Origin of the sequence: Thiobacillus thioparus DSM 505, from assembly GCF_000373385.1 — a bacterium.
Lineage (GTDB): Bacteria > Pseudomonadota > Gammaproteobacteria > Burkholderiales > Thiobacillaceae > Thiobacillus > Thiobacillus thioparus.
Map to the genome: position 1 here is coordinate 113,356 of NZ_KB891330.1, position 55,567 is coordinate 168,922.

The window sequence follows — 55,567 nt, forward strand, 5'->3', positions numbered from 1 at the left end:
GCGCTCGGCCTGGGCGCGGCGCTCGGCTTCGGATTGCGTGCGCTTGATGATGTTGCCCTGCTTGCTCATCTCGGCCGCGCCGCTTTGCTGGTAGGTTGGCGGCAGCGTGTCGCCGTAATGCACCCGGCCATTGCCGTCCACCCAGCGGTACATGCCCGCCATGGCCGGGCTCGCTGCCAGCAGCGAAACGGCCGCAACCGCCGCCAGCAGGCTATACGCCATACGTTGAACGGTAAGCGGCCACGGCCTGCAATTCAGCTTGTCGGTTTGCATCACGCTCCAGAAACTCCACCAAATTGTCCAGCGTGACCACCGCCACCACTGGAATGCCATATTGTTCCCGCACTTCCTGCACGGCCGACGTCTCGCCCGTTCCGCGTTCCATGCGATCCAGCGCGATCACCACGCCAGCCGGTTCGGCGCCCGCGCTACGGATCAGATCCACCGACTCGCGCACCGAGGTGCCCGCCGAGATCACATCGTCGACGATCAGCACACGGCCCTGCATCTTCGCGCCAACCACCGATCCACCTTCGCCGTGATCCTTCGCCTCCTTGCGATTGAAGGCGAACGGCATGTTCCTGCCCATGCCCGCCAGCGCGATCACGATGCTCGCCGCCAGCGGAATGCCCTTGTAGGCCGGACCGAACAGCACGTCGAACGCGATCCCCGAGTCGACGATGGCTTTCGCGTAAAATTCGCCCAGCCGCTTCAGCTTGTCGCCGTCATTGAACAGGCCCGCATTAAAAAAGTAGGGGCTCATGCGCCCCGCCTTGGTTTTGAACTCGCCGAAACACAACACGTTCGAAGCGATGGCGAATTCCACAAACTCGGCTTTGTAATCGGACATTTTCCTTAACTTCTTGAATCAATCTTGATGCGAATTATATCGGCCAACCTCAACGGCATCCGCTCCGCCGCCACCAAGGGCTTTTTCGACTGGCTACCTACGCAACACGCCGACGTCGTCTGCGTGCAGGAACTCAAGGCACAGGCTGCCGACCTCAGACCGGAATTCGTGGCCTGCGACGGCCTCAGCGGCGCCTTCCACTATGCGGAAAAGAAAGGCTACAGCGGCGTCGGCGTCTATACCCGACAGCCGCCGCAGCGCATCATCGAAGGCCTCAATGTGCCCGAATTCGACGCCGAGGGCCGCTACATCGAGGCCGACTATGGCCACCTCGCCGTCATCTCGCTCTACCAGCCCTCCGGCTCCAGCAGCGACGAACGCCAGCAGGCCAAGTTCCGTTTTCTCGACGTCTTCTTCCCGCACCTCCAGGCACTGATCAAGTCCGGCCGCGAAATCGTCATCTGCGGCGACTGGAACATCGCGCACAAGGAAATCGACCTCAAGAACTGGAAATCCAACCAGAAGAATTCCGGCTTCCTGCCCGAAGAGCGCGCCTGGATGACGCGACTGTTCGACGAGCTCGGCTGGGTCGACGTCTACCGCAGCCTTTATCCCGAGCACACCGGCGAAGCCTATACCTGGTGGAGCAACCGCGGCCAGGCCTGGGCCAAGAACGTCGGCTGGCGTATCGATTACCAGATCGCCACGCCCGGCATCGCCGCCAAAGCCAAATCCGCCAGCGTCTACAAGGACCAGCGCTTTTCCGACCATGCACCGCTGATCGTCGATTACGACTACGCTCCATGACCTTACGCGACCATCCCTGGCTTGCCGCCCTCAAGGTCTACACCCACCCGCGTGTCGTCGGCATGTTGTTCCTCGGCTTTTCCGCCGGGCTGCCGCTGCTGCTGGTGCTGGGCACGCTGTCGTTCTGGCTGTCCGAGGCGGGCATCGCACGCGCGACCATCGGGCATTTGAGCTGGGTAGGGCTGGCGTATGGCTTCAAGTTTTTGTGGTCGCCGCTGGTGGACCGGCTGCCGCTGCCGTTCCTGACCGCACGGCTGGGCAAGCGGCGGGCCTGGTTGCTGCTGTCGCAGGTCTGCATCGCCGCTGCACTGCTCGGCATGGCGAACACCGACCCGGTGCTGAACCTCACGCATACGGTGTTCTTCGCGCTGGCGGTGGCCTTCGCCTCGGCGACGCAGGACATCGCGCTCGACGCCTACCGCATCGAAGCGGTGGAAACCGAGAAGCAGGGCGCGATGGCGGCGACCTACCAGGCAGGCTACCGCATTGCGATGATCACGGCCGGCGCAGGTGCGCTGTGGATCGCGGCGGGCGTCGACACGACCACGGCCGCCTATGACTTCCACCCCTGGCAGGTGGCGTACACGGTCATGGCGGCGCTGATGGCGGTCGGCATCCTCACCACGCTGACCATCCGCGAACCCGAGAAGAAAATTCCCCACACCACGAGCGAGCGCGAGTTGCATGTACGCGCGAAGTTCGCCTCGTTCGGGCTGTCGGACGGACTGCTGAACGCTGCGGCGTGGTTCTACGACGCGGTGCTGTCGCCCTTCATCGATTTCATCCAGCGCTACAAATGGCAGGCGCTGTTGATGCTGGCGCTGATCGCGCTGTACCGCATCTCCGACGTGGTGATGGGCGTGATGAGCAATCCCTTCTACCAGGAAATGGGCTTCACCAAGGACGAAGTCGCCACCGTGTCCAAGGTGTTTGGCGTGATCATGACCATCGCCGGCGCCGGACTCGGCGGCCTGCTGACGATGCGTCTCGGCGTGATGCGCACCTTGTTCCTGGGCGCGCTGCTGTCGGCGGCGACCAATCTGCTGTTCGTCTGGCTGGCCGGGCGCGGACATGACATGGGCGCGCTGGTGTTCACCGTGTCGGCCGACAATCTCTCCGCCGGCATCGCCTCGTCCGCTTTCGTGGCCTATCTCTCGAGTCTGGTGAACCAGGCCTATTCGGCCACGCAGTACGCGCTGTTCACCTCGGTGATGCTGCTGCTGCCCAAGTTCATCGCCGGCTTTTCCGGCGAGTTCGTCGATGCCTATGGTTGGGCGACCTTCTTCACCGGCACGGCGCTGATCGGGGTGCCGGTGCTGCTGCTGGTGTGGCTGGTGGCCCGGCAGGCGCGCAAGCCATGATCGAGTTCTCGCTGCTGACCGCCCTGCTCGCCGGCCTGCTCGGCGGGGTGCACTGTGTCGGCATGTGCGGCGGCATCGTCGCGGCGTTCTCCTTTCGCGCCGACGGCAGCACGCCGCCGTTCCGCCTGCATCTGGCCTACAACCTCGGGCGGGTGTCGTCGTATACGATGTTCGGCGCGCTGGCTGGCGCGCTCGGCGCCTCGCTCAAACTGGCGGAATTCCTGCCGGTGCAGACGCTGCTGTATGGGCTGGCACAGGTCGTGATGATCCTGCTCGGCCTGTATCTGGCCGGGTTCAATCAGTGGGTGCTGGTGTTCGAGCGTGCCGGCGGGTCGGTATGGCGCCGGGTCAGGCCGCTGTTCCAGAAGCTGCTGCCGGTGAAATCGCTGCCGCAGGCGGTGCTGGCCGGCATGGCCTGGGGCTGGCTGCCGTGCGGACTGGTGTATTCGGTGCTGGTGTCGGCCCTGGCGGCCGGCAGCGCCACTTCGGGCGCGGCGCTGATGCTGGCGTTCGGCCTGGGGACGCTACCCAACCTGCTGGGCATGGGTCTGTTCGCCCGGCAGATCCAGCCGTTCATGCAGCAACTGTGGGTGCGGCGTGCAGCCGGCCTGACAGTGGCGGGATTCGGTGCGTGGGGGCTGTGGGCGCTGGGGTATGCTGCGCTGTCCAAGGTCTGAACCCGCTTCTACGCGGGCTCACTTGAAGAACTTCTGGTCGAAGGTCATCTCCTGCTTGAGCTCCCCGGGCACCTCCACGGTCGCCGTGAAGGTCAGCGTATCCGGTGGTCCGACGCGGAATTCGCCGAGGTAATAGATTGCGGTGCCCTCCTTGATTTCGCGCATGGTCACGTCGGCCAGCTGCCGGGTGAGATTGGTGGCGTAGACGGTCAGCTTGGCGGGTACCGGGCTGAGCACGCCGACCTTGTTCTTCTTCAGCACCGACATCGTCAGCAGACCGCGCGTCTTGCTGCGCTCGATCTTGTAGGCGCGTGCAACCTCGGGCTGCAGCTCGTCGGTGGTCAGGGCGTTGTAATGGATTTCGAATTGGCCGAATTTCTGCATGATTTCGGCGTGGGCAACGGCAGCGACGGAACACAGGCACAGGGCGGCAAGCAGGCGCTTCATGATGTCTCTCCTTTTGTTGTGGGGTCTGCCTTAAGTATTCTAGGCGCTTATTTGAAGGTGGCGAGCCAGGCGCTCACGTCGTCGAGCACGCGGCTGACCGCCAAGTTGGACGCCTGGGCGGCGCCTGCGGCATCGTAGGTCGTCAACGGCACCTTCTGTTCAAACGTATGACGGCCCAGCAACCTGCGCTGCTTCAGGTCCACCAGTTCGGCACGCAGTTCCAGCCGCACCTGCCCCGGCTCGCTGGTGGCGTCGTGATAGAACTCGATCAGCCGGGTATCCAGCATCAGGTCGCCGCGCACGACCCCGCCGGCGGGAGCGACCCGGTAGCGGCCAAGCTGGTCGAGCCGGGCGCGCAGCAGCTCGGCGAACCGCCTGCCGGGCCGCTCGGTCCAGCGGGCAAATTGGTACTGGCCGCGGGTGCCGGCACTGCGGCTGAAGACGAGCTGGTCGCTGTCGTAAAAACCGCCGGCGGTGGTATCGAGTACCAGCAGCGTCGGAGCATACGATTCCACACGTTCTTTAGCACGTAACGGATCAGGATCCTTCAGGGCATCGGCAGGCACCGGAGTCGGCGCGGTGGCAGGTTCGGCGTCGTTCAGCACGTAATACACCACACTGGGCGCATTGGCACTCTGGCCGAAATTGACGCAGCCGCTCAGTGCGAAAACGAGAGCCATCAGGGAAAGACCGGTTTTCATGGAAGTTTCTCTCCGGGGCCGAGCTGTTTCTTGTCGGGGCCGAACAGGATGGTGCGGGGATTCGACAGGCGCTGCCCGGCCGTGGTGAGCATATCGGCACTGGTACGCACGTCGCGGCTGACGCTGTTCAATTCCAGCGTGCCGGATTCACTGAGTTGCTGAACCTGCTGGGAGATCAGGCTGGCGTCGCGTTGCAATTTCACCATTGCGACCGTGGCTTCCTTCAGCGCAGCGTCGGCGTTCTGGCCCACGCTGGCGATGCTGACTTCAGCGCGGGTGGCGGCCTGGCCGATGCTGGCGCCGGCCAGGCGGAATTCATCGGAAGCGTCACGGATGCTCCGCACGGCCGCGGTAAGATCTTGCTTGTTGGTCGCCAGGTGGCGGGACAGTTCATTGAGGTTAGCCAATGTCTGGCTGATGGCATGCTGGTTCTCGTCCGACAACAGCGTGTTCATTTTTTCCAGCACCTGCGCGCCGTTCACCGCCAGGCGCGAGAGGGCGGTCGCGACCTTGTCGATATCGGAACTGCCTTCGGCGATGACCGGATAGCGCTCGCCATCGGGTGTCTTGCTGAGCAGCGGTCCTTCGATCGGACCGTTGGTGATTTCAACGGCTGCAATGCCGGTCACCAGGTTGCGCTTGATGAAGGCCGTGGCGCCGCTGTGAACCGGTACCCCTTCGTCGATGCGCGCGGTGACCGCGACCGCTTCTTCCTGTTTGTTGGAAAAACGATAGCCGTCGACCACGCCCACCTTGATGCCGCGCATTTTCACCGGGCTGCCGACCGCCAGGCCGTCAAGCGACTGTTCCTTGAAATAAATCGTGTACGTCTGATAGGCGATGGTGTCTGCCGCGCCCGTCAACCACACGATGGCCAGGGTCAGCAGCGCAACCACGGCCAGCACCACCGCACCGACCAGTGTGTAGCGACCTTCAGTTTCCATGCTGGGTTTCTCCCTCCGAGGCCCGCGCAGCAAAGTAGTCGTTGAGCCACGGATCGTCGATGTGCTTGAGTTCGGCCACCGTGCCGCTGCCGAGTACGCGGCCGTTCGACAGCACGATGACGCGGTCGATAATCGAGAACAGTGTATCCAAGTCGTGGGTGACGAGGAATATGGTAAGGCCAAGACTGTCGGCCAGCAGGCGGATCAGCGCGTCGAAAGCGCGTGCGGAAATCGGGTCGAGGCCGGAAGTCGGCTCGTCGAGGAACAGCAATTCCGGATCGAGCGCCAGCGCGCGTGCCAGCGCCACCCTTTTGCGCATGCCCCCGGAGAGCTCGCTCGGCCGCTTGTCCGCAGCATCCGGCGGCAGGCCGGCCAGCGCGAGCTTCAGCCGGGCCAGCCGGCGGCATGTGGCGTGCGGCAGGTCGGTATGCTCGAACAGCGGTGTGGCGACGTTGTCCTCCACCGTGAGCGAGGAAAACAAGGCGCCATCCTGGAACAAGACACCAAAACGCCGCCGCAACGCATTCATTTGTTGGGTCGTGCTGTCCAGGACCGATTGCCCGAACACTTCGATATGCCCGGCCTGCGGTCTCAACAGGCCGATGATTTCGCGCAACAGCACCGATTTTCCGGTTCCGCTGCCGCCGATCAGTGCAATGACCTCGCCACGCGCAACAGACAGGCTGAGGCCGCGATGAATGCTGTGCCCGCCCAGCGTGGTCGAAACGTCACGGACCTCGATCACGGACTCGACCATCAGATATCCAGCCGCACGAACGTCACGGCAAAAATGGCATTGAGAATGATGATGGCGATCAGGCTCTGCACCACGGTGGAGGTCGTATTGGCACCGACACTGCGCGCGTCTCGGGTGACCGACAGGCCCATGCGGCAGGCGATCAGCGCGATGAACATGGCGAACACCGGCGCCTTGCCGAGTCCCACCACCAGGGTTTTCAGCAGGATCACGTCGACCATCCGGTCCATGAACATGGAATACGAGATATCCAACTGTTGCTGCGCCACCAGCATGCCGCCGGCGATCCCGGCGATATCGCCGATGAACACCAGCAGCGGCATGGCGATCAGCAGCGCCAGCATGCGCGGGATCACCAGCACCGCCAGCGGCGACAGGCCGAGCGTGGTGATCGCATCGATCTCCTCGGTGACTTTCATGGTGCCGAGCTGCGCGGTGATGGCGGCGCCCGTGCGCCCGGCCACGAGAACGGCGACGATGACCGGCGAAATCTCGCGCATGATTGCCAGCAACAGGCCATCGACTACAAAGATGTTGGCGCCGTACTGCTGCGCCTGATCGCCTAGCAAATAGGCGAATACCACGCCCAGCAGGAACAGCATGGCGGACACGATGGGAATCGCCCCGACGAACACCGAGCGCACTTGGGCCGCGAATTCGCGCCACCGCCAGCTGCCGGGCTTGCCCAGCAATGCCAGCAGTTCGATGGATAGCCGGCCGATGAAATCCAGCAGGCCGAGCGCGTGCTTCGCCATCACTTGCGCGCCACGCCCGGTCATCGCCAGCACGCTTTCGCGCCGGCGCTCGGGCTGCGCGGCCGAGGCCGCGCGGTGGCGGCTGACCAATTCCAGTATCGCCAGGTGCTGCGGCTGGAAGGCCTGCAACTCGGGCATCGAGTCGCTCGCCTGCGGACGGGCGGCGGCCAGCAGCAGCCACGCGCCGTTGGTATCGAGCTGGGTGACCCCCGCGCCGTTTATGGCACGCACGGTCTTGTCGCCGAGTGCCGGCAAGACCGATGCAGCGTCGGCGTGCCAGGCGCCGCTGACGACCAGCGTACCCCGGGCCTCGTCGAAGTCCGCACGTGTTTCCGTCACGCCAGCCCTAAAGGATTGTTAGGATCGATGCCCGGCATGAAAGGCAGGCCGCGCTCGCGGTGGGTGACCTGGTAGACGCAGCCTATCCAGTTGCCGACCACGCCCTCGGCCGTGTCGTGCCAGGTATTGTCGAGCAGCGGCAGCACCTGCGCCTCGGGGAAGGTCAGCGTCTCGCCCGCCTGGGTGCGATTGCCGAACTCGGCCAGCAGGGCCTGCGCCTGGCGGCTGAAGTAGCGCTCGGGAAACGGGGGAAACGCGGGCAACTTGCCCGCCGCAGCAAGCATCAGATCACGTTTGTATTCCTTCAGCAGCGAGACGGTGTCGTATTCGGGGTGTCCCTGGAAGAACACGGTACGCAGGCCATCCCCGCTCACTGCCATGTGGACGCCGGCCTCCGCGCTTTCGACCAGCACCTTGACCCCGGCCGCCTCGAACTGCGTACGCGAGATGTCGTTCCAGCGCGAATGCGGCACGTCGAAACGCGTATTCACGTCGGCCACCAGCGGGTGGCGGGCGTCGGTCACGCGATGCTCGAACACGCCCCAGATCTTCCGTGGCTGCATGATGCGTGCCTGGCCATGGCGGAACTGCATCACCGCGTGCGTGGCGAGACATGAACACAGCGTCGAGGTGACGTTGTCCCAGGCCCAGTCGATCACCTCGATCAGCGGCTGCCAGAACGGCTCGTCGGCAAGGTCGGAATGGGTGACGTTGGCACCGGTGATGATGAGCGCATCCAGCCCTTTCTCACGAATCGCGTCGAAGCTTTCGTAATACTGCGCGATGTGCGATTGCGCTGCCTCGCCACGCGGCAGATTCGGCAGGGTGAAGGGATGCATGTAGAACTGCGCGATCGGGTTGGATTCGCCGACCAGCCGATAGAACTGCCGCTCGGTCGCCTCCAGCGCCGCGTCCGGCATCATGTTCAGCAGGCCGACGTGCAGTTCGCGAATTTCCTGGTTGGCCGCGCGCTCGGTCGACAGCACCGTGATGCCGTCGCGGCGCAGGCGGTCGAAGGTGGGCAGGGCGTTGTGCGCGACCAGCGGCATCGTCAGTCCTTCTTGCGCGCAACGGCGGACTCGACCAGTGCGAGGAAATCGCGTTCGTCGCGCACCTGGGCCACCTCCTGCGAGGTCACCGTATAGCCGTGCGGCCTGGCGATCGCCTCGTAGCGGGGAATGCGCGAATGGAACAGGCGCGGGAACACCCAGCGGGCAAAGTCGTCGGGCTCGATCTGCGCCACGAACTCGATGTCCTTTTCCTTCAGATAGAGCGGCAACTGTTCGGCGAGGAAGGTTGGGCGGAAATACAGCGGCTTGGGATCGGACTGCGCGCGCTTGATCAACGTGTCCTCCTCTTCGCGGGTCGTGGTCTGGATATAGAGGATCAGCGTATGCTCGGCAAGCAGTTCGACCACGCCGGGCTCGTCCAGCTCACACAGGCTACCGCCGACGTCGTTGACGAAGTGATGATAACCGTAGATTTCCTGGCCCTTGCGGATAAACGCCGGCACGTCGCGCATGGCGGCGATTTCGCCATCGCGGTAGGCCGCCTGGCGTCGCGAGAACTCGTCGAGCGAGAGCCCGCCCCATTCCGGCCCCCCGAGCTTGCCGACGAACGTCAGCACCGGGCCGAGATCGTGGATCTTGATGTTGTTCTTGATGTCGATCCAGTCGTTGCGCAGCAGTTCGCGCAAAAATGGCACGCTCATCGCCTGCTGCTTGATCAGGTCGAGGATGGGTTCGTCGAGGTAGCGCGTGCCGATGCGGTAGTCGCCGGAAAAATGGAACCAGTCGTGGCCGCGCAGCATGCTCGAGATATGCGTCTTGCCGACGCCGGACATGCCGAGCAGGGTAATGCGCTTGGTCGGCCAGGCGCGGAAGGCTTCAGGTGTAAAGTGCATGGGGTCGGTTTTCTTGAGGCTAGCGCGAAGCCTACCGAAAAGCCACCCAATAAAAAAGGGCGCCGGAATGCCGGACGGCATTCCGGCGCCCTTTCCCTGCCGCGACGACCGTCAGGCCGCGACGCGGAACGCCGCCATCGAACTGCTGAGTTGCCCCGATTGCGCCTTCAACGACTGGGCCGCCGCGCTGAGCTGAACGACCAGCGAGGCGTTTTGCTGCGTCATCGTATCGAGTTGCGAAATAGCCTGGTTCATCTGGCCGATGTCATTGTTCTGCGATTGCCCGGCATCGGCGATGTTGACGATCAGTTCCGACATGCGCTCCACACTCTCGAAAATCTCCTGCATCGTGCGCTTGGCGTCGTGTACCAGCTTCGACCCGGTCTCGACCCGCTCAGTCGAGGCGTCGATCAGCGCCTTGATCTCGCGCGCCGCGCTTGAACTGCTTTGGGCCAGCGCGCGCACCTCGGACGCGACCACGGCAAAACCGCGCCCGCTGTCGCCCGCACGGGCCGCCTCGACCGCCGCATTCAACGCAAGAATATTGGTCTGGAAGGCGATGCTGTCGATCACCCCGACGATCTCGCCAATGCGGGCGGCCCCATCGTGAATTTCAGTCATTTGCACCACCACGTCCTGCATCGTCTGCGAGCCGAGCAAGGCCACCTTGCTCGACTGCGCGACCACATCGCGGGCTTCCTGCGTGCTTTGCGAATTGCTGCGCACCGTCCCGGCAAGCAGCTGCATCGAGCTCGACGTCTGCTGCAACGCGCTGGCCTGGCTCTCGGTTCGGGAAGACAGATCGGTATTCCCGCTGGCGATCTCCTCGGATGCACTGTTGACGCCTTCCACGGTCTGGCGCACCTCGAGCACCATGGCGCGCAGCTTCTTCCGCATCGAATTGAGCTCGCTCCGCAGCCAGGAGATCTCATCCTTGCCGGGGGAACTGATCGCGGTCTCGAGGTCGCCACCTGCAACCCGCGCCACGCATTGCACCGTGGATTCCACCGAATCCTTGATACTCCTGCGAATCGCCCAGCCTGCCAGCAGCGCAAACCCGACGCCCGCACAAGTGATCAAACCGATCACCCATTCCGCTTCCGATCCCGAAGCGGTTCCGGACACGCCGACCATGGATGAATGCTGCAGTGCAGCAGCCCTGTTTTGCAGCGACCAGATCGCGCTTGCTCCCAACACGCCGACCACCGCAGCCATGACCCAGAATCCGATCATGACCCGGCGCACCAAACTGACCTCACGAATCCATTCCACAGCAGTACCCCTGTTTTTCTATCAAGTTGAGCGGCGGGCAGGCGTGGATACTTGCCTGCACTTGACAGCGTTATCGGTGGCACACGAACCGGCTGAAGCGTACTAAGCAAACACCCTAACCGCCCCCGTAAAACTCCGTATCCGCTGGATGGTGCGTCGCATCCGCGTATATCGCTCCTTCCCGGGACAGCCACCCTCCGGCAGTCCACCGTGGTGCATGCACGCCATCGGCCGCACCAATTCAGACCACAAGCCAGCCGTCGTCCTCTTTCACCGCGATGCATGCCACGCCAATACAAGGTCGCGGCATCCATTCCGCATGCCTGATGTCGATGGCACAGCTATTGCTTTCTTATGTTCAACAGGTATAGCGGCGCCTTGCCGTCTGCATTGACCGCAGGAGGCCAGGGTGCTCCGATTCCGCCAACAAGCGGAGGCCCCGGGCAAAAGCCCAGGAGTACGCGTCCCTGCGCTCCCGGGACCTGCACATCTGACATCTCCACGGAGTACACCATGCGCCCGAACCGCCTGCTGAAGCGATTGTTCGCCACCGGCACCCTGCCGGCGGATGGTCACGCCTTCTGGTTCACGCCACGACGCTTCCCCGCATTCCATGAATAGGTTCGAACGCCTGCAGCCTGTCGAGCCGGACGTGACGGACCCCGCGGCGCCGCTCGACGTCACGCGCCTGCTCACCACCATCACCGACAATCTGGTCGGGATGATCTACCGCTGCCGCATCGATGCCATCTGGACGATGGAATACGTCAGCGAAGGCTGCCACAAGCTCACCGGCTATCGCCCCGACGAGCTGGTGTTCAACAACCGCGTGTCCTATGACCAGATGACCCTGCCCGAGGATCGCGAACATGTCGGCCGCACGATCCGCGCCGCCCTCGCGGTCAACGAGGCCTTCGACGTGGAATATCGCATTCGCCGTGCCGACGGCCAGATTCGCTGGGTTCTGGAGCGCGGTGTCGGGCTGCACGATCAACGCGGCCACTTGTCCTGGATCGAAGGTTTCATCCAGGACATCTCCGAACGCATGGCCGCCAACGAAGCACTGCACGAAGCGGTGCGGCGCTATCGCAGCATTTTCGAGCACGCCACCGAGGGGATCTTCCAGACCACGCCGGAAGGCCGCTACCTCAATGCCAATCCGGCGCTCGCACGCATCTACGGTCACGCCTCGCCGGGCGAACTGGTCGCGCACCTGCACGACATCCAGCGTCAACTCTATGTGCTGCCGGAACGGCGCGCCGAATTCGTGCGGCTGATGCAGACGCATGGCGTGGTACGCAATTTCGAATCGCAGGTCTACCGGCGCGACGGCCACATCATCTGGATTTCCGAGAATGCGCGCGCGGTGCGCGATGCCGACGGCAGCGTGCAATTCTTCGAAGGCACCGTGGTCGACATCACCGAGCGCAAGCAGCACGAAGCCGTGCTCGAGCACCAGGCCAGCCATGACAGCCTGACCGGTCTGCCCAACCGGTCGCTGCTGCGCGACCGCATCGAACAGGCCATCGTCAAGGCGCAGCGCGACAATCATCTGGTGGCGGTGGTGTTCGTCGATCTCGATCATTTCAAGCTGATCAACGACAGCCTCGGCCACCATGTCGGCGACCGGCTGCTGCTGGAAGTCGCCGACCGCCTCATCGCCTGCGTCCGCAGCCACGACAGCGTGGCGCGCCAGGGCGGCGACGAGTTCGTCCTGGTCCTCACCGAGCTGCACGAGGAAAATGAAATCCTCGCCATCGTCAGCCGCCTGCTGGAAATCATTTCGCGGCCCTGGATGGACGAGGGGCAGGAATACGGGCTCAGCTGCAGCGTCGGCATCAGCTGCTACCCGCAGGATGGCGGCGATCCGGACGCCCTCCTGCGTTGCGCCGACGCCGCCATGTACAAGGCCAAGGAATCCGGCCGCAGCACCTATCACTTCTACACGCCCGAGCTGAACCTGGCGATCAGCGAACGCCTCGAACTGGAAAACAGCCTGCGCCACGCGCTGGAACGCGAGGAATTCCGCGTCTACTACCAGCCCCGCATCGACGTCGCCAGCGGCCGCATCATCGGCGCAGAAGCCCTGATTCGCTGGGACTGTCCGGCAAGGGCATCATCCCGCCCGACAGCTTCATCTCGATCGCCGAGGAAACCGGGCTGATCATTCCGATTGGGCGATGGATCCTGGAGGAGGCCTGCCGCCAGAACAGCGCCTGGCAGCGCGCCGGACTGCCGCCCATCAACGTGTCGGTGAACCTGTCGCCCATCCAGTTCCGCCATACCGGGCTGGTGCAGTCAGTGGACTCCGCCCTGGCGCAGGCGGGGCTCGACCCGGCCTTCCTGGAACTGGAGCTGACCGAGTCCTTCGTCATGCACGATGCCGAACGCATCAATGTCGCCATGAAGGCGTTGAAGACGCTGGGCGTCGACATTGCGGTGGACGATTTCGGCACCGGCTATTCCAGCCTCAGCTATCTCAAGCGTTTTCCCGTCGACCGCCTCAAGGTCGACAAGAGCTTCGTGCGCGACATCGACAGCGACCCCGACGATGCCGCCATCGTGCGGGCCATCATCACGCTCGGCCATGCGCTCGGGCTCAAGGTGGTGGCCGAAGGCGTGGAAACCCTTGCACACCTCGAATTCCTGCGCCAGCACGGTTGCGACGAGCTGCAGGGCTACTACTTCAGCCGACCGATCCCCGCGCTCGAAATGGAAGCCCTGCTGTGCGCCCGCGACACCAGCCAAACTGACATGAACCCACCGAATGACCATGAACCGTAACGACCTGTGCCTTACCGGCGCCTTGCGCGATCTGTCACGACGCTACTTCGCTCCCCAGGCCGACATGGCGGCCGCCCCCGCGCCGGTTCCCAACGCCTATCTCGGCGTGTGGCGCCGCAGCCTGCTGGAAACCGCCGATCTGCGCGACACGCACAGCCACGTCTTCTGGCTGCAGACGCCGCGCTGGCACGCCGACCTGCGCCTCCCCACCGGGCGGCCGGACTTTTCCGGCGTCCGCAGCCTTGCCGAATGCAGCGAGATCCAGCTGGCCTGGCTGGCGCGCCAGCAGGGGTTTTGCGGCGTCACCCAGATCGATGGCACACACTGCACCTGGCATCGCCAAATGGACTTTCAGCCTGCCAACGGCAGCCGCGACATCGGCCGCATGGTCTTCGACGGCGAATGCCTGACCGAAACCGGCATCGAGACCGACTACTTGGAGACGTGGGAACGCCTGCCGCCCAGCCGGGGCGGCACCGCCGCGCTCGAACTCGTGATGGAAGCGGGCGAGCCCCCCATCCGCCCGACCTGGCTGCTCGTCGCCGGGGCCTGTTTCATGTATGTACAGGGCCGCCCCTATCCACTGTCCGATGCACCCGACCTGCCGCACCTCATCGCACGGATGCAGCCATCGCATGCGCAATTGCTCGACTGGCTGAATGTCGAGATCAGCTTCGGCTATCGCATGGGACCGAACCCCTGGCGTATCGAACATTCCACCCTGCCGTTTCGTGAAGAAGCCTTCCTTACCCGCCCCGGCGCCATCCGCCGCCTGGGCTACCAGATCGCCGTCGAAGGCAGCCGCGAACGGCGCTGGCGGATACTGAACTGGAGCCTGGGCGCTGCGCTCTGAGGGCGAAACGACACGCGGACCCGCCGTGTACGAGGCGAGACTCCGTGCATTTCCGATTCGATTCCAGAATGTTCACCGACATACAGCAGTATGTTGCCGGCCCGAAGCAGACTCGCACAATATTCCTGAACGCCTTTTCCACGCCGGCTCTAGCAAGGTTAGAGAGTTCGCTCTCGCAAGCGGCAATTCCTCTATTCCGGCGTGCTTCGTGTATTTTCCTTTTTGGCAATTCGAGCGGCATCTGCGCGTAAGCCTCGTCGAGACCTCGATTAGCCGCCCATCATCTGACGATAGGCCGCGTCGGCCAGTTTCTGCATGTCCGGATGCGCAATCTGGCCGGACAGGGCATAGCCGAAATCGCGGTCGATCCAGTAGAACACCTCGACGCCGTTTTCGGTGACGTGGCGGAACGCCGTCTCGCGATTGCCCGTCACGGCGCGCCTCACATAGAGTGTGACGCGGCGCCCGCCCGCATCCTGGTACATGAACTGTGCCACCGGACCGGATTCACCCGCCAGCAGGCGCCCGCCCAGCAGCTCGAAACCGAGCGCGCCGAATTCCGGCGCCTTGAGCTGCGTGCCGACGCGCTTGGAAAGCCAGCTCACCAGATGCGCGGCGTGAGCCGCATCCACCTCGACCGGGTGTCGCGCCTCGGGACTGAACACTGCATGCGCAATCGCCGCATCGCGGGCGAAATGCAGCGGCGCCGGGACGGGCTGATCCTCGCTGAGACCGATACCGTAGCCGATCAGGCCGCTGGCCGCCAATGCAAGCGCCGCTGCCATTGCCCGCCACGGCGCGCGAACCGGCCGGCGACGCGCCGCACGCACCAGATCGATCGGCAGGGGGTCGTTGAGCACGCCATCGAACGCGGCATGCAGCGCCTGATTCTGTCCGGCCCATGTCTGCACCCGTGCGGCGTCCTCCGGATGCGCAGCCAGCCAGGCCTCGACGTCCAGGCGCCGTGCCTCGGGCAGCGCGCCATCCACATAGGCATGCAAATCGTCCTCGCGCACAGGATCCGTCATTTCACCACCTTCAACTGTACGGCGGGCGCCCCCGCCAGCATGTGTCGCATCCGTTCGCGCGCACGGGCGAGACGCGACATGATCGTGCCGATCGGCACGCCCAGCACCTGGGCAGCCTCGGCATAGGAAAATTGTTCCAGCCCGACCAGCAGGATCACTTCCCGCTGCTCATCAGGCAACCGTACCAGCGCCGCGTGCATGTCGCGCGCCGCCAGTGCTTCCATCTGTCCGCCGCTCACCGGGATGTCCAGGGCCTCGTCGAGCGCCGTGTCCTGCGGGCGGTGGGTCCGCAACTGGTTCACGAACAGATTGTGCATCAGCGTGAACAGCCAGGCGCGCAGGTCGCTGCCCGGCTGCCACAGGTCGAGCCGGGCCAGCGCGCGTTCGAGCGTGTCCTGCACCAGATCGTCGGCACACACGACATCGCCCGTCAGCGCCCGGGCGTAGCGGCGCAGACGGGGCAAATGCTCGATCAGATCCGGCTTAGGGTTTAGCCGCATGCCACACGTTCTTCACGCCGTCGCCCGTGGTATCGCCCGGCTTCTGGTCCTTGATCCAGCGATACAGCGGCTTGCCCTTGTAGGCCCACTGGCGGCTGCCGTCGTCGCGGGTGACGATGCTGTAGTCGCCGCTCGCCTTGTCGCCGGCCGTGGCCATCAGCGGCGGCCAGTTCGTCGCGCAATCGCCGTTGCACGCGCTCTTGCCGGAACCGGCGGCATCCTTGTCAAACACATACAGCGTCATACCCTCGGCATTGGTCAGTACGCCCGATTGCATGGCCACGGGCGCGGCGTTCGGTGTCGCACAGGCAACGAGCAGGACGAGGCCCGCCAGGGAGGAAGTGAATGCGGTTTTCATGGGAAATCCTTTTCTCGAAAATTAAGGGATGCAGTCAGCCTGCATGGACGTAAACACCGGCACGCCCCGGTTTATTCCATCCAGTCGAAAATTTTCTCCCGCCCTGTCGGCTGTCTCATTATGCGACGACGCAACAGGATTCGCCCCATCCTGAAATTCTTGGCTATACCAAGGAAGCGCACAGGGAGAGCACCATGACAAACAGGATCCACGATGCTGTCGTAGAAGCCATAAAAGACCCGCAGGTCAGGGGCGTCCTTGCGGAAATGGTGCAGACAGCCATCCTGGACGCAAACCAGAAGAGCTACGACCCCTACCGCACCACCATCCATTTCCTTATCGCCTTAATCGCCTTCTGCCTTTCAGTGATCGTCGGCATCTTCAATGCGCTCCCCGATCCCCCTGTCTGCACCTATACCCTGACTTACCACATGCTGGGCGGCGTACTGGCATGGATATCGATTACCGCATTCGTTGCGAGCGTGTGTGCTGCCGTAGCCCAGTACTTCAAGCATCTTTACCGTATTGCGCAGCTTGAAAACGTCCCGGGCCTAACCGTCCCCAAGGAACGGCTCATCGTTCTCATGGGCCTGCCCATCGTGCCAGGGGCATTCGCCGTCATCTACTGTGTCGGGGCCGGCCTGGCCATCCTGAACGACAACCGGGGACCGCTCAAAAGCCTGTGCGCAATCTGCAAGCTTTGGCCCTTCTGACCGGCACGACAAAACCGATGCCGGAACGGTTTGGTGGGCAATTGTCTCCGGAAGCAGGCGATCGAACGCCTCTGACCACCGCATTCGCAAGCTCGTGTCTCCAGGCCCGACCGGCCGGTCACGCTCAGCGAGGCGATCGAGGTGATGGGGAAATAGACATGGCGCATCTGCACGTCGGATTCGTAAAGCACATAACCGAGCGGCATCAGAACCAGTTTCAGATCGGGAGGCAGACGCGAGTATTTGCCTGCCGACAGGGCGGCGAGCAAATGGTTGTGCCAACCGAATTCAAGCTAGCCAGCGCTGACCCGGACAGCTCGGTTCCGCCACAAGCCAACCGGATCGAATCGGAAGCCGTCAACGCTCGCCCACAAGACATTCCGGCTCCGATCGTCAGGGAGGCGGGACTGGTGCTGTTCCTGTTTAAAGGACACGCACTTGGGGACCGATACACGCCCGGGTGGGTTGGGCCGGTTCGGGGTGCGCAGTATCGATTCACTCTACTACCTGATGTACGCCATCCATAACGGGCTTCCCGAAGGCCCGGTCTTGGATCTGATCCGGATGACGCTCATTGCGGTTTCGGTTTCGTTTGTCAACGGCATCATCGTCAAGCCGACGATGAGTCAACTTTTCCGATACTGCAGGCGTTTCCCCTTACCACGAGCTTCCTTTCGATTCCAATCGCAGGCCCGCCAAGCGCGTATGCAGGACGACGCGCAGACGACATGCTGGTCCCGGGCCTGTCGGCACTACTGGGCGCTCACGCGCCAGATCACATTGCCCACATCGTCGGCCACCAGCAGCGCGCCCTGCCTGTCGAGCGCCACACCGACCGGCCGGCCGTAGGCATTGCCTTCCTCGCTGAGAAAGCCGGTCAGCACGTCGATAGGGGCGCCGGAGGGTTTGCCGTTTTCGAAGGGCACGAAGATCACCTTGTAGCCGCTGTGCGGGCGACGGTTCCACGAACCATGCTGGCCGATGAACATGCCGTTGGCGAAAACGGCCGGCAGCGTGGTGCCGGCAGAGGACGCCAGGCCCAGCGAGGCGGTGTGCGGTCCCAGGGCATAGTCGGGGGTGATCGCCTGCGCCACCAGATCGGGCCGCTGCGGCATGACACGCGCATCGACATGCTGGCCATAGTAGCTGTAGGGCCAGCCATAGAAGCCGCCGTCGCGCACCGAGGTCAGATAATCGGGAACCAGATCGCTGCCAAGCTCGTCGCGTTCGTTCACCACGGTCCATAACTCGCCACTGTGGGGTTCCCAGGCCAGACCATTGGGGTTGCGCAGGCCGGACGCAAAGATGCGGTGCGAACCGCTCCGGATATCCACCTCCCAAATGGCGGCACGCTCGACCTCCGCCGCCATCCCCCGTTCGGCCACGTTGCTGTTCGAGCCCACCGTCACGTAGAGCTTGCTGCCGTCCTTGCTCGCAATGAGGTTCTTGGTCCAGTGGTGATTGATCGGGCCCGCAGGCAGATCGACCAGCCTGACGCCGGGCGCGGTAATGCGGGTATCACCAGAGACATAGGGAAAACGCAGCACCGCGTCGGAGTCGGCCACATAGAGCGTGTCGCCCACCAGCGCCATCCCGAACGGAGAGTTCAACCCTTGCAGCAGCACCGAACTCAGGTCTGCCACGCCGTCGCCGTCGGTGTCGCGCAGCAGCGTGATGCGGTTGGCGCTCGGCACAGTGGCACCCGCCCGCTCCATCACCAACCCCATCACCCAACCCTTGATGCCCTTGGCGTCCTCGGGTTTGGAGGGCGCATTGGTCTCCGCCACCAGCACATCGCCGTTGGGCAGCACGAGCAGCCAACGCGGGTGGCCCAGGCTGCGAGCAAATGCGGTCACGCGCATGCCCGCTGCTGCCTGCGGCGCCGCACCGGACGGCCAGCCATTGGCCGGCGCGATGTGAACGGTCGGGATCAGCGTCTGCTGTGGAGGTGGCAGCGTGGGGTGTGGTCCAGTGCCGGCCGAGACCGGCAGCGTAGCCATCTCATTGCAGGCTGCGAGCGCCAGAACCGCCGCACCGATCAGGCTCGCGTTCGAGCATGGCCGCAACAGCCTGACTGCGGAGCGCGACCGATACTTCATAGTCGTCCCAGCAACAGCAGCACGATGACAATGATCACCACCAGGCCCAACCCGCCACTGGGCCCGTAGCCCCAGCTCCTGCTATGCGGCCAGGTCGGAATGGCGCCGATCAGCATCAGAATCAGTACGATCAACAGTATGGTTCCCAACATGGGATTCTCCTTTTAGGAATGGGTTTCAGTGAGTTGTGCGCGTCGGCGTTCCGATCGCTTCCGTGTGCTGCCATTGCGCCCGGATTTCACCATTCGGATCCCGGGCGCCGTGCACATTGAGGAGGCCCATCAACATTGCCTGGCTGTTCTGTTCAGCCGGACTGATCCTGGCGGGCACAACAGGCAATGTCTAAAACGTCGCAGTCCAGCATGCACAATGCACCGGGCGCGGCTTCCATTCCGTTCGGTAGCGCACACAGGTTCCCGGCTACTCCGTGCGCCAGCGCATAGTGCCGGACCGCCTGTGCCGACCTCCTTTCCGAATCAGGGCCAGGAGCTTTGAATTGGGCGAGATAATTATCTGGCATCTCTGGCGGAGAAAACGTTGGATAGCGGACGACATCAGAGAACACCAGAATTCTGCTTGCCGCGGCGAGATCAAACACACGCCACGAGGCGATTGTCAGAATCACCGCAAGCAACCGATGGGCATGGCTGCGCACTGCGTGTGAAATGCCCTTTCACGAAGTGATGTGGTAGCAGTTGATGATCTCGTTTGTGGCCGCGAAAGTCTCGACGGCGCCCGCCAGATAGAACAGCGAGGCCCTGCGGAAATGCTCATTGAAGCGAACGGGATCAATTGCCTGATGCGCTCCCGGATCGATGGGAACTTCCATCACACGCCTCCCATATTTCATGCCACGCACGCTCAGTAATCCAGGCTGATCTTCAACTCCAGGTTTTTCCCTTCGTATGGGAAGCTGGCGGCGGAGAATGTCGGTGCGCCGAGCGAGGCTTTTGCGTCATTGGAAAAACCATAGCCTTCCTTCGGGATGCCCAGCAGGTTGGTGTCAAGTTTGCCGTTCATGTTTTCATCGTGAACGACGGCAAGCGCAACGTCCACCATGGGATGTCTTCAAAGTCACAGCGCGCCTGCTTGCCCCGAATTTTTATCACCATGATATTGGTTGCCGAGCGCGGATACTCGGTAGGGAACCCTTCTGACGCTTCGAACAGTGCGCACGCAACGCCGCGTGTATTGTTTCTGATGTCCAGAATTTTCACGTGAATTCCAGGACAAGGGGACTGGGCAGGGACGAGGGCTGGAAGACTCCCGGACATCAGCGCGGAAGCCATGTTGCGCATCAAGCCCCAAGATGCCTCGTATCTGCGGGCCTCTGGCGGTCAGGTCCTCCGCCGACTTCCGAATCATTGGCGTATTCATCGTCTTCCTTTCGTTGCCTATCAGAATGATCGAGTCGCTATAGCAGGAAAAATCAACATCACCCAATGCAGCACTCCGTATGCCACCGTACAGACCACGCGTGAGGATGCGATTAGCCTTGTTTTTTGATCGGAAAATTCTATAAGAATTAACCGGGTTATCGTTACAACGTTTCCTCTGCAACCCGAGGCTGCGCGAAGCGAATACGAGGTGAAAGGCCGATGGACAACGCCGTCAGTCGGCGTCCGAACCGAAGGAGATTGAGATGGACCGGAATATCGTTGAAGGCAACTGGAAGCAGTTCAAGGGCAAGGTGAAAGCACAGTGGGGCAAGCTTACCGACGATCACCTTGACGTGATTGCCGGCAAGCGCGATCAGCTGGCAGGAAAGATCCAGGAATCCTATGGCGTCACGAAAGACGAAGCCGAAAAACAGATCAAGGACTTTGAAGCACGCAACAAAGATGATCGCCCCTAGTGTTCTACCCGGGCAGGGCGCTGTGCATGTGTGGCGTCAGGCTCAAGGCCGGCGCATTTCTCTTGAATGCCCCTTCATGTCTAATTACAGACACTCTAATTGCGCCACACCGAAGGTTCCGGGCGTGGCAGAAATCGACGGGCTCTTCAGGATCGGCCAGCACGATGGTCCGCACGCAGGGCAGTCGATACGCCAACACCATCTTGAGGTTAGTCAAAAAACCATGAATACACTCCCTGCAGCCGGTGGGGATCGTCCCGACGAAGCCGGCTATTCCTCCGCTCCCACATGTACATGTCCCCGTTGCAATGGCTCTGCTTACCGTGTACATCGCCGATTTGTCGATTTGCTCATGAGCATGTTCATAACAGTCAGCCGCTACCGCTGCGGGTCGGTGGGCTGCGGCTGGGAAGGCAATCTGCGCGTGAAGCGGCATCCCCTGTTGGTGCGGGGGCCATGGTGAGATGCAGGGCAGAGGAAACGGCGCATCCGGACGTTTCCTCTGCCCTGCAACGATTCGAAGCCGATTGTGGCAGCAGTCATCGTGGCAATTTCCCAACGCATCAAGCAAGGCCGCTTACAACTGGAAAACCAGAAGGACCATACCGATGAGTACGCATTCCGGGACATTCAGTTGACTTGGCTGACGCAACTGTTGCTTGGGATGGCGTTTTTCAGCGTAGGGCTGGCTTTTGCCTCTGTGCCGGACACGCAACCCAGTGCTGCATCCCTCCTGGCCAAGTACGCGTCACTGGGCGAGCGATTGCATCAGAACCCGTTTCAGCGAGCGCTCGTCCTCGACTCGTCCGAGTCGGCCGACGACGTGGCAGGCGATATCTACGCGCTGGTCAATTACCCGTTTGAGGCGGTCAGTACGGCACTCAACGACCCGGGGCACTGGTGTGACGTGATGATCCTCCATGTCAACACCAAATACTGTCGTGCCTCAAGCAATCAGGCGCCCACGATCCTGACGGTCTACATTGGCAAGAAAGCTCCCCAGCCCGTCAAAGAGGCCTATCCCATCCAATTTGCTTATCGCCTCGGCGCGGCGACGGCGCAATACCTGGAGATCCGGCTCAATGCCGAGAAGGGGCCGCTGAGTACCCGCAACTATCGCATCCAGCTGCAGGCGGTACCGGTTGGAAACGGTCAGACCTTTCTGCATCTCACCTATTCGTACGATTTCGGATTGGCTGGGCGACTCGCCATGAAGACGTATCTCGCCACAATCGGACGCGGCAAAGTGGGATTCACCCTGACCGACAAGCCATCCAAAGGGCCGCCCGAATATATTGGCGGCATGCGTGGCGTGGTCGAGCGCAACACCATGCGTTATTACCTCGCCATCGAGGCTTATCTCGGCGCATTGGCCACGCCGCCCCCTTTGCAGCTCCAGAAACGCCTGCAAAGCTGGTTCGCCGCCACTGAGCAATATCCCCGCCAATTGCACGAAGTCAGCCGAACCGCCTATATCGGAATGAAACGGAATGAATATCTGCGTCAGCAAACGTCGCCGTAACCCTCTCGCGATCCGGGGATGAGTCGAAGGTGCCGATCAGGACGGAATCCGTCTGGCACCTCGCTCGAAACGCGCCCCGAACGGAGGACGGATTCAGTTTGTTGGCGCAGTGTTCTCGGCGGGCGCCACGATCACCGTGGTGCCATTGCCAGACTTGCCGGTCTCGCCCTGGGCTCCCTCGGTACCCTGATATCCAGTCTCGCCCTGGCTACCCGTTGCGCCCTGGCTACCGGTCTCGCCCTGGGTGCCGGTGGCGCCTTGGGGACCTGCCGGGCCTGGAACCGGGGCAGCCGGAGCAGGAGCCGGGGCAGGAACGTTGACCACGGTCGGCTTATCACAGGCAGCGAGACTCAGCGTTGCAAGCAGTGCAGAAATCAGTAATGAACGATTCATGATCAATCCTCTAAAAGTAGGCAATATGGCGCGTAGGGCTTCAAGCCGTCTGCAACCAACCGGCCCGGCTGGATGCCGAAGCTGGAAGATCGACAGCCTAGGCGAATGTCACGCACACTTCAGTGCGCTAGCGAACATTGGAACCCAACCTGGCCGGGGATGAATCGCCCCGTTATGTACGTTCCCGAACAGACCCGAACCCTGATAATGCGACATATTGATCGCCCGGCTTTGTCGAGCGACTGCATCTAACACCCCGGTTCGGCATTGCCTCCCCTTGCACAGCTTCTTACAGGACATCTCCATGCATGCGCTATTCAGGCTCGCGTCAGCGGTTGCCGTCTTTACCATTGCCCCGCATGTGGCCGCACAGGCCACCTTTTACGAACGCTCGGGATTTGAAGGCCAATCCTTCACCATACAGAAACAGATCGGCAACTTCGCGCGCCACGATTTCAATGACCGCGCATCGTCAGCCATTGTCAGCGAAGACCGCTGGGAGGTGTGTGAGGATGCTCACTTCAACGGTCAGTGTGTCGTCCTGCGTCCGGGCCGATATCCGTCGCTGGCGGCGATGGGTTTGAACAACCGCGTTTCATCGGTGCGACCCGTCCGCGCAGACGCGCGTATCGATGACGACCGTTATGCCCCTGCACCTGTCACCGACCATGGCTTCCAGCGTCGCCACGACGAGCAGCTGTACGAGGCGGACGTTACGTCGGTGCATGCGGTACTCGGAACACCGGAGCAGCGATGCTGGGTCGAGCAGGAAGCCATTCCTCAGGAACGGCGCGGACTCAATGTTCCCGGGGCAGTTGTCGGTGCCGTCATTGGCGGCATCCTGGGCCACCAGGTCGGCAACGGAACGGGGCAGGATATCGCCACTGCCGGTGGGGCTGTCGCGGGGGCCGCGGTAGGTGCCAACGTCGGCCGCAATGGCGGCGGACAGCCGGTGCAAACCCGGGACGTCCAGCGTTGCGAAAGCGTGCCCGACCAGGCTCATCCCGACTACTGGAATGTTTCCTACAACTTTCGCGGTCAGGCGCATCTGATGCAGATGACCTCGCCTCCGGGTGCCACAGTGACCGTCAACGAGTGGGGGGAGCCCCGGGAATAATCCACCGCCGCAGTAGTCGGAACGCAGCGAGGCGTCGCGTATGCAGACAGACCGATCGCGACTCCGTTCCGACCCTGCAAGGGGGATAATCGGCACAGATGGCAAATCCCGGTGCGAGTACTGGCGTCACGCAAACGAAAGCGGCGCGATGATTTCTCCGAATCTGATTGTCGCCACGATCGGTCGTGGCTCCCCTGCACGCATCAAGCAAAAACCGCTCACAACAGGAAAACCAGCATGAAACATTTACTCTTCGCAGCCGTACTGGCCGCCGCCGCCATTCCCGCATTCGCGTCCGACGTCGGGGTGTCGATCAGCGTCGGGCAGCCAGGCTTCTATGGTCAGATCGACATCGGTGGCTATCCGCCGCCCCGGGTGATCTACCGGGAGCCGAGAATCATCGAGCGCATCGCGGTGAACCGCCCGCCAGTCTATCTGCATGTGCCTCCGGGTCATGCCAGGAACTGGCGCAAACACTGCCACGAGTACAACGCCTGCGGCGAGCGGGTCTACTTTGTGCGGGACAGCTGGTATGACCGCGAGTATGTTCCGCGTTACCAGAAACACCATGGCGATCGTCGCGACGAGAAGCATGACCGCCACGACGAGGGTCATGACAACGGTCGTGGCAACGGTCGCGGCCATGGTCATTAAATTATTGGCATAACGATGTGCTCGGCCCCACCCTCCGCCATGACGCGAAGGTATTCCCGTCCCCCCTGCCATGAAGGTGGTGAGGGCCCGGTCGCATCCTCCGGTAAGGCCATGCCATGAACGATGCCGCGACCAACATCCTGCTCATCGAAGACGACCCTGACGATGCCAGACTGATCCAGGATGCGCTCGCGGGGACGGGGAGCAAACCGTTTCGTGTCGAATGGGTGCCTCGTCTCTCCGATGCGCTCAAACGGCTGGGCAGCCAGGAATTCGAGGTGGTTCTGCTTGATCTGTCGTTGCCGGATAGCGCAGGCCTCGAAGCCTTCGACCAGGTGTTCCAGGTGGCGCCCGATTCGCTGATTCTGGTCCTCAGCGGATTGACCGATGAAGACACTGCGCGCCAGGCCATGGAACGGGGTGCCCACGACTATTTCTCCAAAGGCCACGTCGACGCCAACTGGCTGCCGCGTGCCCTGCGCTACGTCATTGATCGCAAGACTGCCCGGAGTGCGCTGCAGAGCAGCGAGGAACGTTTTCGCGCGATGAGCGACGCCTCCCCGCTGGGGATTTTCGTCTCCGATGCCGAGGGGAGTTGCATCTATACCAACACGGCGTATCAGAAAATATCGGGGCTGACACAGGAACAGACACTGGGTACCAACTGGAGCATGGCAATCCACCCGGAGGATCGCGAGCGCGTCCTAGCCGAGTGGCGCGACGCTGCGCAAGGCCATGCGCCCTTCCAGACCGAGTTCCGTTTCCTGCAGCAGGACAGCCACATCGTCTGGACACGCGTCAATAGTGCCGCCATGCTCAACGGAAAGAAATGGTTCGGCCTGGTGCAAACGGTCGAGGACATCACCGAACGCAAGTCGGCGGAGTTCGTCTTGCAGGCGGCGGAAGAAGCCCTGTTCGAAGAGAAGGAGCGCGCCCAGGTGACGCTCAACTCCATCGGCGACGCCGTGCTGACCACCGATCTTCTGGGCAACGTGACCTATCTGAACCTGGTGGCGGAGACGATGACCGGCTGGCCTCGAAAGGAGGCGCTGGGCCGGCCGATTTCCGAGGTATTCATCATCCTCGAAAGCACGACGCGACTGTCGGCAGCGAACCCGATGCTGCGCGCCATCGCAGAAAACCGGACAGTGGAAATGGATACGAATTGCGTGCTGATCCGCCGTGACGGGTCCGAGTCCGCGATCGAGGATTCCGCCGCCCCCATACACAGCCGGGATGGCCAGGTCATCGGTGCGGTAATCGTCTTCCACGACGTCAGCGAATCGCGGGCCATGGCGCTGGAGATGGCCCATCTGGCCCAGCACGACTTTCTCACCAGCCTGCCCAACCGGCTCCTGCTCTCAGAACGCATGGCCCATGCGATCGGGCTGGCCCAGCGGCACAATAAACAGGTCGGGCTGCTGTTCCTCGACCTGGACCATTTCAAACACATCAACGATTCGCTGGGGCATGCGGTCGGCGACCAGTTGCTGCAGTCGATTGCGAACCGACTGGTTGAGTGCGTGCGCGCCACCGACACGGTATGCCGCCAGGGCGGCGACGAGTTCGTGATCCTGCTCGCCGAAATCGGGCAGCCGCAGGATGCGGCACACGTCGCGGAGACCTTGCGTACCGCGCTTTCCATTCCCCACATGATCGGCGGACACGAACTCCACATCAGCCTGAGTATCGGCATCAGCGTCTTTCCGGATGACGGCGCCGACGTGGCGACCTTGATGCAGAACGCTGACACCGCGATGTATCACGCCAAGGCAAGCGGCCGCAACAACTACCAGTTCTTCAGGGCCGACATGAATACCCGCGCAGTGCGCCGGCTGCTTGTCGAAAACAGTCTGCGCCGCGCCCTGAAACTGGGAGAGTTCCTGCTGCATTACCAACCAAAGATCGATCTCGCTTCCGGCGGGATTACCGGCGCCGAGGCGCTCATCCGCTGGCAGGACCCCGACCTCGGACTCATCCACCCGGCACAATTCGTGCCGATCGCGGAAGACAATGGGTTCATCGTGCCGGTCGGCCGCTGGGTACTGCGCGAGGCCTGCAGACAAGTTCAGGCTTGGCTGGATGCAGGCCTGCCTGCCGTGCCTGTCTCGGTCAATATTTCCGCGGTGGAGTTCAGGCACGAGGGTTTTGTGGAGGGCGTTGCGCTTATCCTGAAGGAAACCGGTCTGGCAGCGCACTACTTGGAGCTGGAATTGACCGAAAGCATCCTCATGCATGAGGCCGAATCGTCGGCGTCGGTTCTTGAGGCACTCAAGGCCATGGGGGTACAGCTAGCCATCGATGACTTCGGCACCGGCTATTCGAGTCTGAGTTACCTGAAGCGCTTCCCGATCGATACCCTGAAGATCGACCAGTCGTTCGTGCGCGACATCGTCACCGATGCAGGCGATGCAACCATCGTGGACGCTGTGATCGGGATGGGAAGAAACCTCCACCAACGGGTCATAGCCGAGGGCGTGGAAACGCACGAACAGCTTGTGTTCCTGCAGGATCGGCATTGCGACGAGGGGCAAGGATTTCATTTCAGCCGCCCCGTGCCCGCCGAGGAGTTCGCCTCCTTGCTCGTTCGCGGAAAGAACGCGAAGTAAAGGCGAAACCTGATCGCCCGAACAGCGTCCAGGCGTCTATGCGCCCCGCACCACCCCAGGGTAAACGGGGCCTGTTACACCCGCGTCGAATTTCAAACATCACCGCGCGCGCCGGACCGGTCGACCTTGTCGTCCATCTCGCCCATCAGGGCGGCCAGGCCGTTGACGGCTTCCTCGCGGGAGCGCTTCATCGACTGTTCCATCTTATCCATGCGAATTATTTCCCGAGGCGGGACCGGGCGGATTCGATCGCCTCGCCGATGGCGTCCCATGCCAGCTCGACGCCGGCCTTCATATCCTGCCAGACACCCTCGCTCGCATTGCGCAACGACTCCAGCTTGACGCGCGCGTCGTCCTGCCGGACGCGCAGCGTGGCGATCTGCTTCTGATACGCGTCGCGCGCGCCCGCCTCGGCATGCTCCATCCTGGCAGCCAGCGCGTCGATCTCGGCATTGCCCTTGTCCAGCAGGGAATGCATCTTGCGCACATATTCGTCGCGTGTACTCATGTCAGTGTCCTTTCGTTTCGGTTGTATTCCGCGCAAGCGCGCGATCGATCTTGTCGTCCATCTCGCCGACCAGCGCGGCAAGGCCATTGACGGCTTCGTTCATGGATTGCCACATCGACTGCTCCATCTTGTCCATATGGACATCGGCCTGCCCGATCGCATCGCGCAATTGCGCGAATTCCTGCGTGACCTGAGCGCGCAATTCGTTCAGGCGCGAAGCTTCGGCGCTTTCCGCAAGTTTGCGCTGCGCCTGCAATTCCTGATTGTGGCGACGTGACTCCATCAACATGTTCGTGCGCAACATCAGGGCATAAAGGACAAACAGCGCCACCAGCACCAAGGTCACACCAAGCAGGATCACCCCGAGCGGCCCCTCGACATGGAAGGCCACGAACGACAGCAGGGTGGGGGCAGTCAGCACCGACCAGTTGGCCAGGGTGAAGCCCGCCAACAGAAACAAGGCCACCAGGATGACTGCGCCGAGTACGCTCATTGCCACTCCTTTCCGGTTCTGACTGGGTATCTTCCGTCAAGTATAGACACGCGGCAAAACGGACGGCTTGCGCACGGTTCCCGCCGATCATCCGCCACCGTTCTTATCCGGCTGGCTGTCCGCCGCCTCGGGGCATAATGACTGCTCTCGATATTTCCGGCTCCGTCATGACCCTTCCGCGCCTGCCCATCCTGTCCCTGCTCGAAACCCGCGTCCTCGGCGTGCTCTGCGAAAAGCAGCACACCGTGCCCGACACCTATCCGCTGTCGCTCAACGCCCTGGTGGCCGGCTGCAATCAAAAGACCAGCCGTCATCCCCTCATCGAAGCCGGCGAGGCCGAGGTACAGGCCGCCATCGACACGCTCAAGGGGCCGGCCCTGGTCATCGAATCCAGCGGCGGCCGCGTGACGCGCTACGCCCACAACACGGAAAAAGTCCTGCGCCTCCCCGCCCAGTCCGTCGCCCTGCTCACCGTACTGATGCTGCGCGGCCCGCAAACCGCGGGCGAGTTGCGCATCAACAGCGAACGCCTGCATCGCTTCGCCGACATCTCGGCGGTGGAAGCCTTTCTGCAGGAACTGGCCGAACGGCCCGATGGTGCCCTGGTGACCGAACTGCCGCGCCAGCCCGGCTCGCGCGAAAACCGCTGGGCGCATCTGCTCAGCGGCACCCCGGATATCGAGGCAATTCCGGCAGTGCCTGCCTCTGCATTCGAACCCGGCGATACCGTCAGCATGGGCGAAATCGCCGCGCTCAAGGCGCATGTGGGGCGACTGGAAACCGAGATCGACGCCCTGAAGGGATTGGTGGGTAGACTATGCGAGGAACTCGGCGTGCAGCCCTGAAAGGGGTGGCGCGTTGCGCGACCCCACGCACACGGCCGGCCTGACTGTCTATATTTCATTCAAACTGAACGAATGGATGACGCATGCCGAATTTGGCACATAACTCGATTGGGGCGGTCATCGCCCTCGCTCTGGCAGGCGGGATCGCATATGCCACGGAAAGGCACACGACTATGGAACTGACTTCAAGCGCATTCGCCCCGAACACCGATATTCCCAGCCTGCATACCTGCGAGGGCAGCGACCTGTCGCCCCCGCTGGCGTGGACCGGCGTACCGGCCGAGACCCGAAGCCTGGCGCTGATCGTCGACGACCCCGATGCCCCCGACCCGGCTGCGCCGAAAATGACCTGGGTGCACTGGGTGCTCTACAACCTCCCCCCCAGCACCCCCGGACTCGCCGCCGGCATGACCACGACGCGGCTGCCGGCCGGCACGCGCGAAGGCCTCAACGACTGGCAGCGCACAGGCTACGGCGGCCCCTGCCCGCCCATCGGCCGCCACCGCTATGTCTTCAAGCTATACGCACTCGACACCCGACTGCCGGTTTTCTGGTCGGCGACCAAGGCCACGCTGGAAAAGGCGATGCAGGGGCACATCCTGGCGCAGAGCGAATTGGTGGGGTATTACAAAAAGGGTGGCAGGGGTTCGTAGATCGGTGGGAAGTCGGTTGTTTGTTCCGGCCGATTGGCCAAGTGGCGGCAACTTGTTGAATGAATTGCCGACGCCGATTGTCACCGCAGAATCTTCTCCATTGCTTTTCCTTTCGTGAGTTCATCCACCAGCTTGTCCAGGTATCGTATTTTTCGCATCAGTGGATCGTCTACTTCTTCTACGCGAACGCCACACACAACGCCTTTGATAAGCGAGACGTTCGGATGGATGGCGGGCGCTTGAGCAAAAAATGTCTCAAAATCGTTTTGTCGCTCGATCTGCTTCTCTAATCCCGACGGGGTATAGCCCGTCAACCAGCAGATAATTTCGTCAACTTCTTCCTTCGTGCGGTTTTTACGTTCAGCCTTCTGAACATATAGCGGATACACCTTAGAGAATTCGGTAGTGAAAATGCGATGTTTAGGCATCATCATTCCTCCGATGCACGTTTCTGAGCGCCAGCAGTCATTCGCCAGGCTGGTTGGTCCGTGTTATTCAAGTTCACAGACCATGCCGACATATCGTAACCGATTGATTAAAAACCCGTTAATCGAGAACGTCGACGCGTATTTGTGATGAGAGTCCGGACCGAATGTCTGCTGAGGGTGAAATGCTCTATGGACCGTTTCCGGCTGTTTACAGACGAAATACTCCACGCAAATCCCGTGTCATATCCCGGCTCCTGCCGCAGGATCTAAATATAGATTAAGGCATATTCATTTCGACAACCGATTCCGGCATCCCCAAAATGCCTACCGACTGGCTACCCGGTTCGACCGCCATCCTCCATAATCCGGCATCCTGAAAGTCCGGTTTCATCCATGCGTCGCCTCGTCCTGCTCCTGTTCACTGCCCTGCTGACCGCCTGTGCCGCTCCGCCACCGGTGCCGACAGTACCCGCCCCGACGCCGAAACCACCGCTCAAGATTGCGCTGGTTCTGGGCGGCGGCGCGGCGCGCGGCTTTGCCCACATCGGCGTGATCAAGGCGCTGGAAGCCCAGGGCATCGTACCCAGCATGGTGGTGGGCACCAGCGCAGGATCGGTGGTGGGCGCACTCTATGCCTCGGGCATGAGCGGATTCGAACTGCAGAAGCAGGCCCTGGATATCCAGGAGAACATGGTGACGGACTGGGTCATGCCCAACCGGGGCGTATTGAAGGGCGAGGCGCTGCAGGACTTCATCAACCAGCAGGTGAAGAACCTGCCCATTCAGAGACTGCCGAAGCCCCTGGGGGTAGTGGCCACCGATCTGCAAAGCGGCGAGATGGTTCTCTTCCGCCAGGGGAACACGGGCATGGCGGTTCGTGCTTCCAGCGCCGTACCGGGCGTGTTCCAGCCCGTCGAGATCAACGGCCGGGATTACGTGGACGGCGGCCTCACCTCGCCTGTGCCGGCCCAGGCCGCGCGCGCCATGGGAGCGGACTTCGTCATCGCCGTGGACATTTCCAACGTCAACCGCCGCGACAAGCTCGCCGGCACACTGGACGTGCTGCTGCAGACCTTCGCCATCATGGGCCATACGATCAGCCGCCACGAACTGGAAGACGCGGACGTCGTCATCCGGCCGAAGACGGCTACGGTGAGCAGCACCGATTTCGCGGATCGCAATCTCGCCATCCTGGAAGGCGAGAAGGCCGCCGCCGCCGTCATGCCTGAACTCAAGGCCAAGCTCGCCCGGGCCCAGCAGCGCTGAAGACGGGTTTCCCGCACGCCGGGGAACGAGTTGGACAATAATTGCGGATGGCCCAGGCTCCCCCCACCCCCACGGCAAGCCCCCGTCCCCTGTCGGCGCTGGCTGGCCTGTGGCCCTTCCTGCGGCCCTACCGGGCCCGGCTTGCGCTGGCCTTCGTGCTGTTGTGCCTCGGGTCCGGAACCATCCTGCTGGTGCCGCTGGCGTTTCGCGATCTCGTCGACTTCGGCTTCTTCGGCAAGCCGGCGCAGCCAAACGGCGGCCTGCTCGGCGCCTTGAGCCTGAACGGGTATTTCATCGTCCTGTTCGGCCTGGCGTGCATCTGGGCGCTCGCCGTGGCGGCGCGCTACTACACCGTGGCCTGGATTGGCGAACGAGCGACTGCGGACCTGCGCAGCGCCGTATACGCGCGCGTGCTGACACAGTCGCCGCAATTCTTCGAGACCCTGCAGACCGGCGAAGTGCTGTCGCGGCTGACCGGCGACACGACGCTGGTGCAGACCGTGGTCGGCAGTTCGATTTCAATGGGCCTGCGCAGCCTGTTCCAGTTCATCGGCGGCATGATCATGCTGGCCGTCACCAGCCTCTATCTGTTTTCCCTCAACCTCGGCCTGATGGCGCTGCTGACGCTGCCCATCCTCGCCATCGGTCGCAAGGTCAGGAAACTCTCGCGGGAATCACAGGACAAGATCGCCGACGCCTCGGCGCTGGCGGGCGAAATCCTCAACGCCATGCCAACGGTACAGGCCTACACCCAGGAGCAGCAGGAAGCCCGGCGCTTCACCGCACGCACCGAAACCAGCTTCGTCACCGCGATCCGGCGCACGCGCGTACGTGCCGCGCTCACGGCACTCATCATCACCGCCGTGATGGGAACGATCATCTTCGTGCTGTGGATCGGCGCCCGCCAGGTGCACGACGGCATCATGACCGGCGGCGAACTGGCCTCCTTCGTCCTTTATGCGGCGCTGGTGGCCGGCGGCGTCGGCACCCTGTCGGAGGTGTGGGGCGACGTAATGCGTGCCGCCGGGGCGACGGAACGGTTGCTCGACCTGCTGCACGCCGAATCGGCCATCCACGAGGTGCCCAGCCCGCAAGCGCCGGCGCAGCCGGCCCGGGCGGCTATCCGCTTCGATCACGTCACGTTCCGCTACCCCGCCCATCCGGACACCGACGCGCTCCACGACATCCGCCTGGACATCCCGCCGGGCGAAAGCGTCGCGCTGGTCGGTCCCTCCGGGGCCGGCAAGACTACGCTGTTCCAGTTGCTACTGCGCTACTACGAGGTGTCCGAAGGGGCGATCCGGCTCAACGGACAGGACATCCGCCAGCTGAGCCTGCACGACCTGCGCCAGGGCATCGCCATCGTGCCGCAGGACCCGGTCATTTTTTCGGCCAATGCGCTGGAGAACATCCGTTATGGCCGCGCCACCGCGAGCGACGAAGACGTCCTGCAGGCGGCCCGGGCCGCCCTGGTGGACGAATTCATCGAGCGCCTGCCCGAGGGCTACCAGACCTTCCTCGGTGAACGCGGCACCCGCTTGTCCGGCGGCCAGCGCCAGCGCATCGCGATCGCCCGCGCCATCCTGAAAGGCGCACCGCTGCTGCTGCTCGACGAAGCCACCAGCGCCCTCGACGCGGAATCGGAAGCCCTGGTGCAACAAGGCCTCGGCGCCGCCATGCAAGGGCGCACCACGCTGGTCATCGCACACCGGTTGGCCACGGTACAGAAAGTCGACCGCATCGTGGTGATGGACGGCGGTCGGATCGTGGAAACCGGCACCCCGCAGGATCTGCGCAAACAGGGCGGGCTCTACGCGCGGCTGGCCGCGCTGCAACTCAACCAGTGATCGGCCGCATCCTGGCCGATGCATTCAGTTATTCCAGAACGGGCCGATACCCCTATTAAGAGAATGACACCGATGCGAGACCTGCTTGAACGCTTCCCCCGCCCCTGCCGCGAGCCCACGCTCCCGCGAGCCGACTGACGCGCCGGCGGCGGAAGAAACCCTGGCCGCGCACGCCAGGCGCGCGTTGCGCACCAGGGTGCGTACGCGGGTCACGGCCGTACTCGACGCCGGCATCGGCTTCTTGCAACGCCTGCGCACGAAAGCCGGCGGGGAGCCGGAGAAGACCGAGGACACCGATGACAGGCGCGGCGCCAGGCCGGACCGGTCGGAGGCGCGGCGCGGCGCTTCGGCTGCCCCGGTCGAGACGCCCACCGAAGCCCCCAAGCCGAAGCGCCGTCTGCGCGCACTCCTGATTTATGTCAGCGTGCTCCTGGTCGGCGGTGCCGGCGGCGGCGCCCTCGCCTATACACTGTTCCAGCAACAACTCGACCAGGTGCTCAACGACAGCCTGCGCCAGGAGGCCGCGCGCTCGAAGAAAACCCGGCCCAGTGCCGAAATCCAGAAGGCGTTCGACAACGAACAGACCCAGCGCGCCGACGCCGAGAAGAAATTGGCGGCGTCCATTGCCGCGTACTCGGCCGCTACGTCCGACGCCCATCGCCAGCTCGAAAACCTGATCGGCGAGCAGGTCGCGGAAAACCGGCGCCTGCAGGCGGCCCTGGCCGACTCGACCCAGTCCAGCGCTGAAACGCACAAAGCGCTGACGGAAGAACAGGCCAAGCGCACCGCAGCAGAGGAAAAGCTCGCCGAGTCCTCGAAGGCCATGGTCAAACAACAAAAGCAGCTTGACGCAGCAGAAAAGCAACTGGCCGCGCTCAACGTCGCCGAAGCCTCGCCCGGCGCCCGACGCGACCTGCTGGCCAGCCGCACCCATGACGAGCCGAGAAGCCGTCCGCTCAAGACGGGCAACTGCACGCTCGGCACGAATAACGTCGACGCGCTGAAGAACTGTATCGCAGACTTCAACCGGTAAGCCTCCAGCTCAACCGAAAGGCCACCTCGGTTGACGGCCTCCAATCGGCCAAAAACAGACCTTCAGACAAGAATAAGGCCGCGCAGGTTGTCGGAATACTTTACAGCTTCGCCTTCACGCAACATCACTTTCCAGAAGCACTCCACGTAAACATTGGCCTGTAGCTAAACCTTGCGGGTAGCATGCTTCATGCTTTGATTAATGGGCTGGTTGCCATGTGGCGTGGCTGTCTGTCAACGCGCCCCAACCAGACACCCGAGCACTGCCCTGCTCGGCTCAAACAAAATGGAAAAGAAAGTCATGAAAACCCCTCGTTTGGTATCAACGATTTGCGCCTTGGCAATCGGCTTGACTTTCCAGTCCGCTGCATGGGGATACTCCGTAGATGCTTCCTCGTTTTATATCTACAGGACTGGCCCCAACGGATTTACCAGTCAATCGGACGGCACCGCCACGGCCGCGAGCAACATCGTTCCGGGAGCAAGCGGCGTCGGGTCCAGCGTCCTCGCGCTTTACGGCCCCACAAATGGCCTCAGCCTTTCCGTTTCGGCTCAAGCCGTGCAGGACTACGGAACCTTTCACGGCCAGGCCTCTTCCGCGCTCGTGCGCGACTACACCGGAGGCAGCTTCGAAGTTTTGCAGGTTTTTGCCACTGGCAAGTTCGTCGAAACGCTGACGATCGCCGCGCCAGCCGGGGCGGCTGGGACGGACGGGAAATTGATGCTGGGATGGGACGTTACCGGCAGTAGTTCGAGCGGTACCAGCGGCGACGCTCACTTGAGCATAAGCGCACGAACGTCCGCGTCGCTTCCAAATACCAACAGCCAAACCACTAGCATCACCAGCAACGGACGATACTTCCTGTTCAGCCCGATCTCGTTCACCTTTGGAACGGCGTTCGATCTCACCGTCGACTCCGCCGTCTTCGCGGCCGTCGGGTACGACAACACGTCAAACACGGGGCCGGTCACTTTCAGCGACTCGGCATCCGCGGATTTCCTGCACACCGCTATCCTTTCCAGCGTCGGAGTGAGCGATGGCGCGGGGAATGCCCTTGCCAATTTCACAATCACTACGGGGTCGGGGCGGGCCTTTCCCGTAGCGGCGTCGATACCCGAACCCGAGTCCTACGCGATGATGCTTGCCGGCCTCGGCCTGCTCGGGTTTTTTGCGCGACGCAAGAAACAGCAAACCACCTAAATCGACTCTGTTGCACTCACACGGTCCCGTTTCTGCGGGGCCGTTGTTTTTTGCGGCTCGCGAAGTGCCGGATTGGGTCCTTAGAAGTCATTTCACTGCGCTGACAGCCACCCCCGCCATCCTCCATATTCCGTAATGTCCCGCGCATCGGCCACGCCGATGCCTTCGCAAATGAACCCGCTCACAACCGCCCCATCGGCCAGTTCCAGCTTGCCGATGCCGAGCGGCGCGGGGATGCCGGCGACGAAGGCACCGAACTGGCTGATGGGCATTTCCCATATTTCGCAGGCGATGGCGCCGCCGCCCTCCTGGACTTTGATAAGGCCTGGACGCTTGCCGTCGGACAGGGCGTAGAAACGGTATGTCGGCGCGGTCTGCGTCGTGGCGACCAGACGCGCGTTGCGCTCCGTGAGTTGATGGTTGAGCGGCAGGCCGCTGAGATGGGCGCCGACGACAGCGACCCGAACCTGGCCGCCAGGAAGCAGGTTCAAGGTTTCGGCGTCGGGCAGAACATGACCGGTGGCGCCCAGCTTGCCGCCGAGCGCCTGCTGCATTCTGGAAGCCAGGTGCAGCAGCGGACCGTCCTGATACGGCGGCGCGATGAGGGTGACGCCGAACGGCAGGCCATCATTCTGGAACCCGGCCGGCACGGCGGTGGCGGCGAGGTCGAGCAGGTTCATGAAGTTCGTGTAAGTGCCGAGATGGGAATTGAGGCGGATGGGATCGGCCAGCATCTCTTCAATCCGGTAGATCGTGCCGGCGGTGGGGGTGAGCAGTACGTCGATGTCGTTCCACACCGCATCGCACACCCGCTTGGCCGCACGTAATTTGTAGAAATGGGCGAAGGTATCGGCGGCGCTGATATCGCGGCCGCCGGCGATGATGGCGCGCACCGGCGGAAACACCTTGTCCGGCTGCGCATCGAAGAAGTCGCGGATGGCGAGGTAGCGCTCGGCCACCCAAGGGCCGTCGTAGAGCAGGCGCGCGGTGTCGAGGAAGGGGGCAAGATCGATTTCGACCGGCGTGCCGCCCAGCGCCTGCATGCGCTGCACCGCTTCGCCGAACAGGCGTTCCGCCTCGGCGTTGCCGAAGAACTGGAGGTCCTTCTGCATCGGCACGCCGAAACGAAAGCCGGCTGCGCGGCCGAAGTCGAAGCCGTGCGGCGCCAGCGGGCGCGCGTATTCATCGTCGGCGTCGAAACCGGCCGCCGCCGCCAGCACGCGCTCGGCATCCTCCGCGGTCAGCGTGAAGATCGACACCGCATCGAGCGAGCGGCAGGCGGGCACCACGCCGCGGGTGGAGAGCGCGCCGCAGCTCGGCTTGTGGCCGATCAGATGGTTGAACGCGGCGGGCACGCGGCCGGAACCGGCCGTGTCGGTACCGAGCGAAAAGCTCGCCAGGCCGAGCGCTACCGCCACCGCCGAACCGGAGCTGGAGCCGCCGGAGATGAAGTCGGGATCGAAGGCATTGCGGCAGGCGCCATAGGGTGAACGCGTGCCGTTCAAGCCGGTGGCGAACTGGTCGAGGTTGGTTTTGCCGAGCGGAATCGCGCCGGCATCGATCAGGCGCTGCACGGCTGTCGCGCTGCGTTCCGGTGTATAGGAAAACTCGGGACAGGCCGCGGTGGTAGGCAGGCCGGCAAGGTCGATATTGTCCTTGATGGCGAACGGGATGCCGTAGAGCGGCAGGCTCGCGATGTCCTTGCCTTCGAGTTTGCTTGCGTAGGTGCGCAGGGCGTCGTCGCCGAGACGGTTGATCCAGATGTGGTGGCTGTCTTCGCCGGCCATGCGTTCGATCAGCTCTTCCACCAATTGAAGCGGCGTGAGTGCGCCGGACTGGTAGCGCTGGCGCAGGCCCGCGATATCGAGCGAGATGTTCATGCGCACCTCACTCGCTCACCAGCACCAGCAGGTCCTGCCCGGCACTCACCTGCCCGCCTTCGCGGCAGAACACCTTGTGGATCCGGCCGTCGGACGGTGCCATCACGGCGAACTCCATCTTCATCGATTCGACGATGACGAGCGGATCGCCCTGCTTCACCTCGTCACCCGCCTCCACTTCCACCTTCCACACGTTGCCGGCGACGTGGCTGGCGATGGCGCGGCCGTTCTCGGGCAGGTCGAGTTCGCTGTCGGGCGCGGCTTCGGCCACCGTGATATCGCTGGCATAGTCGGCCTGGCCGCTGGCGCGCCAGCGTTCGCGCTCTGCGTCGAACGAGGCCTGCTGCTGCGACTTGAACGTGGCGATGGATTCGCTGTTGTCGGCGAGGAAGGCGTTGTATTCGCGCAGACTGAAGGTGGTTTCCTCGATCTTCAACTGATAGCGACCGAGAGGAAAATCCTCGCGGATCTTGAGCAGCTCGTCCTCGCTCACCGGGAAGAAGCGTACCTGGTCGAAGAAGCGCAGCAGCCACGGCTTGCCGTCGGTGAAGTCGGCGGTCTGGCGCCAGCGGTTCCACATCTGCAGGGTGCGGCCGACGAACTGGTAGCCGCCGGGACCTTCCATGCCGTAGACGCACATGTAGGCGCCGCCGATGCCGACGGCGTTTTCCGGAGTCCAGGTGCGGGCGGGGTTGTACTTGGTGGTGACCAGGCGATGGCGCGGGTCGACCGGGGTGGCCACCGGCGCGCCGAGGTAGACGTCGCCCAGTCCCATGACCAGGTAGCTGGCGTCGAAAACGATGCGCTTCACCTCTTCGATGGATTCGAGGCCGTTGATGCGGCGGATGAACTCGATGTTGCTCGGGCACCAGGGCGCGTCCTTGCGCACCGACTGCATGTATTTTTCGATCGCGAGTTGGGTGGCGGCGTCGTCCCACGACAGCGGGATGTGCACGATGCGGGTCGGCACCCGCATGTCCTCGATCGCGGGCAGCACCTTTTCCGCGACCAGCAGCAGCTCCATCAGTTTCGACAGCGGCAGCACGCGCGAATCGTAATGCACCTGTAGCGAGCGGATGCCGGGCGTGAGGTCGAGAATGCCCGGCACGGCGTCGGCCTGCAGTTTGGTCATCAGCGCATGCACGCGGAAGCGCAGGTTGAGATCGAGCACCAGCGGGCCATATTCGACCAGCAGGTATTTGTCGCCGGCGCGGCGGTAGACCACGGCAACGGGGTTGTCGGTTTCCGACGTATGGTGGAGAACGGGTTCGGCTAGCGGACCGTTGTCATTGATCAATTCAGGCGCAGCGAGGCCGGCGATGGCGGCGTCCTGCGCCGCTTCCATGCGCTCGGCCTGCGCCTGGCTCAAGCGCTTGAAGCGCACGGTGTCGCCCGGGCGCAGCTGGCCCATCTTCCACAGCTCGGCCTGCACGATGGTCGCCGGGCAGACGAAGCCGCCGAGGCTGGGGCCGTCCGGCCCGAGGATCACCGGCATGTCGCCGGTGAAGTCGACCGCGCCGATGGCGTAGGCGTTGTCGTGGATGTTGGACGGATGCAGCCCAGCCTCGCCGCCGTCCTTGCGTGCCCATTGCGGGCGCGGGCCGATCAGGCGCACGCCGGTGCGGCTCGAGTTGTAGTGCACCTCCCAGTCGGTGGCGAAGAACATCTCGATGTCGGCGTCGGTGAAGAAGTCCGGTGCGCCGTGCGGGCCGTAGAGCACGCCAATTTCCCAGGCGTGGCCGTAGGCGGGAATCAGCGAAGCGGGCAGCGCCTCGCCCATGGCCAAGGCGTCGGCTGCCTCGATATGCAGCACGTCGCCGACCCGCAGCGTTCGTCCGGCGTGACCGCCGAACTGGCCGAGCGTGAAGGTGGATTTGCTGCCGAGGTAATCCGGCACGTCGAAGCCACCGCGCACCGCGAGATAGGCGCGGCAGCCGGTGTCCTTGATCGCGCCAAGCTTCAGGATCGAACCGGCCTTCACCGCGTGCGCCGCCCAGTTGGCGAGCGGTACGCCGTCGAGCTCGGCGCCCATGTCAGCGCCGGCCAGCGCGATCCGCGCGTCACAGTTGAAGCGCAGCGTGGGGCCGGCCACCGTCAGTTCCAGCGCAGCTGAGCCCTCTTCGTTGCCAGCCAGCCTGTTGGCGAGCCGCAGCGCCAGCGCATCCATCGGCCCCGACGGCGGCACGCCGACGTCCCAGTAGCCCGTGCGGCCCGGCCAGTCCTGGATGCTGCTCTGCACGCCAGGCTCGATGACGTCGAGGGTCGCCGGGCGGTAGTGGAAGGCGTTGAGATAGCGCGTGGTCTGGCGCCCTTCGCCGAACACGCTGTCGCGCACGATCTGGCCGAGATAGCCGAGGTTGGTCTCGATGCCGCCGACCCGGGTGTGGGCCAGTACCTGCTGCATCTTGTTCAGCGCCTCGGCGCGGTCGATGCCCTTGACGATAATCTTCGCCACCATCGGATCGTAGAACGGCGGCACATCGGAACCGCGCTCGACCCAGGTTTCGATCCGTGCGTCCGACGGGAACACCACCTCGGTCAGCACGCCAGCGGCGGGCTGAAAATCCTTGGCCGGATCTTCGGCATAGAGGCGCACCTGCATCGAGGCGCCCTTGGGTTCGGCCTGGAAGCCGGACAAGTCCAGCTCGCCGGCAGCCTCCTTCACCATCCATTCGACCAGATCGACGCCAGTGACCTCTTCGGTGACGCCGTGTTCGACCTGCAGACGGGTGTTCACTTCGAGGAAATAGAATTCGCCGCTCTGCGTGTCGTAGACGAATTCGACCGTGCCGGCGGAACGGTAGCCGACCGCCTCGCCTAGGCGCACCGCGGTGGCGAGAAGATTGTCTCTTTGAATCTCCGTGAGGCCAGGCGCCGGGGTTTCCTCGATGACCTTCTGGTTGCGCCGCTGCACCGAACAATCCCGCTCGCCCAGCGCGACGACATGACCCTTGCCATCGCCGAAGATCTGCACCTCGATGTGGCGCGCATGCTCAACGTACTTCTCGAGGAAGATCCCGGCCTCCTTGAAGTTGGCGCGGGCCAGCCGCTCCACCGACTGGAAGGCTTCCACCAGTTCGTCGGCGCTCCAGATCAGGCGCATGCCGATGCCGCCACCGCCGGCGGTGCTCTTCAGCATCACCGGGTAGCCGATGCGCGCGGCTTCGGCCTGGGCGTGACCGGCGTCACCCAGCAATCCGGAACCCGGTAGCAACGGCACCTTGTTGTGTTCGGCGAGATCGCGCGCGGTGTGCTTGAGGCCAAAGGCGCGCATCTGCGCAGGGCTCGGCCCGATGAAGGCAATGCCGGCCACCGCGCAGTCCTCGGCGAAGCCGGGGTTCTCGGAGAGAAAGCCGTAGCCGGGGTGGATGGCCTGGGCACCGGTGGCCTGGGCCGCTTCGAGGATTTTCTCGGCACGCAGGTAGCTCTGCGCCGCCGGCGCCGGGCCGATCTCGACCGCTTCGTCGGCGAGACGCACGTGCAACGAATGGCGGTCCGCCTCGGAATACACGGCGACCGACTTCACCCCCATGGTACGCAGGGTGCGGATGATGCGGCAGGCGATGGCGCCGCGGTTGGCGATCAGGACCTTGTCGAACATGTGTGGCTTCCTTGCGGGTCGTCCCGCGTACAGTCTCCGCGACGGGGCGTCCCGCCGCTGATTGTTATTGGCTGGGCGCGTCCCAGATCAGCACCCGGATGGGCGTCGGGTTGTAGGCGTTGCAGGGGTTATTGAGCTGCGGACAGTTGGAGATCAGGCACAGCACGTCCATCTCGGCACGCATCTCCACGTACTTGCCGGGCGCCGACACGCCGTCGGCGAAGGTCAGGCCGCCTTCGGGCGTCACCGGCACGTTCATGAAGAAGTTGATGTTGCTGGTGATGTCGCGCTTGGTCAGGCCGCCGTCATAGTGCGCCAGCGCATGCAGGAAGCTGTCGCGGCAGGAATGCATCGGCCGCTTGTTCAGCGCATAGCGCACGGTGTTGCTCTCGCACGAGCAGGCGCCGCCAAGGGTATCGTGGCGGCCGCAGGTGTCGGCGGTGATCGTCAGCATCACCCTGCCTTCGGTCGACATCAGCTGCGTGCCGGCAGTGAGGTAGAGCGCGCCCTGCGCGCGCACGGTGTCGGCGGCGCTGTAGCGCTCATCGGGATCGCGCGCGTTGTAGAACAGGGTGTCGACCGCCTGGTTGCCTTCGAGGTCGAGGATGCGGAAGACCTGTCCCTTCTTGATTTCGTGGAGCCACGGATCGCCTGCATCGACGACGGCGTTATAGACGGCGGTCTTGGGATCGAATGGACTTTCGACGAGGTTGAAGCTGCTCATATCTGCCCTCAGCGATAAAGGATTTCGGTTTGGTAAAAGCCGCGCTGGTTTTCCGCGCAGGCGTTGCGGCAGACGTCGTCCGCACCCGGCGTGCCGCTCTTCCACGCAGTCAGCATGACGTCGCCCGGCGCGTAGTCGGGGCGCGGATCGAGCGGATGCGGTGCAGCGGACAGCACGACCAGCACATTCATCTCGAAGCGCAGGTCAAGGGTGGCGCCGGGACGCGAGTTCGTCTCGTCGAAGTGCAGCCGTCCGGCCTCGTCGGCAACGGCCTTGCTGAAGAAGTTCACGTTCGGGACCACATCGCGCTTGCCCAGCCCCCACTTGCCGAGTTCGATCAGCAGGCTGTCGCGGCCGTTGCGGTACATGGCATTGCGGCGGGTCTGATAGGTCGTTTCGCCGTATTTCGCCTTGACCATCTCGGCGTTGCTGACGCCGCACACGGTGTCATGCCAGCCGCAGGTGTCCGTGATCATCGAGCACAGCACGTGACCCATGTCGGAATAGAGTGCATGCCCTGTCGTCAGGTGCGCCGTGTGCTGCGCCTTCAGGGTGTCAGGCATGTTGTAGCGTTCGAGCTTTTCCTCGGCGTTGTAGAACAGCGCCGCGACGTTGGCGCGTCCGCTCAGATCGGTGAGCCGCAGCGCGTTGCCGCGGCGGAGCACGCCCGACCAGTGGCAGCCGCCGGGGAGCGCTTCTTCCCACAGGAACAGCTCCGGAGGGATGGGATTAAGATTTTGTGCCATGTGAAGTCAAGTCGATGGATTAGGGGGCGGCGGCCGGCGCGTGCAGGGGCGGGATGACCGCCGCCAGCAGTTGCAGGCGGCCCGTGATGACGCCGCGCTGGGCCAGCATTTCATTGGTGATGGCCTGGAGCTTGGCAGCCGGGCCCTGGACCAGGATCACCTCCAGCATCTGGTCCTCGGTCAGGTGCACATGCAGCGAGCTGATGACCTCGGCGACGTGGTGGTACTGGATGTCCGCCAACCGTCCCTGCAGGCTGCGGGTGGCGCGGTTGTACAGCAGGGTGAGGGTGCCCGCCATGACCTCGTTGCCGAGGCCGCGCTTGTGCTCGGCCAGCTGGTAATTGACCATTTCGCCGATCGCCTGCGAGCGGCTGCCGTAGCCGCGGCTCTCGACCATGCCGTCCAGTTCGGCCAGCAGGTCGGGCGGCAGCGAGACGCTGATGCGGCTGACCAGCGTGGACACCTTGTCCTCTTTCGTCGTCATGGTGATCCTGTCCGGGCTTTCAGAACATGTAGCTGTAGCGTTCCACTTCCCACTTGCTCACGGACAGGTGGTAGGCCTCCCACTCCTCGGTCTTGTAGCGGATGAACTCGTCGCGTAGTTCCTTGCCCAGGGTGGCCTCGACCAGCGGGTCGGCGGCGAAGGCGGCGACCGCCTCCTGCAGGGTCTGCGGCAGGAACTCGATGCCGCGCGCGCGGCGCTCGTCGTCACCGATGGCATACAGGTTGTCCTCGTTCGGGTTGCCGGGATTCAGCCCCTCGCGGACGCCTTCCAAGCCGGCGGCCAGGACGAGCGTTGCGGCGAGGTAGGGGTTGACCGCGCCGTCGGCGTTGCGCGATTCGCAGCGGCCGCCGCCGGCCGGGATACGGACCGAGTTGGTGCGGTTGTTGGAGCCCCAGGAATTGAACACCGGCGCCCAGGAAAAGTAGCTCATGGCGCCGCGCCGGACCAGGCGCTTGTAGCTGTTCACCGTCGGCGCGAACACCGCGCACAGGGCGCGGCCATGCTTGAGGATGCCGGCCACGAAGCTGTAGCCGAGCAGGGTCAGGCCGATGCCGTGGGGATCATCCTCGGGCGCGCAGGCGAACAGGTTCCTGCCGGTCGCGAGTTCGTAGATCGACATGTTGAAGTGGGCGCCGTTTCCGGTCTTGTCGGCGAACGGCTTGGGCATCATGGTGGCGAGCAGGCCTTCCTCCTTGGCGTAGTGCTTGGCCATGAAGCGGAAGAAGGTCAGCCGGTCGCAGGTGGTCAGCGCGTCGGCGTAGTTGAAGTCGAACTCGAACTGGCCGTTGGCATCCTCGTGGTCGAAGGAGTACAGGTCCCAGCCGAGGTCGTTGATGGACGTCGCCACCTTGTCCAGCCAGGAGAAGTTGTCGACGAAGCCGCGCACGTCGTAGCAGGGCTTGGTCAGCTTGTCGTCGGCGACCGGCACCGACAGGCTGCCATTCTCGTTCTGTTTCAACAGGAAGATCTCGCACTCGATGCCCAGGTTCATGCCGTAGCCGAGCTTGGCCGCCTCGGCCAGCTGGTTCTTCAGCGCGACGCGGGTGTTCAAGGCGTAGGGCTTGCCCTGGAAATGGTTGTCGGCAGGAATCCAGGCGATCTTCGGTTCCCACGGCAGCTGGATGGCGCGGTCGAGATCCGGCACCGAGGTTAGCTCGTCGTCGTTGGGCGCCTGGCCGAGGCCGTCCAGCGCGTAGCCGGTGTAGCGCTCGGACCCCCTGGCCATCTGGCCGAGGTGGCTGATCGGCACGACCTTGGCCTTGGGCACGCCGTGGATGTCGACGTAGGCGCCGATGCAGTATTTCACGCCCTTGTCGATCAGCTCGCGCTGCAGCTGGGCCGTCGCTTCGGCCGGAGGGTGGGCGCTGGGGCTCGGTTTTTCCAGCACGGCGGTGTCGTCGATTGTGTTCATGATGCGTCCTTGTCTATCGGGTTGGAGCGGCGGGGACGGCGTCCCCGAAATAGGAATGCTCGAGTGGCGGCGTCTCGACGCTGCCCGTGCGAACCAGTGCGGTGAGGTCGGCCACCAGCCAGTCGAACCAGCGCCGGCCTTTCTCCACACTGGCGAGGCTGGGCGTGCCGGTGACGCCGTTGGCGCTGGTGCGGTTGACCGGGTGGGCGAAGATGCAGCCGCAGGTGCGGTCGGGGTCGTCGGCATCAAGCAGCTTGTCGGGACGCACGCCCTCAGGGGCGATGGCCAGCATGATCGAGGTCTCGGCGTCGTTGGCGTGCCAGTCGGCGGCGTCGGCCGAATGGAACGCGCGCACGCGCTCGCTGAGGGTCGCGGTGTTGATCACCGCCACCATCAGGTCGTCGTGCTCGGCGCGCAGCATCTCCAGGGCGCAGCGCAGCGGCGCGGCATTGGTGACATGGGCGTTGACGATGAACAGCCGACGCACCCCGCCGTGATACGCCCAGTCGCCGATCTGCTTGACCAGTTCGATGAGGGTGATCGGTTGCAGCGCAATCGTACCGGGCCAGCGCCGGCTGTGGCCGAGCGAGCAGCCGTAGGGCAGCGTGGGCAGCATGGGCACGCCGGTCTGCGCGGCGACCGCAGCGCAGAGTTCCTCGGCGATCACGAAATCGACGCCGCAGCCCAGATGCGGACCGTGCTGCTCGGTGGCGCCCACCGGCAGGAGGGCGGCGCGGCCGCAGCGGGCCAGCACGTCGGGGAGTTCGGACCAGGTGAGATCGGACCAGCGCATGTTCAGTCCTTACTCGACATTGTCGTGCACGTCGGTGAAGCGGATCATGTGCGGCTTCACGGCCTGCTCGTCTTCCGGCAGCGGCTCCGGCGCCGGGTGGATGAGTTCCTCCAGGCGCGCCTTGGTGGCGCGGAATTCCGGCGAGTTGAACTGGCCGGGCGTGCGCGGCCGCGGCACCGGCACCTCGATCACCTCCTGCACCTCGCCGGGATGCGCCTTCAGCACCAGGATGCTGTCGGCGAGGTAGATCGCCTCGTCGAGGTCGTGGGTGATGAACAGCACCGTGATGTCGATGTTGCGCCAGATGTCGATCAGGTGCGACTGCATCTTGGCGCGGGTCTGGGCGTCCAGCGCGCCGAACGGCTCGTCCATGAGCAGGATGCGCGGCTGGTTGACCAGGGCGCGGGCGATGGCGACGCGCTGGCGCATGCCGCCGGAGAGCTGGTGCGGATAGGCGTCGGCGAATTTCTCGAGGCCGACCAGTTCCAGCCAGAGCTGGGCATCGCGCTCGGCCTGGTCGCGGCCATGCCCTTTCATATGGGGGCCGAACATGACGTTCTTCTTGACCGTCAGCCAGGGGAACAGCGAGTAGCCCTGGAACACCATGCCGCGGTCCTGGCCCGGCCCGGTGATCGGCTTGCCGTCGAGCAGGGCTTCGCCCGACGTGTGCTTGTCGAGACCGGCCAGGATGCGGATCAGGGTCGACTTGCCGCAGCCGGAGGGGCCGATGACGCAGACGAACTCGCGTTGGCGGACGCTGAAGTCGATGCCGCGCAGGGCCTCGACCTCGCCCTGCTGGGAGCGGAAGCGCTTGCCGAGCTTGCGCACCTCCAGAATGGTGTCGCGCTGGCGGATGCGCTCGAAGCGCGCCCGGACGGCGTCGGACTGGTCGAGATAGCTGGGCAGGATGGGTTCCATCAGGTTCATGCGCATGTCCTCATTGCCGGTCCTGGGTGCGGTCCCAGGGGAACAGCCGCCGGCCGAGCCGGGCCAGGATCAGGTCGCTGCCGAACCCGATGATGCCGATGGTCATGATGGCGGCGTAGACGTTGTCGAAATGCTGGTAGCGGGCCTGCTGGGTGATGAACCAGGTGATGCCCGAGCTGGTGCCGATCAGTTCGGCCACGATCAGGTAGGTCCAGGCCCAGCCGAGCAGGATGCGCTGGTCGCGGTAGAGATCGGGCAGGATGCCCGGCACCACCACCTTGCTCAGCAGCTTGAGATTCTTGCTGCCCAGGGTGCGAGCGGCTTCGATCAGCGTGGTCTCCAGCTTGCGGGTGGTGTTGGCGATAATCAGCACCTGCTGGAACAGGGTGCCGATGACGATGATCGCGATCTTGGGACCGTTGTAGATGCCCAGGATGGCCACCGCCAGGGCACCGAATGCCGGCGCCGGCAGGTAGCGGAAGAATTCGATGAAGGGCTCGTTCAGGCGGCCCAGGGTCGCGTAGGTGCCGGACAGGATGCCGAGTGGCACGCCGATGAGCGACGAGAGCAGGAAGCCCCAGAAGATGATCTGGATGCTGTGCCACAGGCTGGCGGGCATCGAAGGCACATCCGTGTTGCTCGGCGGATTCACGAAACCGTTGTAGAAGGCCTTCGCCACGTCGTCGGGCGCCGGCAGGTAAATCGGGTTGGACGGCCGACCCTGAGGCGGGGCGAGGTGCGCCTGCTGCATGTTGGCAACCTCTTCCTGGAACATGGCCTTGTCCACCAGCATGTCGACCTGGAAGTAATCCACGCCGCCCGGATCGGTGACGAGCACCTTGGGATGCCAGATGAACGGGGTATAACTGATGAGGCACCAGGCCAGCAACGGCAGCAGAAACGAGCCGGTTCCGAGCAGCGCACGCCTGCGGGCATCCACATCCGCGCTGCCTCCGAACCATTTGGCAATCATGTTCATCTCCGCTCCGTCGTCAGGCTGGGTGGGTGGGTCAAAGGATCACTTGGCGTGGGTGAAGGACGGATCGATGTAGCTGTCGATGTCCTGGTGCGTCTTGTAGACCCCGTTGGCGACGTTGAAGTCGTCGGCCACCTTGGACGACCCATAGAGCGAGCCGAAGCCGGCCGCCTTGACGTAGACCTTCCTGCCGTCGGCCAGGCTCAGTAGATGGGTACCCTTGAGCAGGGGCAGGTAGACTTGCGGCGTGACGCCGACCCGGGCGGCCATGATCTTGACGGCATCGGGCTGGGTCTTGGGATCGTTGATGTATTTCACGACGTGGTCCCACACCTTGACCACCTTGAGCCACTCGGCCTTGTGCTGCTTGGCGCTGGCCGGATTGACCGCGAGCACGTCGTAGATCAGGCCGGGTTCGTTGGCCGAGGTGTAGACCGGACGCGAGCCGGGCACGGCCTTCATGGCCTGGCCGGCGATCGGCTGCCAGGCGCCGATCGCGGCGACGTCGCCGGAGGCAAGGACCTGTGGCATCTCGTTGGTCTTGGCGTTGACCAGGGTGACGTCCGATTCCTTCATGCCGGCCTTCTTCAGACCATTGAGCAGCAGCAGGTGCTCGACCAGCCCCTCTTCGACGGCGACCTTCTTGCCCTTGAGTTCCTTCAGCGACTTGATGCCGGGCTTGGCGACGATCATGTCGTTGCCGTTGGAATAGTCGGTCAGCATGATCATGACGCTCTTGCCGCCGGCCGCGCCGGTGACCAGGGCATCGCCGTTGGTCATGGTCACCGCGTCGATCTTGCCGGCCGAAAAGGCGTCCATGGAGGCGGAATAATCGAACCATTCGAAGTCGACCGCGACCCCGGCTTCCTTGAACCAGCCCTTGTCGATCGCGACCTGCCAGGCGACCCAGCCCGGCCAGTCGCTGTAACCGATCTTGAGGGGCTGGGCGGCATGGGCCGAAATCGACATGGCCACCGCGGCAGGAATTACCAGACGGGTGAACAACGTCTTCAGGGTACTTCTGATGTGCTTCACATTCATGGTGGACTCCTTGATATGAGGTATTACTGAAATGAATATTCGTAATATTCACTTACCTAATAGCAACCCCCATGCCACGGCTTGCAATTCAATCTATCCATATGAATACAAAGCATTAATCAACAGACCACGCCTATTTTTACAGCATGAAACGGGCATTCTTTTAGTGCGACATGCATGGGCACATGCACCGTTTTGGCGTTAATGAAAGGAAAGGGGACGGGTATGGGAGCCCATCAAGAGCGGTCGTCCCAATCTGAACGAGAGCAGGCACTGCAACCAAGCGGAAGGCATGGATTGAGCGGTGCCGTGAATGTGGGGATTGATCGCCAATAAAAAGGGCGCCCCGCAAGGCGCCCCAAACTTCCATCGAGAAAGGAAGGCTTACATGCTGTAGGCACGCTCGCCATGCTGGGTGGTATCCAGACCTTCGCGCTCCTGTTCTTCCGGCACGCGCAGACCAATGGTGATATCCACCAGCTTGTAGCAGATGAACGCCACCACACCCGACCAGACCAGCGCGGTCAGCACCGCTTGTGCCTGAATCCAGAGCTGGGTAGCGATATCGGTGTTGACCACCGTGTTGTTCACATAGTCAACGATGCCAGTGCCGCCCAGGCTCCAGTTGTTGAACACGCCCGTCAGCAGTGCGCCGAGGATGCCCCCGATGCCGTGCACGCCGAACACGTCCAGCGCATCGTCCGCGCCCAGCAGCTTCTTCAGCCCGGTGACACCCCACAGGCACACCACACCTGCCAGCGCACCGATGGCCAGCGCGCCGCCCACGCCCACCCAGCCGCAGGCCGGGGTGATGGCGACCAGACCCGCCACGGCGCCTGATGCGGCACCCAGCATGGAGGGCTTGCCCTTGAGCAGCCATTCGGCAAAGCTCCAGGTCAAGGCAGCCGCGGCGGTCGCATTCAGCGTATTGATGAACGCCAGCGCAGCCGTGCCGCCCGCTTCCAGCGCAGAACCTGCGTTGAAACCGAACCAGCCCACCCACAGCAGCGAGGCGCCGATCATGGTCATGGTCAGGCTGTGCGGCGTCATCGATTCCTTGCCGTAACCGATGCGCTTGCCCACCACGAACGCACCGACCAGACCCGCGATCGCAGCATTGATGTGCACGACCGTGCCGCCGGCGAAGTCGAGCGCACCTTTTTGGAACAACCACCCCGCCTTCGCCGTTTCCGTGGCCAGGCTGGCGGCATCCTTGATCGCATCCGGGCCGGTCCAGAACCACACCATGTGCGCCATGGGGATGTAGGAGAACGTGAACCACAGCGCGGAGAACAGCAGCACCGCCGAGAACTTCATGCGCTCGGCAAACGAGCCGACGACCAGGGCAACCGTGATGGCCGCGAACGTGGCCTGGAAGGCAACAAAGGCAAACTCCGGAATCACCACGCCCTTGCTGAAGGTTGCCGCATTCGCCACGCTGCCGTCGGTCGGATTGAAGATGCCTTTCAGCAACAGGCGATCGAATCCGCCGAAGAAGGCATTGCCCTCGGTGAATGCCAGTGAATAGCCATAGATCGCCCACAACACCACAATGAGCGAGAAGATGGAAAACACCTGCATCAACACCGACAGCATGTTCTTGCTGCGCACCAAGCCGCCGTAGAACAGTGCGAGTCCGGGGATCGACATCATGATGACCAGGACCGTCGACAGCAGCATCCAGGACGTATCGCCCTTGTTGGGGGTCGGTGCGGCCGCAGGCGCGGCAGGTGCAGCTACAGGGGCCGCGGCGGCGGGCGCCTGAGTGGCCTCTGCCGGCGCCGCGGCAGCGGGAGCCGGCGCGGCCTGGCTTTCGGTCGCCTGCGCTGCGGGGGCAGCAGGGGCGTCCTCAGCCAGGACCAGGTTGGGAGACAGCAGGGCAAACATCAGGCCCAACGAAGCAAATAGCTTTTTCATGTTTATGCTCCTCACAGGGCGTCGGGGCCGGATTCGCCCGTGCGGATGCGCACGACCTGCTCCAGGCTGGTGACAAAAATCTTGCCGTCGCCGATCTTGCCGGTGTTGGCCGACTTCTCGATCGCCTCGATCACGCGCTCCAGCAACTCGGCCTTGATGGCCACCTCGATCTTCACTTTGGGCAGGAAGTCGACCACGTACTCCGCACCGCGATACAGTTCGGTGTGGCCCTTCTGGCGCCCAAATCCCTTTACTTCCGTGACCGTCAAGCCGGTGACGCCGATGGCAGACAACGCCTCCCGCACCTCGTCCAGCTTGAACGGCTTGATGATTGCCGTTACGAATTTCATGATGTCTCCCAAGTTAGGGCAAGAAAGTAATGGAGCAGTTGCGTGAACCGCCCCGGTTGGTCAGCGCATTAGAAAGCCTTGGAAATCCACACGGTGGTCGCAGCCTTGCCCAGATACTTGCCATTTGCGTCAGTCCAGAACCTCTTCTCCGCATCGGTGTCGGTGTACGCCACGCCCAAGGTCATGCCGGACGTCTGCTTGGCCAGCTTGCCCAGGTCATACGTTGCACTAACCTTCCAGTCCTTGTAGTCCGGGGTAACGGCAGCATATTGAGAATCGTTTTTGAAGTTGAAGGTCCCCCAATGCGCACCCAGGATCAGGCCGGTATCTGCGACGGGCAGGCTGGCGGAAAGATCCAGGTAGCCGGAACCATTGGCATTCGGACCAACGCCAAACACCGAGTCACTCAGATAGTAGGAATACTTGGCGGTAAACCATTTCCAGCCCACGGACGCATAGGCTTCCGAGGTCCACGCACCCGGCAGCCCGCCACCATTTTTACTGCCCGGGTACATATAGCGGATTGCCCCCACGTCATAGCTGACGGGTCCGATAGCATTCCGGTAGCCACCATAGAGATCGAGTTCCATGCTGCCGCTGGTGTAATTCTGGAATCCGGTCAGCCAGCTCACGTTGGAACCCCAGGTACCGAGGTAGAAACCACTGCTGTGCGAATAATCGAAACCACCCTGAATGGCAGGATCACCGGCAGTCTGCGAAATACCACGGAAGACATAATTGGAGGTGAGGCTGACATTGGCACTCAGGGTATGCGGCGAAGCGGGTTCATCCGCCATGGCGAAGGCGGGCGCGCCCACCAGACCAGTCAGAACCAAAGCGTGTACGAGTTTTCTCATGAATTTCTCCTGTTTGAATAAGGGCGCGCAAAATCGCACTCCACAATGAGCACAAGCCATGCCAATATTTTTTTTGTTTAAAAACAAACAGTTGAATCAAGACGCCCGCCCAACCCAGAATAGACTGCACTTTCATGGTGCGCCACCAAATCGTCATGCACCCTCTTCGTGCTGCATGCCTCGACCTATTACTGCTGTACGCCACAAGGGCAGTGCTTGTTACACTCTCCCCGTCATGGAGGCCGTATGAACCCGAATCCGAAATTCCCCACCCCCGCATTCATCAACGATCTGGTCGGCAAGCTGGGCGAGGTCATGAAGCAATCCCCCGCCAAGGACATAGAACAGAATCTCAAGGCCGGCGTCACGTCGATGCTCGGCAAGCTGGACATGGTGAGCCGCGAGGAATTCGACGTGCAGACCGAAGTGCTGACGCGCACGCGCGCGAAGCTCGCGCAACTCGAGGCGCGGCTGACCGAACTGGAAAAGCAGCAGAACCAAGACGACTAAGTGGCCGTCGCCGTCGTCAAAAGCCGGGCGCTGAACGGCATGCATGCGCCGGAGGTGGTGGTCGAGGCGCATCTGGCCAACGGGCTGCCGGCCTTCACGCTGGTCGGCCTCCCGGAAACCGAGGTGAAAGAAGCACGCGACCGCGTGCGCGCTGCAATCCAGAATGCCCGCTACGAATTCCCCGCGCGCCGCATCACGGTCAATCTCGCCCCGGCCGATTTGCCGAAGGAATCCGGACGCTTCGACCTGCCGATCGCACTGGCAATCCTCGCCGCCTCCGGGCAGGTTCCGGCCGACAGATTCAAGCATGCCGAATTCGCTGGCGAACTCGCACTGACCGGCGAATTGCGTCCGGTGCGCGGTGCGCTGGCGATGGCACTCGCGACACGCACGGCAGGCCGACAACTGGTGCTGCCCGCCGCCTCGGCGAGTGAAGCAGCGCTCGCCAGCGGCGTCGAGACGCTGGGGGCGGCGAGCCTGCTCGATGTCTGTGCCTGGCTCGCCGGGCAGACATCACTCTCCGCGCCTGAACCAAACGCCCTACCCCTGGCGCCCGACTATCCCGACTTCGCAGAGGTCAAAGGCCAGGCTGCCGCTCGGCGTGCACTCGAAGTCGCCGCCGCCGGCGGGCATTCGATCTTGATGTCAGGACCGCCCGGCACCGGCAAGTCGATGCTGGCCGCACGCTTTCCGGGCATTCTGCCGGCGATGGACGAGACCGAGGCGCTGGAAGCGGCTGCGGTCGCTTCGCTCAACGGCGGTTTCCGCCATGAACACTGGCAGCGCCGTCCCTTCCGCGCGCCGCACCACACTGCCTCGGCGGTGGCTTTGGTAGGCGGCGGCGGCAACCCGCGTCCGGGCGAGATTTCGCTGGCCCACCACGGCGTGCTGTTTCTCGACGAACTGCCGGAATTTTCCCGGCAGGTGCTGGAAGTGTTGCGCGAGCCGCTGGAAACCGGACGCATCACGATCTCCCGCGCCGCCCGGCAGGCCGATTTCCCGGCGCGCTTCCAGCTGGTCGCGGCAATGAACCCCTGCCCCTGCGGCTACCTCGGTCACCCGACCCAGGCCTGCCGCGACACGCCGGATCAGATTGCGCGCTACCGCGGACGCATTTCGGGACCGCTGCTCGACCGCATCGACATCCAGATCAGCGTGCCGGCGTTGGCGCAAGACGAACTGATGCAGGCGAGCGCCGGCGAACCCAGCGCCGCCATCCGCGGCCGCGTGCAGGCGGCGCGCGCGCGCCAGATGCAGCGGCAGGGCAAGCCCAACGCTGCGCTCGGCACCCAGGAAATCGAACAGTTCTGCCAACTGGATGCAGCCGGGGAAAGCTTATTGAAGCAGGCGATCGCGCGGCTGAACCTGTCGGCGCGCGCTTATCATCGTGTCCTCAAGCTCGCACGCAGCGTGGCCGACCTGGCTGACAGCGACGCAATCGCACCGGCACATCTCGCCGAAGCCATTCAATACAGACGGCCCCCAGCATGAGCGATCCCTACGAATCCTGGCAGGAAGAAAAGCAGTCGGCCTGGTTGTATCGCGTCGTCGCAGAGTGCGAGCGCGGCACGACGCGCGAAGCACTGTTCAACGAACTGGCGCAGGCGGCCGACGACCAGGCGGAAATATGGCTGGCCGCCATTACGCAAAAGGGTGGCCAACCACCCGCTGCGTTCCGGCCCGATCTGCGCGCGCGCGTCGTCGCCACCCTTACCCGCAGATTCAAGCCGCGTGCCATGCGCAGCGTGCTGGCGGCGATGAAGGTACGCGGCATGGCGCTCTATACGCAAAACCCGCCGCATCCCATGCCGCTCCGGCGCGACGACATCGGCAAGCGCCACCAGAACGGTGCTGCGGGCAATGCCTTGCGTGCAGGGGTATTCGGGGTCAACGACGGCCTGGTATCGAACGCTGCGTTGATCTATGGCGTGGCGGGTGCTGCCCCGGAGCCCTCGATCATCGTGTTGACCGGCGTGGCGGGCTTGCTGGCGGGCGCATTCTCGATGGCGTCGGGCGAATATGTGTCGGTCCGTTCACAGCGCGAAATGTTCGAATACCAGATCGGCCTCGAGCGCGACGAGCTGGACGAATACCCTCAGGAGGAGGCAGCCGAACTGGCGCTGATCTATGCCGCCAAGGGCATGGACACGGCCGAGGCGCGGCGGCTGGCAGACACCCTGATGCAGGATCCCGAACGCGCGCTCGACACCCTGGCACGGGAGGAGCTCGGCCTGAACCCCGACGAACTCGGCTCGCCATGGGTGGCGGCCATCTCGTCGTTTGCTGCCTTCACGGCGGGTGCGGCGCTGCCCTTGCTGCCATTCCTGTTCGGCTACGACCAGGCGCTTCCTGTCTCGATCGGACTAACGGCACTGGGACTGTTTGCCGTCGGCGCCAGCATGAGTCTGTTCACCGGCCGTCACGCCCTCCTGGGCGGCCTGCGCATGTTGGGCATCGGCGGCGCGGCGGGGCTGGCCACCTATTTCATCGGTGCCTGGCTGGGGGTGTCGCTGGGCTGAGCGTTCTGTCCCCGGAGAATCCCAAGAAACATTCCTGGAGACAGGAAATCGTGCCCGGATGGGCAGCGACAATCAGTTTGCTCAGTCTTGCTTAGGGCGCTCCATGAACGGAAGACTCAGGTTTGCTCCCATGGCAAGCCATCATGGCGCCAGCCGTTTTTTGTGCTGCGATGGCGCGTTTCATCCATATCGCCTTCAAACCCGTGCAGCACGTTGTAGACCTCGGGGAACCCGTATTTCTCGAGGTAACGTCCCGCTTCCATCGAGCGCCGCCCCGAACGGCAGATCAGCACCACGGGGCGATTGACCGATGCCGCCTTGCGCGCATGCCCTAAAAAATCGGGATTGACGTCCCAATCCGGTCCGTCCTGCCAGGCAATGTGGATTGCGCCGGCCGGGTGGCCGACGAACAGGTATTCGATTTCCGAGCGGCAATCGATGAACACCGCCTCAGGATGCAGTTGCAAAAACTCGTGGGATTCCCGGGGGGTCATATGTTTCATCGTGCGCTCCGCAGTGACGTTCTTACCCACCCTAGCAGATCGGTTTCAATGCCCCAAAAAACCAGGGCCCCGACAAGCGGGGCCCTGTGTGCTCTGGCTGATATCGTCAGGCAGCAACGTGCATTGTGCGCCGGGCCTTGAAACGTGTCAGGCCGAGCAGCCCTGCCCCCATCAACAGCAGGGTACCAGGTTCCGGCACGCCGCCGCCGCCCGTGCTACAACCCGGGGTTCCGGGCGGTGCGTTATCGCAGGTACAGCCCGCCAGTGAAATCAACTTGAAATAGTCATTTCCGGCCTTGGTCGAGTCGCCCCCGACCATGGTGTTCAATGCACCGATCAGCCAGTAGCTGGAATAGGTGCTGTTGGCAAAGTCATGGGCGCCCGTGCTGGAACCTGCAAGAAAATTCCCGATCAGCGACCAGCCGTTGGACAGCAGGCCTGCATAAGTCTGATTGGTCAAGCTGGCGGGATTACCCGCTCCCGTATACGCTAGAACCGTGAAATCGGAGTCGGTCGCGACCCAGCCTGCGGAGAAGGACGTGAGGTTCACCTTGTCCGTGAACGAGAACAGGATGGAGTCCGTACGTCCATTGTTATCGATCGCATGTTCGGGGCTGAGTCCCTCATTGGTGTCACTGCCTCCACCCGTGCAATTGGCAAAGCCGCTGCAATCGTTGTTCCGGACACCCAGACCGCTGCTGCCATTCAAGGTGATGTAGGCGCTCTCCAGCTGGAC

57 protein-coding genes and 1 pseudogene (2 of these 58 running past the window's edge) are annotated in these 55,567 nt (G+C 63.2%); 21 read left to right on the forward strand and 37 right to left on the reverse strand.

Annotated elements, in window-relative coordinates; all coding sequences use genetic code 11:
* A protein-coding gene (locus B058_RS0113245; RefSeq protein ID WP_018508971.1) for a DUF4124 domain-containing protein crosses the window boundary here: on the reverse strand, positions 1–222 show its 5' portion. 381 nt of this gene lie to the left of the window's left edge; only the first 222 of its 603 coding nucleotides appear in the window; the start codon lies at positions 220–222; the stop codon falls past the left edge of the window.
* Positions 212–850 carry an orotate phosphoribosyltransferase gene (gene pyrE, locus B058_RS0113250; protein ID WP_018508972.1) on the reverse strand — a complete coding sequence of 213 codons (639 nt, stop codon included), beginning with the start codon at positions 848–850 and terminating at the stop codon, positions 212–214. The genes B058_RS0113245 and pyrE overlap by 11 nt, the downstream gene beginning before the upstream one ends.
* A 27-nt stretch (positions 851–877) precedes the next feature.
* Here pyrE and B058_RS0113255 point away from each other — a divergent pair, with 27 nt between their 5' ends.
* The 3 genes from B058_RS0113255 to B058_RS0113265 are packed head-to-tail and all read left to right on the forward strand — an operon-like array spanning position 878 to position 3,695.
* Complete coding sequence (locus tag B058_RS0113255) at positions 878–1,657, forward strand: exodeoxyribonuclease III (protein WP_018508973.1); 780 nt, start codon at positions 878–880, stop codon at positions 1,655–1,657.
* Entirely contained in the window at positions 1,654–3,018 is a 1,365-nt protein-coding gene (locus B058_RS0113260; protein ID WP_018508974.1) for an AmpG family muropeptide MFS transporter, read from the forward strand. The genes B058_RS0113255 and B058_RS0113260 overlap by 4 nt, the downstream gene beginning before the upstream one ends.
* Positions 3,015–3,695 carry a sulfite exporter TauE/SafE family protein gene (locus B058_RS0113265; protein ID WP_018508975.1) on the forward strand — a complete coding sequence of 227 codons (681 nt, stop codon included), beginning with the start codon at positions 3,015–3,017 and terminating at the stop codon, positions 3,693–3,695. Before B058_RS0113260 ends, B058_RS0113265 begins: the two co-directional genes overlap by 4 nt.
* An 18-nt stretch (positions 3,696–3,713) precedes the next feature.
* Here the strand turns inward: B058_RS0113265 and B058_RS0113270 are convergent, their stop codons facing one another.
* From B058_RS0113270 to B058_RS0113305, 8 genes are all read right to left on the reverse strand, one after another.
* On the reverse strand, positions 3,714–4,142 hold the full coding sequence (locus tag B058_RS0113270; RefSeq protein ID WP_018508976.1) for a DUF4426 domain-containing protein: 429 nt from the start codon (positions 4,140–4,142) through the stop codon (positions 3,714–3,716).
* Between the two features lie 47 nt (positions 4,143–4,189).
* A complete protein-coding gene (locus tag B058_RS0113275; RefSeq protein WP_018508977.1) occupies positions 4,190–4,843 on the reverse strand; it encodes an ABC-type transport auxiliary lipoprotein family protein in 654 nt (217 codons plus the stop codon).
* On the reverse strand, positions 4,840–5,787 hold the full coding sequence (locus B058_RS0113280; protein WP_018508978.1) for an MlaD family protein: 948 nt from the start codon (positions 5,785–5,787) through the stop codon (positions 4,840–4,842). The genes B058_RS0113275 and B058_RS0113280 overlap by 4 nt, the downstream gene beginning before the upstream one ends.
* Positions 5,777–6,544, reverse strand: a complete 768-nt coding sequence (locus tag B058_RS0113285) for an ABC transporter ATP-binding protein (protein WP_018508979.1) — start codon at positions 6,542–6,544, stop codon at positions 5,777–5,779. The genes B058_RS0113280 and B058_RS0113285 overlap by 11 nt, the downstream gene beginning before the upstream one ends.
* On the reverse strand, positions 6,544–7,638 hold the full coding sequence (locus B058_RS0113290; RefSeq protein ID WP_018508980.1) for an MlaE family ABC transporter permease: 1,095 nt from the start codon (positions 7,636–7,638) through the stop codon (positions 6,544–6,546). Before B058_RS0113290 ends, B058_RS0113285 begins: the two co-directional genes overlap by 1 nt.
* Positions 7,635–8,687: a homoserine O-succinyltransferase MetA gene (gene metA / locus B058_RS0113295; RefSeq protein WP_018508981.1), complete on the reverse strand. Its 1,053-nt coding sequence runs from the start codon at positions 8,685–8,687 to the stop codon at positions 7,635–7,637. The genes B058_RS0113290 and metA overlap by 4 nt, the downstream gene beginning before the upstream one ends.
* Before the next feature lie 2 nt (positions 8,688–8,689).
* Positions 8,690–9,541 (reverse strand): hypothetical protein, encoded by an 852-nt coding sequence (locus B058_RS0113300; protein ID WP_018508982.1) that lies wholly within the window; start codon positions 9,539–9,541, stop codon positions 8,690–8,692.
* 111 nt (positions 9,542–9,652) lie between these two features.
* Positions 9,653–10,774 (reverse strand): methyl-accepting chemotaxis protein, encoded by a 1,122-nt coding sequence (locus tag B058_RS0113305; RefSeq protein WP_018508983.1) that lies wholly within the window; start codon positions 10,772–10,774, stop codon positions 9,653–9,655.
* Between the two features lie 796 nt (positions 10,775–11,570).
* Here B058_RS0113305 and B058_RS16990 point away from each other — a divergent pair.
* Both B058_RS16990 and B058_RS16995 read left to right on the forward strand, forming a co-directional pair.
* Positions 11,571–13,597 (forward strand): annotated as a pseudogene (locus tag B058_RS16990) (putative bifunctional diguanylate cyclase/phosphodiesterase).
* Positions 13,587–14,450 (forward strand): hypothetical protein, encoded by an 864-nt coding sequence (locus B058_RS16995; protein ID WP_081616802.1) that lies wholly within the window; start codon positions 13,587–13,589, stop codon positions 14,448–14,450. The pseudogene B058_RS16990 and the gene B058_RS16995 overlap by 11 nt, the downstream one beginning before the upstream one ends.
* Before the next feature lie 269 nt (positions 14,451–14,719).
* Here B058_RS16995 and B058_RS0113325 read toward each other — a convergent pair whose 3' ends face one another.
* The 3 genes from B058_RS0113325 to B058_RS0113335 are packed head-to-tail and all read right to left on the reverse strand — an operon-like array spanning position 14,720 to position 16,336.
* Positions 14,720–15,478: an anti-sigma factor family protein gene (locus B058_RS0113325; protein ID WP_018508987.1), complete on the reverse strand. Its 759-nt coding sequence runs from the start codon at positions 15,476–15,478 to the stop codon at positions 14,720–14,722.
* On the reverse strand, positions 15,475–15,978 hold the full coding sequence (locus B058_RS0113330; RefSeq protein ID WP_040724505.1) for a sigma-70 family RNA polymerase sigma factor: 504 nt from the start codon (positions 15,976–15,978) through the stop codon (positions 15,475–15,477). The genes B058_RS0113325 and B058_RS0113330 overlap by 4 nt, the downstream gene beginning before the upstream one ends.
* Complete coding sequence (locus B058_RS0113335) at positions 15,962–16,336, reverse strand: COG4315 family predicted lipoprotein (protein ID WP_018508989.1); 375 nt, start codon at positions 16,334–16,336, stop codon at positions 15,962–15,964. The genes B058_RS0113330 and B058_RS0113335 overlap by 17 nt, the downstream gene beginning before the upstream one ends.
* 194 nt (positions 16,337–16,530) lie before the next feature.
* On the opposite strand from B058_RS0113335, the gene B058_RS0113340 reads away from it, so the two are divergent.
* Together B058_RS0113340 and B058_RS0113345 are read left to right on the forward strand one after the other, a co-directional pair.
* Positions 16,531–17,049 (forward strand): hypothetical protein, encoded by a 519-nt coding sequence (locus tag B058_RS0113340; protein WP_018508990.1) that lies wholly within the window; start codon positions 16,531–16,533, stop codon positions 17,047–17,049.
* A gap of 158 nt (positions 17,050–17,207) precedes the next feature.
* Entirely contained in the window at positions 17,208–17,576 is a 369-nt protein-coding gene (locus B058_RS0113345; RefSeq protein ID WP_018508991.1) for a hypothetical protein, read from the forward strand.
* A gap of 225 nt (positions 17,577–17,801) precedes the next feature.
* On the opposite strand, the gene B058_RS0113350 is transcribed toward B058_RS0113345, so the two are convergent.
* From B058_RS0113350 to B058_RS18185, 5 genes are all read right to left on the reverse strand, one after another.
* Complete coding sequence (locus tag B058_RS0113350; protein ID WP_018508992.1) at positions 17,802–19,148, reverse strand: PQQ-dependent sugar dehydrogenase; 1,347 nt, start codon at positions 19,146–19,148, stop codon at positions 17,802–17,804.
* Entirely contained in the window at positions 19,145–19,300 is a 156-nt protein-coding gene (locus tag B058_RS17630; protein WP_018508993.1) for a DUF3309 family protein, read from the reverse strand. The genes B058_RS0113350 and B058_RS17630 overlap by 4 nt, the downstream gene beginning before the upstream one ends.
* A gap of 521 nt (positions 19,301–19,821) precedes the next feature.
* Positions 19,822–19,977 (reverse strand): hypothetical protein, encoded by a 156-nt coding sequence (locus B058_RS17940; protein WP_018508994.1) that lies wholly within the window; start codon positions 19,975–19,977, stop codon positions 19,822–19,824.
* Positions 19,978–20,009: 32 nt separating this feature from the next.
* Positions 20,010–20,168, reverse strand: a complete 159-nt coding sequence (locus B058_RS18180) for a DUF2141 domain-containing protein (protein ID WP_211208699.1) — start codon at positions 20,166–20,168, stop codon at positions 20,010–20,012.
* Positions 20,165–20,365, reverse strand: a complete 201-nt coding sequence (locus tag B058_RS18185; RefSeq protein ID WP_211208701.1) for a hypothetical protein — start codon at positions 20,363–20,365, stop codon at positions 20,165–20,167. Before B058_RS18185 ends, B058_RS18180 begins: the two co-directional genes overlap by 4 nt.
* Positions 20,366–20,790: 425 nt before the next feature.
* On the opposite strand from B058_RS18185, the gene B058_RS0113370 reads away from it, so the two are divergent.
* Together B058_RS0113370 and B058_RS0113375 are read left to right on the forward strand one after the other, a co-directional pair.
* On the forward strand, positions 20,791–21,003 hold the full coding sequence (locus tag B058_RS0113370; protein ID WP_018508996.1) for a CsbD family protein: 213 nt from the start codon (positions 20,791–20,793) through the stop codon (positions 21,001–21,003).
* A 529-nt stretch (positions 21,004–21,532) separates the two neighbouring features.
* On the forward strand, positions 21,533–22,525 hold the full coding sequence (locus tag B058_RS0113375; RefSeq protein WP_018508997.1) for a hypothetical protein: 993 nt from the start codon (positions 21,533–21,535) through the stop codon (positions 22,523–22,525).
* Positions 22,526–22,618: 93 nt separating this feature from the next.
* Here B058_RS0113375 and B058_RS17640 read toward each other — a convergent pair whose 3' ends face one another.
* A complete protein-coding gene (locus B058_RS17640; protein ID WP_040724507.1) occupies positions 22,619–22,918 on the reverse strand; it encodes a hypothetical protein in 300 nt (99 codons plus the stop codon).
* A 304-nt stretch (positions 22,919–23,222) separates the two neighbouring features.
* Between B058_RS17640 and B058_RS18435 the strand changes: the two genes are divergently transcribed.
* The 3 genes from B058_RS18435 to B058_RS0113390 all read left to right on the forward strand — a co-directional run bounded on the left by B058_RS18435 (position 23,223) and on the right by B058_RS0113390 (position 27,298).
* Positions 23,223–24,035, forward strand: coding sequence for a beta/gamma crystallin-related protein (locus tag B058_RS18435; RefSeq protein WP_018508998.1), 813 nt, complete (start codon positions 23,223–23,225; stop codon positions 24,033–24,035).
* A 237-nt stretch (positions 24,036–24,272) separates the two neighbouring features.
* Positions 24,273–24,689, forward strand: coding sequence for a hypothetical protein (locus tag B058_RS0113385; protein WP_018508999.1), 417 nt, complete (start codon positions 24,273–24,275; stop codon positions 24,687–24,689).
* A gap of 116 nt (positions 24,690–24,805) precedes the next feature.
* Positions 24,806–27,298 carry an EAL domain-containing protein gene (locus B058_RS0113390; RefSeq protein WP_018509000.1) on the forward strand — a complete coding sequence of 831 codons (2,493 nt, stop codon included), beginning with the start codon at positions 24,806–24,808 and terminating at the stop codon, positions 27,296–27,298.
* 217 nt (positions 27,299–27,515) lie between these two features.
* Here the strand turns inward: B058_RS0113390 and B058_RS0113400 are convergent, their stop codons facing one another.
* Positions 27,516–27,806 carry a sll1863 family stress response protein gene (locus tag B058_RS0113400; RefSeq protein WP_018509002.1) on the reverse strand — a complete coding sequence of 97 codons (291 nt, stop codon included), beginning with the start codon at positions 27,804–27,806 and terminating at the stop codon, positions 27,516–27,518.
* A gap of 1 nt (position 27,807) precedes the next feature.
* On the reverse strand, positions 27,808–28,299 hold the full coding sequence (locus B058_RS0113405; protein WP_018509003.1) for a hypothetical protein: 492 nt from the start codon (positions 28,297–28,299) through the stop codon (positions 27,808–27,810).
* A gap of 167 nt (positions 28,300–28,466) precedes the next feature.
* On the opposite strand from B058_RS0113405, the gene B058_RS0113410 reads away from it, so the two are divergent.
* Together B058_RS0113410 and B058_RS0113420 are read left to right on the forward strand one after the other, a co-directional pair.
* Entirely contained in the window at positions 28,467–29,144 is a 678-nt protein-coding gene (locus tag B058_RS0113410) for a YceH family protein (protein ID WP_018509004.1), read from the forward strand.
* A 173-nt stretch (positions 29,145–29,317) separates the two neighbouring features.
* Positions 29,318–29,797, forward strand: a complete 480-nt coding sequence (locus B058_RS0113420) for a YbhB/YbcL family Raf kinase inhibitor-like protein (RefSeq protein WP_018509006.1) — start codon at positions 29,318–29,320, stop codon at positions 29,795–29,797.
* A gap of 80 nt (positions 29,798–29,877) precedes the next feature.
* On the opposite strand, the gene B058_RS0113425 is transcribed toward B058_RS0113420, so the two are convergent.
* Entirely contained in the window at positions 29,878–30,225 is a 348-nt protein-coding gene (locus B058_RS0113425; protein WP_026240922.1) for a DUF2200 domain-containing protein, read from the reverse strand.
* Between the two features lie 393 nt (positions 30,226–30,618).
* Between B058_RS0113425 and B058_RS0113435 the strand changes: the two genes are divergently transcribed.
* The 4 genes from B058_RS0113435 (at position 30,619) to B058_RS18190 (ending at position 35,571) form a co-directional block, all read left to right on the forward strand.
* Positions 30,619–31,491: a patatin-like phospholipase family protein gene (locus B058_RS0113435; RefSeq protein WP_018509009.1), complete on the forward strand. Its 873-nt coding sequence runs from the start codon at positions 30,619–30,621 to the stop codon at positions 31,489–31,491.
* 47 nt (positions 31,492–31,538) lie between these two features.
* The gene (locus B058_RS0113440) at positions 31,539–33,338 is read left to right on the forward strand and encodes an ABC transporter transmembrane domain-containing protein (RefSeq protein ID WP_018509010.1); all 1,800 of its coding nucleotides are present in this window, start codon (positions 31,539–31,541) and stop codon (positions 33,336–33,338) included.
* Positions 33,339–33,423: 85 nt separating this feature from the next.
* The gene (locus B058_RS0113445; RefSeq protein ID WP_157265885.1) at positions 33,424–34,371 is read left to right on the forward strand and encodes a hypothetical protein; all 948 of its coding nucleotides are present in this window, start codon (positions 33,424–33,426) and stop codon (positions 34,369–34,371) included.
* A 285-nt stretch (positions 34,372–34,656) separates the two neighbouring features.
* On the forward strand, positions 34,657–35,571 hold the full coding sequence (locus tag B058_RS18190) for a PEP-CTERM sorting domain-containing protein (protein WP_081616803.1): 915 nt from the start codon (positions 34,657–34,659) through the stop codon (positions 35,569–35,571).
* Positions 35,572–35,663: 92 nt separating this feature from the next.
* On the opposite strand, the gene atzF is transcribed toward B058_RS18190, so the two are convergent.
* The 13 genes from atzF to B058_RS0113515 all read right to left on the reverse strand — a co-directional run bounded on the left by atzF (position 35,664) and on the right by B058_RS0113515 (position 51,299).
* Positions 35,664–37,451 carry an allophanate hydrolase gene (atzF, locus tag B058_RS0113455; protein ID WP_018509013.1) on the reverse strand — a complete coding sequence of 596 codons (1,788 nt, stop codon included), beginning with the start codon at positions 37,449–37,451 and terminating at the stop codon, positions 35,664–35,666.
* A 7-nt stretch (positions 37,452–37,458) separates the two neighbouring features.
* The gene (gene uca, locus B058_RS0113460; protein ID WP_018509014.1) at positions 37,459–41,052 is read right to left on the reverse strand and encodes an urea carboxylase; all 3,594 of its coding nucleotides are present in this window, start codon (positions 41,050–41,052) and stop codon (positions 37,459–37,461) included.
* Positions 41,053–41,116: 64 nt separating this feature from the next.
* On the reverse strand, positions 41,117–41,776 hold the full coding sequence (locus B058_RS0113465; RefSeq protein WP_018509015.1) for an urea amidolyase associated protein UAAP2: 660 nt from the start codon (positions 41,774–41,776) through the stop codon (positions 41,117–41,119).
* 8 nt (positions 41,777–41,784) lie between these two features.
* Positions 41,785–42,522, reverse strand: coding sequence for an urea amidolyase associated protein UAAP1 (locus B058_RS0113470; protein WP_018509016.1), 738 nt, complete (start codon positions 42,520–42,522; stop codon positions 41,785–41,787).
* A 19-nt stretch (positions 42,523–42,541) separates the two neighbouring features.
* A complete protein-coding gene (gene nikR, locus B058_RS0113475; protein WP_018509017.1) occupies positions 42,542–43,006 on the reverse strand; it encodes a nickel-responsive transcriptional regulator NikR in 465 nt (154 codons plus the stop codon).
* Positions 43,007–43,025: 19 nt separating this feature from the next.
* The gene (glnT, locus tag B058_RS0113480; RefSeq protein WP_018509018.1) at positions 43,026–44,438 is read right to left on the reverse strand and encodes a type III glutamate--ammonia ligase; all 1,413 of its coding nucleotides are present in this window, start codon (positions 44,436–44,438) and stop codon (positions 43,026–43,028) included.
* Between the two features lie 13 nt (positions 44,439–44,451).
* A complete protein-coding gene (locus B058_RS0113485; protein ID WP_018509019.1) occupies positions 44,452–45,231 on the reverse strand; it encodes a creatininase family protein in 780 nt (259 codons plus the stop codon).
* Between the two features lie 9 nt (positions 45,232–45,240).
* Positions 45,241–46,158: an ABC transporter ATP-binding protein gene (locus tag B058_RS0113490; RefSeq protein ID WP_018509020.1), complete on the reverse strand. Its 918-nt coding sequence runs from the start codon at positions 46,156–46,158 to the stop codon at positions 45,241–45,243.
* A gap of 10 nt (positions 46,159–46,168) precedes the next feature.
* Complete coding sequence (locus B058_RS0113495) at positions 46,169–47,131, reverse strand: ABC transporter permease (protein ID WP_026240925.1); 963 nt, start codon at positions 47,129–47,131, stop codon at positions 46,169–46,171.
* Between the two features lie 45 nt (positions 47,132–47,176).
* Entirely contained in the window at positions 47,177–48,175 is a 999-nt protein-coding gene (locus B058_RS0113500; RefSeq protein ID WP_018509022.1) for an ABC transporter substrate-binding protein, read from the reverse strand.
* 384 nt (positions 48,176–48,559) lie between these two features.
* Complete coding sequence (locus B058_RS0113505) at positions 48,560–50,092, reverse strand: ammonium transporter (RefSeq protein WP_018509023.1); 1,533 nt, start codon at positions 50,090–50,092, stop codon at positions 48,560–48,562.
* Positions 50,093–50,103: 11 nt separating this feature from the next.
* Positions 50,104–50,442, reverse strand: a complete 339-nt coding sequence (glnK, locus tag B058_RS0113510) for a P-II family nitrogen regulator (RefSeq protein ID WP_018509024.1) — start codon at positions 50,440–50,442, stop codon at positions 50,104–50,106.
* A 68-nt stretch (positions 50,443–50,510) separates the two neighbouring features.
* Positions 50,511–51,299 (reverse strand): TorF family putative porin, encoded by a 789-nt coding sequence (locus B058_RS0113515; protein ID WP_018509025.1) that lies wholly within the window; start codon positions 51,297–51,299, stop codon positions 50,511–50,513.
* A 246-nt stretch (positions 51,300–51,545) separates the two neighbouring features.
* On the opposite strand from B058_RS0113515, the gene B058_RS0113520 reads away from it, so the two are divergent.
* From B058_RS0113520 to B058_RS0113530, 3 genes are read left to right on the forward strand one after another with little or no spacing between them, the layout of a single operon-like run.
* Positions 51,546–51,809, forward strand: coding sequence for an accessory factor UbiK family protein (locus B058_RS0113520; protein ID WP_018509026.1), 264 nt, complete (start codon positions 51,546–51,548; stop codon positions 51,807–51,809).
* Positions 51,810–53,300, forward strand: coding sequence for a YifB family Mg chelatase-like AAA ATPase (locus tag B058_RS0113525; RefSeq protein WP_018509027.1), 1,491 nt, complete (start codon positions 51,810–51,812; stop codon positions 53,298–53,300).
* The gene (locus B058_RS0113530; protein WP_018509028.1) at positions 53,297–54,328 is read left to right on the forward strand and encodes a VIT1/CCC1 transporter family protein; all 1,032 of its coding nucleotides are present in this window, start codon (positions 53,297–53,299) and stop codon (positions 54,326–54,328) included. The genes B058_RS0113525 and B058_RS0113530 overlap by 4 nt, the downstream gene beginning before the upstream one ends.
* A gap of 116 nt (positions 54,329–54,444) precedes the next feature.
* Here the strand turns inward: B058_RS0113530 and B058_RS0113535 are convergent, their stop codons facing one another.
* The gene (locus B058_RS0113535) at positions 54,445–54,831 is read right to left on the reverse strand and encodes a rhodanese-like domain-containing protein (RefSeq protein ID WP_018509029.1); all 387 of its coding nucleotides are present in this window, start codon (positions 54,829–54,831) and stop codon (positions 54,445–54,447) included.
* A 106-nt stretch (positions 54,832–54,937) separates the two neighbouring features.
* Positions 54,938–55,567, reverse strand: the 3' portion of a protein-coding gene (gene xdp1, locus B058_RS17015; RefSeq protein ID WP_081616804.1) for an exosortase-dependent surface protein XDP1. 228 nt of this gene lie beyond the right edge of the window; the window shows 630 of its 858 coding nt (coding positions 229–858); its start codon lies beyond the right edge, outside the window; it ends in the stop codon at positions 54,938–54,940.

Coding starts and splice junctions, on each gene's coding strand:
- glnT (WP_018509018.1), bottom strand. CDS start 44,438: ATGAACACAATCGACGACACCGCCGTGCTGGAAAAACCGAGCCCCAGC.
- B058_RS0113440 (WP_018509010.1), top strand. CDS start 31,539: ATGGCCCAGGCTCCCCCCACCCCCACGGCAAGCCCCCGTCCCCTGTCG.
- B058_RS0113500 (WP_018509022.1), bottom strand. CDS start 48,175: ATGAATGTGAAGCACATCAGAAGTACCCTGAAGACGTTGTTCACCCGT.
- B058_RS0113505 (WP_018509023.1), bottom strand. CDS start 50,092: ATGAAAAAGCTATTTGCTTCGTTGGGCCTGATGTTTGCCCTGCTGTCT.
- B058_RS0113260 (WP_018508974.1), top strand. CDS start 1,654: ATGACCTTACGCGACCATCCCTGGCTTGCCGCCCTCAAGGTCTACACC.
- B058_RS0113535 (WP_018509029.1), bottom strand. CDS start 54,831: ATGAAACATATGACCCCCCGGGAATCCCACGAGTTTTTGCAACTGCAT.
- pyrE (WP_018508972.1), bottom strand. CDS start 850: ATGTCCGATTACAAAGCCGAGTTTGTGGAATTCGCCATCGCTTCGAAC.
- B058_RS18435 (WP_018508998.1), top strand. CDS start 23,223: ATGCATGCGCTATTCAGGCTCGCGTCAGCGGTTGCCGTCTTTACCATT.
- B058_RS16995 (WP_081616802.1), top strand. CDS start 13,587: ATGAACCGTAACGACCTGTGCCTTACCGGCGCCTTGCGCGATCTGTCA.
- B058_RS0113305 (WP_018508983.1), bottom strand. CDS start 10,774: ATGATCGGATTCTGGGTCATGGCTGCGGTGGTCGGCGTGTTGGGAGCA.
- B058_RS17630 (WP_018508993.1), bottom strand. CDS start 19,300: ATGTTGGGAACCATACTGTTGATCGTACTGATTCTGATGCTGATCGGC.
- B058_RS0113345 (WP_018508991.1), top strand. CDS start 17,208: ATGGCGCATCTGCACGTCGGATTCGTAAAGCACATAACCGAGCGGCAT.
- metA (WP_018508981.1), bottom strand. CDS start 8,687: ATGCCGCTGGTCGCGCACAACGCCCTGCCCACCTTCGACCGCCTGCGC.
- B058_RS0113520 (WP_018509026.1), top strand. CDS start 51,546: ATGAACCCGAATCCGAAATTCCCCACCCCCGCATTCATCAACGATCTG.
- B058_RS0113485 (WP_018509019.1), bottom strand. CDS start 45,231: ATGCGCTGGTCCGATCTCACCTGGTCCGAACTCCCCGACGTGCTGGCC.
- B058_RS0113370 (WP_018508996.1), top strand. CDS start 20,791: ATGGACCGGAATATCGTTGAAGGCAACTGGAAGCAGTTCAAGGGCAAG.
- uca (WP_018509014.1), bottom strand. CDS start 41,052: ATGTTCGACAAGGTCCTGATCGCCAACCGCGGCGCCATCGCCTGCCGC.
- B058_RS0113410 (WP_018509004.1), top strand. CDS start 28,467: ATGACCCTTCCGCGCCTGCCCATCCTGTCCCTGCTCGAAACCCGCGTC.
- B058_RS0113285 (WP_018508979.1), bottom strand. CDS start 6,544: ATGGTCGAGTCCGTGATCGAGGTCCGTGACGTTTCGACCACGCTGGGC.
- B058_RS0113265 (WP_018508975.1), top strand. CDS start 3,015: ATGATCGAGTTCTCGCTGCTGACCGCCCTGCTCGCCGGCCTGCTCGGC.
- B058_RS0113275 (WP_018508977.1), bottom strand. CDS start 4,843: ATGAAAACCGGTCTTTCCCTGATGGCTCTCGTTTTCGCACTGAGCGGC.
- B058_RS0113515 (WP_018509025.1), bottom strand. CDS start 51,299: ATGAGAAAACTCGTACACGCTTTGGTTCTGACTGGTCTGGTGGGCGCG.
- B058_RS0113335 (WP_018508989.1), bottom strand. CDS start 16,336: ATGAAAACCGCATTCACTTCCTCCCTGGCGGGCCTCGTCCTGCTCGTT.
- B058_RS0113495 (WP_026240925.1), bottom strand. CDS start 47,131: ATGATTGCCAAATGGTTCGGAGGCAGCGCGGATGTGGATGCCCGCAGG.
- B058_RS17940 (WP_018508994.1), bottom strand. CDS start 19,977: ATGGAAGTTCCCATCGATCCGGGAGCGCATCAGGCAATTGATCCCGTT.
- B058_RS0113385 (WP_018508999.1), top strand. CDS start 24,273: ATGAAACATTTACTCTTCGCAGCCGTACTGGCCGCCGCCGCCATTCCC.
- B058_RS0113300 (WP_018508982.1), bottom strand. CDS start 9,541: ATGCACTTTACACCTGAAGCCTTCCGCGCCTGGCCGACCAAGCGCATT.
- B058_RS0113530 (WP_018509028.1), top strand. CDS start 53,297: ATGAGCGATCCCTACGAATCCTGGCAGGAAGAAAAGCAGTCGGCCTGG.
- glnK (WP_018509024.1), bottom strand. CDS start 50,442: ATGAAATTCGTAACGGCAATCATCAAGCCGTTCAAGCTGGACGAGGTG.
- atzF (WP_018509013.1), bottom strand. CDS start 37,451: ATGAACATCTCGCTCGATATCGCGGGCCTGCGCCAGCGCTACCAGTCC.
- B058_RS0113280 (WP_018508978.1), bottom strand. CDS start 5,787: ATGGAAACTGAAGGTCGCTACACACTGGTCGGTGCGGTGGTGCTGGCC.
- B058_RS0113425 (WP_026240922.1), bottom strand. CDS start 30,225: ATGCCTAAACATCGCATTTTCACTACCGAATTCTCTAAGGTGTATCCG.
- B058_RS0113350 (WP_018508992.1), bottom strand. CDS start 19,148: ATGAAGTATCGGTCGCGCTCCGCAGTCAGGCTGTTGCGGCCATGCTCG.
- B058_RS0113270 (WP_018508976.1), bottom strand. CDS start 4,142: ATGAAGCGCCTGCTTGCCGCCCTGTGCCTGTGTTCCGTCGCTGCCGTT.
- B058_RS0113330 (WP_040724505.1), bottom strand. CDS start 15,978: ATGCGGCTAAACCCTAAGCCGGATCTGATCGAGCATTTGCCCCGTCTG.
- B058_RS0113420 (WP_018509006.1), top strand. CDS start 29,318: ATGGAACTGACTTCAAGCGCATTCGCCCCGAACACCGATATTCCCAGC.
- B058_RS0113465 (WP_018509015.1), bottom strand. CDS start 41,776: ATGAGCAGCTTCAACCTCGTCGAAAGTCCATTCGATCCCAAGACCGCC.
- B058_RS0113470 (WP_018509016.1), bottom strand. CDS start 42,522: ATGGCACAAAATCTTAATCCCATCCCTCCGGAGCTGTTCCTGTGGGAA.
- nikR (WP_018509017.1), bottom strand. CDS start 43,006: ATGACGACGAAAGAGGACAAGGTGTCCACGCTGGTCAGCCGCATCAGC.
- B058_RS0113405 (WP_018509003.1), bottom strand. CDS start 28,299: ATGAGCGTACTCGGCGCAGTCATCCTGGTGGCCTTGTTTCTGTTGGCG.
- B058_RS17640 (WP_040724507.1), bottom strand. CDS start 22,918: ATGAATCGTTCATTACTGATTTCTGCACTGCTTGCAACGCTGAGTCTC.
- B058_RS0113435 (WP_018509009.1), top strand. CDS start 30,619: ATGCGTCGCCTCGTCCTGCTCCTGTTCACTGCCCTGCTGACCGCCTGT.
- B058_RS18180 (WP_211208699.1), bottom strand. CDS start 20,168: ATGAACGGCAAACTTGACACCAACCTGCTGGGCATCCCGAAGGAAGGC.
- B058_RS0113325 (WP_018508987.1), bottom strand. CDS start 15,478: ATGACGGATCCTGTGCGCGAGGACGATTTGCATGCCTATGTGGATGGC.
- B058_RS18190 (WP_081616803.1), top strand. CDS start 34,657: ATGGAAAAGAAAGTCATGAAAACCCCTCGTTTGGTATCAACGATTTGC.
- B058_RS0113255 (WP_018508973.1), top strand. CDS start 878: ATGCGAATTATATCGGCCAACCTCAACGGCATCCGCTCCGCCGCCACC.
- B058_RS0113490 (WP_018509020.1), bottom strand. CDS start 46,158: ATGAACCTGATGGAACCCATCCTGCCCAGCTATCTCGACCAGTCCGAC.
- B058_RS0113340 (WP_018508990.1), top strand. CDS start 16,531: ATGACAAACAGGATCCACGATGCTGTCGTAGAAGCCATAAAAGACCCG.
- B058_RS0113390 (WP_018509000.1), top strand. CDS start 24,806: ATGAACGATGCCGCGACCAACATCCTGCTCATCGAAGACGACCCTGAC.
- B058_RS0113400 (WP_018509002.1), bottom strand. CDS start 27,806: ATGAGTACACGCGACGAATATGTGCGCAAGATGCATTCCCTGCTGGAC.